We start from the raw sequence: 57,671 nt of genomic DNA on the forward strand, positions 1-57,671 counted from the left end.
CGGGTTACCCTGGCGAGCACGTTGGGTAGTTCTGCGTGCTCATCGTTCGATGTCTGCTGGTTCCACGGGGAATGATGGCGCTGAAGCGGCGGGGTCGGGAACTCGTGCCGCAGCAGTCCCGTATCAGGAAACGAACTCTTTCAGGACCTCGTCGTCACTCTTCTTGCGCTCCAGGACGTATCCGTAGATCAGCGCGAGCAGGAACGTTGCGAAGGGCAGCGCGACGAGGGCCCAGCCGGTGGCGTTCATTTCCCAGGCCGGACTGTCCGCCCCTGCTGTGCCGCTGAGCCCGAAGCGTGAGAGCAGAAGATATTCGGCGACGATGATGGAAGCTTGCCGTGCTATGCATCCCCCTGGTGCGCCAGCAGTTCGTGCCGGTGGTGAAGCAGGAACTCGTGCCGATAGTGAAGGCCAACCCAGGGTGAGGTGTCGAAGGCGTCAATACTAGGAATTTCCCGCGCGGCAGAATCCTCGCATGTCTGTGGCGGGGCGGATGGAAAGGATCGGACCGCATCTTGGCGAATGCGGTTGTGCGGAGCTCGATCTTGGGGCATGGTTTTGTCCTCATCTCCGTTGGGGGTTGGGTGATCGTACGTACGCCGGCAGTTGCGGGGGGATGAACTGCAGGAAGCCAAAGACGTGCTTTCTGTCAGAACGCTTTGAGGATGTCTTCGACGCGGGCTTTGGCGTCGCCGAAGAGCATTTGGGAGTTGTCGCGGAAGAACAGGGGGTTTTGAACGCCTGCGTAGCCGGCGGCCATGGAGCGTTTGAACACGATGACGTTCTCGGCTTCCCAGACGCGGAGGACGGGCATCCCGGCGATGGGGCTGCCGGGGTCTTCGGCGGCGGAGGGGTTGACGGTGTCGTTGGCGCCGATGACGAGGACTACGGAGGTGTCGCCGAGGTCGTCGTTGATTTCGTCCATTTCCAGGACGATGTCGTACGGGACCTTCGCTTCGGCCAGGAGGACGTTCATGTGCCCGGGCAGGCGTCCGGCGACAGGGTGGATGCCGAACCTGACATTCACACCCTTCTCGCGGAGCTGGTGGGCGAGTTCGGCGACGGGGTATTGGGCCTGGGCGACGGCCATGCCGTAGCCGGGGGTGATGACGACGCTGGAGGCGCCGGTGAGCAGGTCCGCGGTGGCCTGGGCGGTGATTTCGCGGTGCTCGCCGTGGTCCACGTCCCCGGCGGCGGGCGCGGCGATGCCGAAGCCGCCGGCGATCACGGAGATGAAGGACCGGTTCATGGCCTTGCACATGATGTAGGACAGGTAGGCGCCCGAGGAGCCGACCAGGGCGCCGGTGATGATGAGCAGGTCGTTGTTCAGCAGGAAACCTGCCGCGGCCGCGGCCCAGCCCGAGTAGCTGTTGAGCATGGACACGACCACGGGCATGTCGCCGCCGCCGATGGAGGCCACCAGGTGCCAGCCCAGCCCGAGGGCGAGGAGGGTGACGACGATGAGGAGCCAGAGCTGGGAGTCGTTGACGTACCAGACGGTCAGGGCGATGAAGGCGGCGAGGGCGCCGAGGTTGATCGCGTTCTTGCCCGGCAGCATCAGCGGCGAGGACTTCATCCGGGCGGAGAGTTTCAGGAACGCCACGATCGAGCCGGTGAAGGTCACTGCGCCGATGAACACGCCGATGAACACCTCCGCGTGGTGGATCGCTGTCAGGTCCGGGGACAGGTCCGGGGCTTCGAGGTGCCCGTTCCAGCCGACAAGGACCGCGGCGAGGCCCACGAAGCTGTGCAGCAGTGCGATCAGTTCGGGCATGCCGGTCATTTCGACCACGCGGGCGCGCCAGAGCCCGATGGCGCCGCCGACGATCACCGCGGCGACGAGCAGGACCAGGCCGGTGAGGCCGGCGCCGGTGCCCCAGGCGTCCTGGAGGGTCAGCCAGATCGTCGCGGCCAGGGCGATGATCATCCCGGTGATGCCGTAGATGACCCCGGCGCGAGCTTTCTCGTGCTTGCTCAGCCCGGCAAGGCTGAGGATGAACAGCAGGGCCGCGACGATGTAGGCCGCCCCCGCGATGGAGTCGGCGGTCAACGGACCGGAGACGGTGTCAGACACGGTAAGGCTCCTCGATAGAATTCCTGCTGCTTCGGTGGCGGCGCTCATGAACGTGCCTTCCCGGCCGAGAACATGGCGAGCATGCGCCGGGTGACGGCGAAGCCGCCGAAAATGTTAATGCTGGCCAGCAGGACCGCGACGGCGGCGAGCACCTGCATCTCGACGTTGTCGGAGGTGACCTGCAGCAGAGCCCCGACGACGATGATCCCCGAGATCGCGTTCGTGACGGACATCAGCGGGGTGTGCAGGGCGTGATGGACCTTCCCGATGACGTAGAAGCCGACCACGATGGAGAGCATCAGCACCGTGAAGTGCTGCGGCAGCGGCGCCGGGGCGACCGCGTTGATCCCGAACAGCACCGCGATGCCCGCGGCGAAGAGCCCGGCCTTACCGGCCGGGCTGAGGCCTTCCTTCTTCTTCGGCGCAGTGCTTTCGGCGGCCGGGACCTGGGTCGTAGCTGCGGGTGCGGCTGAGACCTGGACCGGGGGCGGGGGCCAGGTCTTCTCACCGTCTCGGACCACCGTCACGGAGCGCTGGACCACATCCTCGAAATCGATCCGCAGCTGCCCGTCTTTGTCCTTGGTCAGGAGCTTGAGCAGGTTCACCATGTTTGTCCCGTACAGCTGGGACGCCTGGGCCGGCAAACGGGCCGGAAGATCTGTGTACCCCAGAATCACCACACCGTTATCCGTAACTATCCGTTCTCCGGCGACCGAGCCTTCGACGTTCCCGCCCTGCCCGGCAGCCATGTCCACGATCACGCTGCCAGCCTTCATCCCGGCCACGTCCTCGGCCGTGAGCAGCTTCGGCGCCGGACGCCCCGGGATCAGGGCCGTGGTGATGATGATGTCCACATCGGCTGCCTGCTCCGAGTAAATCTCCGCAGCGCGGGCGTTATACGCCTCAGAGGTGGCCTTCGCGTACCCGTCCGAGGACTGCATCTCCTCCGCGACCTCCACCTTGAGGTAGGTCCCGCCGATCGACTTCACCTGGTCGGCGACCTCGGGCCGCGGATCCGTTGCCCGCACGATGGCCCCGAGGCTGCTGGCGGCACCGATCGCGGCCAAACCAGCCACACCGGCGCCGGCCACCAGGACCTTCGCCGGCGGGACCTTGCCCGCCGCGGTGACCTGGCCCGTGAAAAAGCGGCCGAACTCGTGGGCCGCCTCGATCACGGCCCGGTACCCGGCAATGTTCGCCATCGAACTAAGCACATCCATGGACTGAGCGCGCGAGATCCGCGGCACCGCGTCCAACGCCAGCGCTGTGATTGGACGGGCCGCCAGCGCTTCCACCAGTTCCGGCCGCAATCCGGGGCTCAACATCCCGATCAGCGTCGCACCGTCGGCCAGACGGCCGATCTCATCCTCGGTGGGCGGGTTGATCCGCAGCACCACCTCACTGCCCCACGCCTCGTCGGCGCCGACGATCAGTGCACCGGCTTCGGCGTACATGTCGTCTCTGAAGGACGAGGACTCCCCCGCACCCTTCTCGACCACAACGTCGTAGCCTAACTCCAACAACTGCTTCACGGTGACAGGCGTCGCTGCCACCCGTGACTCATTACCTAGCTCGGCCACGATGCCAATATGTGCCACTATATTCTCTCTCTAAGATGTGATGCCCGGTAAATGCTGTTGCCGGGAGGCAGTAGGAATCTGTCCGGCCTACGAAGAGCAGCGGCCACGGTGGTTCCGTCGCCGGGCTGGCCCCGTATTTCGCAGTGCCTGTTGCGGAGGGCATGTTCCTCGGGGAAACGGCCGCGGAGACGGACGACGTCGGAGGCTGAGTAGTCCCGGGTCCCTTCCCTTCGGGACGGGGCTCGTACTCGGCCCGGTTGTCGTCTCGCGCGTGGGCGCCGGTCGCCTCTAATTGATCGGGGCGGGCGGTCGTTCGTCGCTGAGCACTGCCAGGGCGTTGTCGGCGGCGAGCATCGCCATCGCGGTTCGGGTCTCGACGGTGGCGGAACCGAGGTGCGGCACGAGCACCACGTTTTCGAGTTCGAGCAATCCGGGGTGCACGCTGGGCTCTTTCTCAAAAACGTCGAGCCCGGCACCCGCGATTTGCCCCTCGCGCAGCGCGGCGGCGAGGGCTGCTTCGTCGACGATCGGTCCGCGCGCGGTATTGATGAGGTATGCCGATTCCTTCATGGCCGCGAGTTGCCCGGCACCGATCAGGTGGTGGGTGGCCGGTCCGTAGGGGCAGTGCAGGGAGACGATGTCGGATATGGCCAGCAACTCATCAAGCTCCACCCGCCGGGCGCCCAGCTCGGCGGCGACCCTTGGATCGATCTCGCGGCGTGACTGGTAGACGATTTCCACGCCGAAGGCCTTGGCCCGGCGTGCGGCCGCCTGGCCGATGCCGCCCATGCCGACGATGCCGAGGGTCTTGCCTTGCAGGCTGCTGCCGAGCAGGAAGAACATGCCCCATTTCCAGTCCTTGCCGGAGCGGATGAGCCGTTCCCCCTCGCCGAGCCGGCGGGTCGTCGAGAGGATGAGGCCGAGCGCGATGTCGGCGGTGGCCTCCGTGAGCACGCCCGGTGTGTTGGTGGCGACGACGCCCCGTTCGGTGCAGGCGGGCACGTCGATGTTGTCATAGCCGACGGCGACGTTCGCGACGACCTTGAGCTGCGGTCCGGCGGCGTCGAGCAGCTCGGCGTCGATGCGTTCGGTGAGCAGGCTCACCACTGCATCGGCCCCGGCTACCCGGCGCAGGAGCTCCTCGCGGCCGATCGACTCCGGACCCTCCCAGGCCTCGACTTCGTGCTCGGTGCGCAGCTTTTCGAGTGCGGTTTCGGGTACACGTCCCGTGACGACGACCCGGCTCATGTCGTCTCGATCCACTTGCGCAGGCGGCCGAGGCCGTCGCGGATGTCGGCTACGTCGATGCCCGAGTAGGCGAGGCGGATGTACTGGCGGTCTTCGCCGGGCTGGCGGCGGCCGAAGTGTTCACGTGTGCAGAAGGAGACGCCGGTTTCGTACAGGGCTGCGGAGGCGAAATCGCCGACTGCTGTGTAGCCCATGCGCTCCATGGCCTCGGTGACGTCGGGGAATAGGTAGAACGTCGACTGTGGGACGGCGACGTGCATGCCGGAGATGTCGTTCACGAGTTCGCATGCGGCGTCCCGGCGGCCGCGCAGGATGTCGAGCATCTGGTGTACGGGTTCCTGGGTGCCACGGAGCGCTTCGATGCCGGCCCATTGCACGTAGTGCGTCGTGCACGACTCATCGTTGGTGTTGAGTGTGCTGAGGATTTTGGCGATCTCGACCGGGGCGACGGCGCAGCCCAGGCGGGATCCGGTCATGGCGAACTTCTTGCTGAAGGTGTAGAGGATCACGCTGCGCTCCGCCATGCCGGGAAGCGACACGATGGAGTTCGAGACCCCCTCATAGCGCGTCTCGAAGTATGCCTCGTCGGAGAGTACCCAGAGGTCGTGCTCCTGTGCGAGCTGTGCGATTGCCTCCCGCTCGGCGGCCGTCGACTCGGCCGAGATGGGGTTCTGCAGGTCGTTGTAGATGATTGCGACAGTATTGGGGGTGATCGACGCGCGCACCTGGTCGAGGTCGATCGCGAAGCCCTGGCTCGTGGGCAGGTAGCGGTAAGGCACGGCCGTGCCACCGAGGTACTCGATCTGCGATTCGTAGATGGGGAAGCCGGGGTTCGGGTAGAGCACTTCCTGGCCGGGGTTCATGACCGCCTGCAGGAACTTGGTGATAACGGGTTTGCCGCCCGTCATCACCACGACGTTGTCTGGGGAGAACTCGATGCCCCGGCGGGCCCCGATATCTTCGGCTAGGGCTTCACGCAACTGCGGGATGCCAGGGCCGGGGCAATAGCCCGTGTAGCCGTCGGCGATGGCCCGGTTCATTGCTTCGACGATATGGGGGGCCGTCGGGATGTTGATGTCGCCGAGATGGAAGGGGTACACGGGGTTCCCCTTCGCCTTCCAAGCGGCCGCGGCTTGGGCGACGCTAAAGGCAGTTTCGGTGCCCAGACGTTCGAGCCGGTTCGCGAGTTGCTGCATGCTGTTCCACTCCTCATCGAGATTGTGATTGATCTTCTGCGGTAATAATTGCTGCTTTTACGTCGTGGCGGCGGTTAGGCAGGGTTGACCGGTGCCTTTCCGAGGCCCACGGCCAGGAACTTTTTGCGGACATAGTTCTTAGTCCGTTTCCGGGCCGATGCAGTAGGGGCAGTCCTGACTGCCCGGTTCACCGGAACAAGTTTCCTCCTGAACCTCAGGCTGTTCCCCGACGCTGGTGGTGGTCATCTTTCGCGGGCTTGTTGTCATGGTTCTCCTTGACGCTCGCGGCGAAGAGTCTTACCAGCCGCGCTCGGCGAGGCGGTGCGGCTGCGGGATCTCATCCACGTTGATGCCCACCATGGCCTCGCCCAGGCCGCGGGAGGCCTTGGTGATAACGTCAGGGTCATCGAAATAGGCAGTCGCCCGGACGACGGCTGCGGCGCGCTGGGCCGGGTTGCCGGACTTGAAGATGCCCGAGCCGACGAACACGCCGTCAGCACCGAGCTGCATCATCATGGCGGCGTCGGCTGGGGTGGCGATGCCGCCCGCGGTGAACAGCACCACGGGAAGCTTGCCGGCCGCGGCAACTTCCTTGACCAGTTCGTACGGGGTCTGCAGTTCCTTGGCCGCGACGTACAGCTCGTCCTCGGGCAGGGCGGCAAGCTTGGCGATCTCGGCGCGGATCTGGCGCATGTGCCCGGTGGCGTTGGAGACATCCCCGGTGCCGGCCTCGCCCTTGGACCGGATCATCGCCGCGCCCTCGTTGATGCGGCGCAGCGCCTCACCGAGGTTGGTGGCACCGCACACGAACGGAACCGTGAAGTTCCACTTGTCGATGTGGTTGACGTAGTCGGCCGGGGTCAGGACCTCGGACTCGTCAATGTAGTCCACGCCAAGGGACTGCAGGACCTGGGCCTCGACGAAGTGGCCGATCCGGGCCTTGGCCATGACCGGCACGGACACGGCGTCGATAATTTTGTCGATCGTGTCCGGATCGGACATCCGGGACACGCCGCCCTGGGCGCGGATATCGGCCGGAACGCGTTCCAGCGCCATCACAGCAACGGCACCGGCGTCTTCGGCGATGCGGGCCTGTTCGACGTTGACGACGTCCATGATGACTCCGCCCTTGAGCATCTCAGCCATGCCCCGCTTTACTCGGTTTGCTGCCGGCGACGGTGACGTGTTCGTGTGGGAGTGGTCTAAGGGTCACTTCTTTGCTCCAAAGGGGCGGGATGCATGGCGATGCCAGGCATTTTCTAATGGGACGAACCCCGAGGTGTTTGTTCACGCTTGGGGCTACCGGTACTACACGGGCTTCAGCACTCGATGACGTTCACGGCGAGGCCTCCGCGGGAGGTTTCCTTGTACTTGGTTTTCATGTCCGCTCCTGTTTCGCGCATCGTTTTGATGGCCTTGTCGAGGGATACCTTGTGCGAGCCGTCGCCGTGCAGGGCAAGGCGGGCGGCGTTGATGGCTTTCACGCTGGCGATGGCGTTGCGCTCGATGCAGGGGATCTGCACCAGCCCGCCCACCGGGTCGCAGGTCAGGCCAAGGTTGTGTTCAATGCCCACCTCGGCCGCGTTTTCCACCTGCGCAGGCGTGCCGCCCAGCACTTCGCAGAGCCCGGCAGCGGCCATGGAGCAGGCCGAGCCCACTTCACCCTGGCAGCCCACCTCGGCCCCCGAAATGGAGGCGTTGATCTTGAACAGGATTCCGACGGCGCGCCGCGGCCAGCAGGAAGCGGACCACGCCGTCGTCGTTGGCGCCCGGGACAAACTTCACGTAGTAGTGCAGCACTGCGGGAACGATGCCCGCCGCGCCGTTGGTGGGTGCCGTGACGATGCGCCCGCCGGCGGCGTTTTCCTCGTTCACTGCCAGCGCGAACAGGTTCACCCATTCCATGGCGCGGAGCGGGTCGGTGACGCCGGTGTCCGCCGTCAGGGTTTGGAAGAGCGACGGCGCGCGGCGGCGGACGTTGAGCCCACCCGGAAGGATTCCTTCCGCGGCGCAGCCGTTGTCCACGCATTCGCGCATCACCGCCCAGAGCGCCAGCAGCTTTTCCCTAAGTTCCGCTTCGGTCCGCCAGGTGAGCTCATTGGCGAGCATGACGTCCGAGATGGACATGCCTTCGCGCGCGCAGATCTCCAGGAGCTCATCCGCGCTGCTGAAGGGGAAGGGGAGGACGGTGGCGTCGGCCACCACGCGGTCGCCGGCGTCGGCGTCCCCGTCAACAACGAAGCCGCCCCCAATGGAATAGAAGCTTCGTTCGCTGAGGACGGCCCCGGCGTGGTCCAGGGCCCGGAAGGTCATGCCGTTGGGGTGGGTCGGGAGGGACTTGCGCCGGTGCAGCACCACGTCCTCGTCCCAGTTGAAGTCCACCCGGTGGTCGCCGCCAATCCACAGTTCGGCGTCGAGGGCAGCGGCAGCCACTTGGTCATCGGCAGTGGAGGTGTCCACGGTTTCCGGGTCCAGCCCTTTGAAGCCCAGGACCACTGCCTTGTCCGAGCCGTGGCCCCGTCCGGTGGCGCCCAGCGAGCCAAACAGTTCGGCCTGCACGCGCCGGGTGGCGCTCAGGTGTCCGTCGCCTTTGAGTCCGTCGGCGAACAGCTTTGCCGCCCGCATCGGGCCGACCGTGTGTGACGACGAGGGCCCGATGCCAACGGAGAACAGGTCCAGGACGCTGAGGGCCATTTAGGGGACCTCGGGGGAGGCGTATTCCCGCATGGCGTCGAGGAGCCAGCGGCCCAGGAAGTCCGCGAAGGAGGCGCGGGGGAAGAGCCGGAAGCTCTCCTCGCCGGTCTTCCAGAGGACCACGGGGATGTTACCGATCTCCGTGGACAGTGCCGTGCCGGCTTTCAGCACCCGCGGGTGCAGGTCCAGTGAGCAGCCCTTTTCCAGGACGGCGCGGCACCGGGGTCCGGTGAGTTCGAAGGTGGTGCGGTTGGCGGAGAGGTCCACCACCTGGCCTTCGCCGTCGGCCAGTGCTTCGCGGAGTGCCTGGATCAGGTCGCCGCCGAGGGACTCGTGGGCTTCGGTGGGTGCCACCACCAGGAACTCTTCGGGCCCGAGCCACAGCACCGAGGTGTCGCCGGAGCCGCTGACGGCGCCGCACGCCGCGGGCAGGCCGCCGGTGACGGTGGCTACGCGCTGTCCGGCGTTGCTGTCCCGGTTGACCCGAAGGCCCACCATGGTCAGGAAGGCCACTTCGGACAGTTCCACCACGCCCCCGGACGGAGCCGGTTTCAAATGCTGCGCGGAGCTGGGCGGCGGGGCTGACGCGGAGGGAGAGGTTCTTCTCGTAGGAGGTTGCGGGTGCTGCTGTTTCAGCCATCTTTGCGGGTCCCTTCGGGGTCAAAAAGTACGGTTTCGGCGACGACGACGTCCACGAGCTGGTCGCCGGCGGCGGCCACCAGGGTTTCGCCGATGCGGTTGCGGCCGTTCTTGATCAGGGCCAGGGCGAAGGACCTGCCCAGGGCGGCGCTGTGGTAGCTGGAGGTCACAAAGCCTTCCATGGGAACCGGTCCGTAGGCAGGGGTGGCCGGGATGCCCTTTTCCACGAGCTGGGTGCCTTCGGGCAGCCGCAGCGTTCCGTCCACGGGAAGGACGCTGACCAGGTGCTTGCGGTCCTCGCGCTGGGCATCAGCCCGTGAGTAGGAGCGCTTGCCGATAAACTCCTTGGCCTTGGAGACCACCCATTCCATGCCCGCGTCCTGCGGGGTGACGGTGCCGTCCGTGTCCTGTCCGACAATCGGGTAGCCCTTCTCGGCGCGGAGCACGTGCATGGTTTCCGTGCCGTAGGGGGTGATGTTGAATTCGGCGCCTGCGGCTGCCACGGCTTCCCAGGTGTTCAACCCGTACCAGGACGGCACGTTGATCTCGTAGGCCAGCTCGCCGGAGAAGGAGATCCGGCAGACCCGGGCGCGGACGCCGGAGGTGAGGGTGGTTTCGCGGAAGGTCATGAACGGGAAGGCTTCTGCTTCCAGCCCGCCATCCGCTGCCAGCTCCGGTGCCAGCTTGGCGATGACCGCCCGGGATTTGGGCCCGACGACGGCAATCGTGCTCCATTGTTCGGTCACCGAGGTGCAGTGCACGTCGAGTTCGGGCCATTCGGTCTGGAGCCATTCCTCCAGCCAGTCCAGGACCTTGGCGGCGCCGCCGGTGGTGGTGGTCATGAAGTAGCGCTCGTCATCGAGACGGAGGGTCACGCCGTCGTCGAAGATCATGCCGTCCGCCATGCACATGACGCCGTAGCGGGCAGAACCCGGAGCAAGCTTCTTGAAGGCGTTGGTGTAGATCCGGTTGAGGAATTCACCGGCGTCCTTGCCGCGGATTTCGATCTTGCCGAGGGTGGTGGCGTCCATGAAGCCGACGGAGTCGCGGACGGCGGCGCACTCGCGCAGCACGGCCGCGTCCATGTCCTCGCCGGCCTGCGGGTAGTACCAGGGGCGCTTCCACTGTCCCACGTCCTCGAACAGGGCACCCTTGGCCTCGTGCCACGGGTGGATGGAGGTCTTGCGGGCGGGGTCGAACAGTTCGCCGCGCTGGCGGCCGGCGAGGGCCGCGAAGGCCACGGGCGTGAACGGTGCACGGTACGTGGTGGTGCCGATGTCGCCGATGCCGCGGGACGCTTCGCCGGCTGTGCGGAGAGCGGCGGCGATGACGCCGATCGCGTTGACGCCGGAGGTTTTGCCCTGGTCGTTGGCGGTGCTGATGGAGGTGTAGCGCTTGATGTGTTCCACCGAGCGCAGGCCGGCGCCGGTGGAGCGCAGGACGTCGGCCACGGACTGGTCGCGCTGGAAGTCCACGAAGTGGTGGTGCCAGTCATCCGCGGTGCCGGACTGGCCGGGGACCAGCCACAGCTGGCGGGTGGGGGCGCTTGCCTTCGGCTCGCCGATGACGGACGGCTGCGTAGCGGACTCGAACCCGGCGGCGATGGCTGCCGATGCTCCGGCCGAGATGCCCTCGGCAAGGACGTCCGCGAGTTCGAAGCTGCCGCGGCCGGAGCCGATCGTCTGCTGGTTGGGTACCACGGTGCTGGGCACGAAAGCGGCCAGCTCCTCATCCCAGCGCAGCTTGCCCTGCCGCTGGGAGTGGAGGTGGACCAGCGGGCTCCAGCCGCCGGAGACAGCGAGCAGATCGCAGGCGATGTTTTCAACGCCGGAGGTGAGTTCGCCGTCGTCGTTAATGCTGCGGACGGTGACGGCGTTCAGGCGGCCGGTGCCGTTCGCAGCGGTGTTGGCCACCGCGCTGCCGATCAGCACCCGGGTGCCGGCTTCGACGGCGGCGGCCGCCACCTTCGTGAGGCTCGGGCGGGCGTCGACGACGGCCGCCACCTTGACGCCGGCGGCGCGCAGGTCCGCGGCGAGGGCGTAGGCGCTGTCGTTGGTGGTGCTGATGACCACGCGGCGCCCGGCGGCGACGGCGTAGCGGTTGAGGTAGCTGCGGACGGCGGAGGCCAGCATGATCCCGGGGCGGTCGTTGTTCTCGAAGACCAGGGGGCGTTCGTGGGCGCCGGGGGCCAGCACCACCTGATTGGCACGCACGTGCCAAATACGCTGGCGGGAGACGCCGGGTGCTGCGGGGCTGGACAAGTGGTCGGTGCGGTTCTGGACGGCGATGACGTAGTTGGCGTCGTAGGCACCGAAGGCGGTGGTGCGGTTCAGGACGGTGGACTCGGCACCGGAAACCAGTTCGGCTTCAACGTCCGCCACCCATTCCAGGGCCGGCTTGCCTTCAATGGTCTCGGCCAGGCCGGGAGCCGTGGACCCTGACAGGAGCGAGCCGCCCAACTCGGGCTGGTCGTCCATCAGGATCACCCGGGCGCCGGTGCGTAGGGCCTCGCGGGCGGCGGCCAGGCCGGCGGGACCGCCGCCGATGACCAGGACGTCGGTGTGGACGTACTTCTTGTCGTACTCGGCTCGGTCATCTTCCGGGTCCAGCTTGCCCAGTCCGTTGAGCAGCTCTGCCTTCAGGCCGTCCACCAGGGTGACGGTAGTGGCCGGGAGCATGGACTCGGCCACGTGGCCCGGGAACCGGGGTTCAATACGAACCAGCGCGTTGGATTCCTCCACGCCGGCGGACATGATGCCGCGGGCGCGGTCCTCGTAAAGTGAGTTGCCGGCGGCGATGCGGCCGTTGGCGAGCAGGGCCGAGGCGAGGGTGTCGCCGGGGTGGCCGGTGAATTCCTCGCCGTCCACGGTGAAACGCCAGGAGATGGTGCGGTCGATGCGTCCGCCGGCGTCGAGGCGGGCGTTCTGGGAAGTCACTTGGTTGCTCCTTCCGGGGCGGTGGTGCTGGCGGGGGCTGTGCTTGTGGCAATGCTGGTTGCAGCGATGCTGGGAGCCGCGGTCCCGGTGGTGGTGCTGTCCGGGGCGGTGCTGGCGGTGCCGGACTCAGGTGCCGGGGCGGCTTTGTCCGGACGGGCCGCGCCCATGCGGTAGATAGCCTGGATCTCGTAGGTGACCGTGTCGCGGAGCATGTTGAACCACTGGCGGCAGCCGGTGCTGTGGAGCCAGCGTTCGGCGAAGGCGCCCTTGGTGTTGTCGCGGTAGAACAGGAACTCGGCCCATTCGCGGTCGTTCAGTTCGTTAGGGTTCTCCGGATAGGCCACGTGGGCCTGGCCGCCGTAGTGGAACTCGGTCTCGTCGCGGGAGCCGCAGTTGGGGCATGAAATGAGGAGCATGTCCGGACTCTCTTCTAGTGGGCCACGGCGGCTGCGCCGTGTTCGTCGATCAGGGCGCCGGTTTCGAACCGCTCCAGCGCAAACGGCTTGTTCAGTTCGTGCGGGGTTCCCGTGGCGATGGTGTGCGCGAAGGTCAGGCCCGCGGCCGGGGTGCCCTTGAAGCCGCCGGTGCCCCAGCCACAGTTCACGAACATGTTCTCCACCGGGGAGGTGCCCACGATCGGGGAGGCGTCCAGGGTGGTGTCCACGATCCCGCCCCAGGTCCGGAGCACGTGCGCCCGGGCAAAGATCGGGAAAAGCTCGACGGCGGCCGCCATCTGGTGCTCGATCACATGGAACGAGCCGCGCTGGCCGTAGCCGTTGTAGGAGTCCACGCCGGCGCCCATCACCAGTTCACCCTTGTGGGCCTGGGAGACGTACACGTGCACGTGGTTGGACATGACCACGGTGGGGTGGACCGGTTCGTGCAGTTCGGAGACCAGTGCCTGGAGCGGGTGGGACTGGATGGGGAGCCGGAAGCCGGCCATTTCCGCCAGGACCGAGCTGTGGCCGGCAGCGCACAGGCCCACTTTTTCGGTGTTGATGGTGCCGCGGTTGGTCTTGACGCCGGTGACCCTGTTGCCGTCCTTGACGAAGCCGGTCACTTCGCAGTTCTGGATGATGTCCACGCCGAGTTCGTCGCACTTGCGGGCGAAGGCCCAGGCCACGTGGTCGTGCTTGGCGATGCCGGCGCGCGGCTGGTAGGTCGCGCCCATCACCGGGTAGCGGATGTTGTCATTGATGTTCAGGATGGGGCAGAGTTCCTTGACCTGCTGCGGGTCCAGCCACTCTGCGTCCACGCCGTTGAGCTTGTTCGCTCCAACGCGCCGGATGCTCTCGCGGACATCGCCCAGTGTGTGCGCCAGGTTCATGACGCCGCGCTGGCTGAACAGGAAGTCGTATTCGAGCTCCTCGGGCAGGATCTCCCAGAGCTTGAGCGCGTGCTCGTAGATGGCCGCGCTCTCGTCCCAGAGGTAGTTGGAGCGGATGATGGTGGTGTTCCGGGCCATGTTGCCGCCGGCGAGCCAGCCCTTTTCCAGGACCGCGATGTTGGTCATCCCGTGGTTCTTGGCCAGGAAGTAGGCGGTGGCCAGGCCGTGCCCGCCGCCGCCGACAATCACGGCGTCGTAGCTCTTCTTGGGGTCCGGGTTGTGCCAGAGGAATTCCGGGTGCTCCGGAAGCAGATCGGCCATCATGCCACCTCGGTCGCGTCAGAGGAGAGGTTGGGGTAGAGGGGGAACTTTCCGGCCAGGATTTCAACCCGCTGCCGGAGTTCCGCCACGGTCTCGTCGCTGAACTCGCGCTTGAGTGCTGCAGCGATAATGTCCGCGACCTCGGTGAATTCTGCCTTCCCGAAGCCACGCGTGGCCAGTGCCGGCGTGCCGATACGAAGACCGGAAGAGACCATCGGCGGACGCGGGTCGAAGGGCACGGCGTTGCGGTTGACCGTGATGCCGATCCGGTGCAGGCGGTCTTCGCCCTGCTGGCCGTCCAGTTCCGAATTGCGCAGATCCACCAGGACCAGGTGCACGTCAGTGCCACCGCTGACTACGGTCACGCCGGACTCTGCAACGTCGGCGGACAGCATGCGTTCTGCGATGATGCGGGCGCCTTCCAGGGTGCGTTCCTGGCGGTCGCGGAACGCCGGCTCAGCAGCGAGCTTGAACGCAACAGCCTTCGCGGCAATGACGTGCTCCAGCGGGCCACCCTGCTGTCCGGGGAACACCGCGGAGTTGACCTTCTTGGCGATGTCGGCGTCGTTGGTCAGGATCACACCACCGCGCGGGCCGCCAAGAGTCTTGTGGGTGGTGCTCGTGACGATGTGGGCGTGAGGCACGGGGTTGGGGTGAAGCCCTGCGGCCACCAGGCCTGCGAAATGCGCCATGTCCACCATCAGGTAGGCACCTACCAGGTCCGCGATACGGCGGAACTCGGCGAAGTCCAGCTGCCGGGAGTAAGCGGACCAGCCGGCGACGATCAGCTTCGGCTTGTTCTCAACCGCCAGGCGCTCGACTTCAGCCATGTCAATCAGCAGGGTGTCTTCGCCGACTCCGTACGGGACCACTTTGTAGAGCTTGCCGGAGAAGTTGATTCGCATCCCGTGTGTCAAGTGGCCACCGTGTGCGAGGTTCAGCCCCAGGATGGTGTCGCCGGGCTGGATTAGGGCGAACATCGCCGCTGCGTTGGCCTGGGCGCCTGAGTGGGGCTGCACATTGGCGAATTCGGAGCCGAACAATGACTTAAGACGGTCGATGGCCAGCTGCTCGACCACGTCAACGTGTTCGCAGCCGCCGTAGTAACGCTTGCCCGGGTAGCCTTCGGCGTACTTGTTGGTCAGGACGGATCCCTGCGCCTCCATGACCGCAGTCGGCGCAAAGTTTTCGGAGGCGATCATCTCCAGGGTGCCCTGCTGGCGCAGCAGTTCCTGCTGCACAGCGGCATGGATCAGAGGATCGGTCTCTGCGAGCGAGCGGGTCAGAACGTCGACCATCATTTCTCCTAAGTCTGCTATCTAATATCCTGTTGATATATTAGTTATGTGACTCAAGTATGCTATCGACTCCGGAGGGTGTCAACAGATTTCTGAGGGTTTAGCCAGGAGAGCCAAGAGCGGCCGCGAAGCAGACGAAGGCCTTGAACGCCTAGAGCGCAGCCCTTCCGGGCTGCGCTCCATTCCTGGCGTGGAGATCCGGGCTAGGCGGCGAAAAGAGCTTCGCGCACAGCGTGCTCGAAGCCAGTGACGTGGATCCGCGCGAGCTCCGCGGCCCGGGCTTCATCTCCGTCGATAACCGCACGGAGCAGGTCCACATGCTCATGCACGTGACGGGACAGGTCGGGAAGGCGATCCAGGACCAGGCACCAGATTCGTGTCGCGAGATTGTCGTAGCGAATCAGGACATCTTCGAGGTGGGGATTGGCGGCGGCCGCGTAAATGCCTTGGTGCACACGGGCATCGAGGCGCAGGGTTTCAACGACGGAGGCCGCACTTGTGTCGAAAGACTCGACAGCGCGCATAACAGCCCGCAATTGCTCTCTCATCGACTCCGTCGCCACCCGCGCAGCCCGGGAGGCGGCAAGAGGCTCAAGCTGGGTGCGGATTTCGGAAATGAACGCAAGATCAGTGACCTCCACCCGCGTCGCGAAAGTACCCCTCCGCGGATAGGAAACTACCAGGCGATCCAGCTCCAGCCGCTTCAGGGCTTCACGCACCGGAGTCCGACCGACGCCAAGGTCCTTGGCGAGGTCGTCGTCATTGATGAGGTCGCCAGGCTTGATGTCAAGCATCAGCAGCCGGTCCCGGATGCGCTCGTAGGCCACGTCAGCCAACGACCTCTTTGCCGAATCAGCAATTGCTAGAACTTCAAAAGCCATAGCGTGGACCCCTTTTCATTCAAGCCAAGAAGGCTATTGACCTCCACCACTGACCAGTATACGCTGAATGCCAGTCCTAATATATCAGTTCTAAAACTTGAAATATATCTAAAAGGAGGAGACATGACCCTAGTGGCGACAGACTCATCTACCAGCACGCTGCCTCAGTCGGAGGCCCGCGTGAAAGACCAGACGCAGAAGTTCGTGCTCACACTGTCGTGCGGCGAACGCGCGGGCATCGTCCAGGCGGTCACCACCTTTCTCTTCGAGCGTGGCTTTAACATCGACGAACACCAGCAGTTCGACGACGGCCTCCGCCAGACACTGCATCTGCGCACCGCCTTCTCCGGCTCGTCGGCCTACACCCCGGAGAGGCTCCAGGAAGAATTTCGTTCGATCGCTGACCGCTTCGACATGAAGTTCAGCTTCCATGACCAGACCAAGCAACGCGTCCTCGTGATGGTGTCCAAGTTCGGCCACTGCCTGAACGACCTGCTCTTCCGATGGCGTGGCGGAAGCCTCGGGGGCGACATCGCCCTTATAGTTTCCAACCATGAAACCCACCGGGCCATGGCCGAGGCCGCCGGCCTCCCCTTCATTTACCTCCCGGTAACCCCTGAGACAAAGTTGGATGCCGAACGGCGCCTGCTGGAACTGGTGGACGAGCATAACATTGACCTCGTCGTGCTCGCCCGGTACATGCAGGTATTGTCCGACGACCTCTGCCGCTCGCTGGAAGGCCGGGCTATCAACATCCACCACTCCTTCCTCCCGGGCTTCAAGGGTGCACGCCCTTACCACCAGGCCTACGACCGTGGAGTCAAGCTGGTGGGCGCAACGGCCCACTATGTAACCGCGGAACTGGATGAGGGGCCAATCATCGAACAGGAAGTCATCAGGGTCGACCACAGCTATGGACCGACCGCCCTCTCAACAGTCGGACAGGACGCCGAAGCACTGGCACTGTCACGCGCCGTGCGGTGGCACTGCGAACACCGTGTGCTGCTGGACCAAACCAGCACTGTCGTGTTCCGCTAAGCACGACCACCAAACCAGCAAAGACAAAACACGAAAATCAGCAGGAGAAACCACATGGCATCGACGCCAAGCATTGTCATTATCGGAGCTGGAATCGTCGGCACAAACCTGGCCGATGAACTGGTCGCCCGGGGTTGGAACAACATCACTGTCCTGGACCAGGGACCGCTGAACATGCCCGGGGGCTCCACGTCCCACGCCCCGGGTCTCGTCTTCCAAACGAACCCTTCAAAGACCATGGCTACCTTCGCCAGGTACACCGTTGAGAAGTTCTTGTCCCTGACCGAGGACGGCGTCAGTTGCTTCGACCAGGTCGGTGGCCTCGAAGTCGCCACCACCGAGACCCGCCTGGCGGATCTGAAGCGGAAGCTCGGATACGCCGCCGCGTGGGGAATCGAAGGCAAGATCCTTTCCCGCGCTGAGTGCAAGGAGCTCTACCCGCTCCTGAACGAGGAAGACATCCTGGGCGGGCTCCACGTCCCCAGTGACGGCCTGGCACGTGCCGCCCGGGCCGTCCAGCTGCTGATCCAGCGCACGGAATCCGCAGGCGTCAAGTACCTGGGCAACACCACGGTCACGGGCATTGAGCAGTCCGGCCGTCGCGTGACCGGTGTCGAGACCTCCGAAGGTGTCATCCCCGCCGACATCGTGGTCTCCTGCGCAGGCTTCTGGGGCGCCAAGATCGGCGAAATGATTGGCATGGTCGTCCCCCTTCTCCCCCTGGCCCACCAGTACGTCAAAACCACTCCGGTGCCAGCACAGAAGGGACGCAACGAACTTCCCAACGGGGCTTCGCTGCCGATTCTGCGGCACCAGGACCAGGACCTCTATTACCGCGAACACGGCGACCGCTACGGCATCGGCTCCTACGCGCACCGTCCCATGCCCGTGGACCTTGCGGACCTGGGCTCCTACGACGCCAACAGCATCAGCGAGCACAACATGCCCTCCCGCCTCGACTTCACCCTGGAGGACTTCCTCCCGGCATGGGAGGCCACCAAGCAGCTGCTTCCAGCGCTGCGGGAAAGCGACATCGAGGACGGCTTCAACGGCATCTTCTCCTTTACTCCCGACGGCGGGCCCCTGGTGGGCGAGTCCAAGGAGCTCGATGGCTTCTTCGTGGCCGAAGCCGTTTGGGTGACCCACTCGGCTGGCATCGCCCGGGCTGTTGCCGAACTCCTGACCACCGGAAAATCCCAGATCGACCTTGGTGAATGCGATATCCACCGTTTCGAAGAAGTCCAGCTGACCCCTGAGTATGTCAGCGAAACTTCCCAGCAGAACTTCGTAGAAATCTATGATGTCCTGCACCCCCTGCAGCCCAAGCTCTCCCCCCGCAACCTCCGCGTCAGCCCTTTTCACGCCCGTCACAAGGCACTGGGAGGGTTCTTCCTGGAGGGCGGCGGATGGGAGCGCCCCTACTGGTTTGAAGCCAACGCGGAACTGCTGAAGGAGATGCCGGCTGAGTGGCAGCCCCCGGCCCGTGATGCCTGGTCCGCGATGTTCAGCTCGCCCATTGCAGCCGCTGAAGCCTGGAAGACCCGTACCGCGGTGGCCATGTACGACATGACTCCGCTCAAGCGCCTCGAGATCTCCGGCCCGGGAGCACTGAAGCTGCTGCAGGAGCTCACCACAGCGGACCTGGCGAAGAAGCCCGGGGCAGTCACCTACACCCTCCTGCTGGACCACGCCGGCGGCATTCGAAGCGACATCACCGTGGCCCGGCTGAGCGAAGACACCTTCCAGCTCGGAGCCAACGGAAACATCGACACCGCATACTTTGAGCGGGCCGCCCGTCACCAGACCGAAAGCGGAACCGCCAGCGACTGGGTACAGGTGCGCGACACGACAGGCGGCACCTGCTGCATCGGTTTGTGGGGCCCCCTCGCCCGGGACCTGATCAGCACTGTCAGCAGCGACGACTTCTCCAACGACGGTCTTCGTTACTTCCGGGCCAAGCAGGTTGTCATCGGCGGCGTCACCGTGACCGCGATGCGCTTGTCCTACGTCGGCGAGCTGGGCTGGGAACTGTACACGAGCGCAGACAATGGCCAGCGCCTCTGGGATGCCCTGTGGAAGGCCGGGCAGCCCCACGGCGTCATCGCCGCGGGCCGGGCCGCCTTCAGCTCGCTGCGTCTGGAAAAGGGTTACCGCTCGTGGGGCACTGACATGACCACTGAGCACGACCCTCTGGAAGCCGGCCTCGGATTCGCCGTGAAGATGACCAAGGAAAACTTTGTCGGAAAGGCCGCCTTGGAAGGCCGCACCGAGGAGAACTCCGCCCGCCGCTTGCGCTGCCTGACGGTCGACGACGGCCGGAGCATCGTGCTGGGCAAGGAACCGGTCTTCTACAAGGACCAGGCAGTCGGCTATGTCACCAGTGCCGCCTACGGCTACACCGTCGCCAAGCCGATCGCCTACGCGTATCTTCCTGCCGCTGTCAGCGTTGGGGACTCGGTTGAGATCGAGTATTTCGGGCGGCGCATCCAGGCCACAGTCACCGCGGATCCGCTTTACGACCCGACGATGACCAGGCTCCGCGGCTAACCCACCCGCCAGACCATTCAAGGGCACGCGCCCCGGACTCGTCACCTCGCAACCAGAGTCCGGGCCGCTGCTCTTCCATGGCATCTCAACCCTGCCCAGTCGACTCAAGCTTCAGCCCAGGAAGACACATGATCAGTTCAGAAACAATCAACGCATACCTCGCAAGGCTTGCCTCGCGCGAACCAACCCCAGGCGGCGGCGCAGCCGCGGCGCTCCACGCCGCCCAGGGGGCAGCGCTCGTCGCCATGGTTGCCAGATACACCACCGGCTTGAAATACGAGCAGCACGACGAACTTGTACAAAGAATCATCAGCGCCGCCGACGGACTGGTAGTCGAGGCCCTGCGCCTGGCGGATGCTGACCAACATGCGTTCCAAGGCGTCATTGATTCGTACAAACTTCCGTCCGGGACGGAAGAGCTTAAAGCCGCACGGACGGCATCCATCCAGGAGGCGCTCATCCTGGCGGCGCAAACGCCCGCGCAGCTCATTAGGCTCGCCGGCGCCATCGTGGATCTTGCCACGGAACTTTTCGAGGTCGCGAATGCCAATGTGATCAGCGATGTCGCTGCTGCCGCCGACGCAGCCCGCGCAGCCGCAAGCACCGCCCGGGTGAACATCGACATTAACGTGGTGGCCATCAAAGACGCCGCGGCCCGTTCGCGGTTGGCTGACCAAACCGACGGCCTCGAGGAAAAGGTCATCCTGGCAGCAGACTCCCTCGTGGGGCGCGTGCGTGAAAGGATTCTCGGTTGAGTGCCGTACTCCTCTCCGGAAAACAACTGGCAGGGACCATTAAGCAGAAGGCCCAACATGAGGCCCGGGACCTCGAAGCCGACGGGCTACGCCCCACGCTCGCAGTGGTTGTGGCCACCGACGACGGCTCCACGCACTGGTACGTCCGGTCCATCGAACGTGCCGCCGAAAGTGCCGGCATCAGTTGCCGGATCGTGGACCTCGGCCCCGATGCCACCGGACAGGTCTTGGCCTCAGTCCTGAAGGACCTCAGCGAGGATCCATCCGTTCACGGCATCATCCTCCAGACGCCTCTGCCTCCCGGCGTCGGAACAGATGAGCTGGTCGGGCACATTGCCCCGGAGAAGGACGTCGATGGCGCGAACCCGTTGAGTCTTGGCCGCCTTGCTGTGGGCCAGCCCTCGTTCGCACCTGCCACCGCCCGCGCCGTAATCGAGATTCTTGACCACTTCGACATTCCGCTGGCAGGCCGGAATGTGGTCGTCATTGGCCGTTCCGCCGTGGTGGGAAAACCGCTGTCCCTGCTGCTGCTGGAGCGCGACGCCGCGGTTACCGTCTGCCACTCCAGGTCAGGGCCGTTGGAGAAATACACCAAGACCGCCGACGTCGTGGTCGTCGCAGCCGGGCGTACCGGTCTGTTGAACGGCGGCCATGTTTCGTCCGGGGCCATAGTCATAGACGTCGGCACCAACGTCCTTCCTGACGGATCCCTCGTCGGGGACGTCGACGAGGGTAGCGTGCGGGGCATCGCCGCGGCCCTGACTCCTGTCCCGGGCGGCGTCGGCTCCGTCACCACATCCCTGCTTCTTCTGCACACAACCGAGGCCGCGCGGGAACAGTTGCGTGCCTTGGTCCCGGGATCGGCCGGATGATCCACCCCGGGCACAACTGTTACCCCGTGGAACCCGTTCTCGTATCCACCGAAGGCGTGGAATCGCTTGAAGGGCGAGCCTTTGTGTCCGCGCTCGTGCAGGTGTTGAATTCCTTCTGCACGGCGCGGACTCAAACCGACCGGGATGTGCTGCACGCGCCCGGCGAATGCCCCGATGTTGTTTTCGTGACCTGCCGAGGCAACGCCGGGCACTGCATGCTCCGGATTATCCCCGGGCCGCAGGACTCCCCGTTCGGGGCGCCGGCGGAGATCACAGTCTTGGACCCTTCGCACCCCGGAGGCGCCGCTGCACGCTGCCGAGGCCCTGGCGCAGCTTCCCGCCCTCGCCGCAGTTCGCGGTTTCGGGCAACTGTCCGCTTCCCCGTCCCTCCACTGTGTTTCGCTTGCGGCCTATCCGGATCCGGAAGCGGCCTTCCACGAATTCTACGGACTCTCCAGCCACCGCGTCTGGCTGGACAGCTCGAACGCGATCACGGACGCCGTGGCGGGACGCAACCGCTACAGCATCATGGCTGACGATTCGGGCAGCCGCGGAATGAGGGCACAGCATGCGAACGGCGTGACTACCGTGGAGTCAAAGCTGGTGGTTGCCCGAATTCCAGGTCCCTTCTTCAGTTGGCTGGAAAGGAATTGGTCCAGCAACCAGGCACCGGATCCGGCTCTTCCCCCCGGGCTGGGGTTCGCCCTCGGCTGGCTGGGCTACCTGGGCTACGAGCTCAAGCGCGAGTGTGGCGGCAACGCGGTGGAATCACCACTGCCGGATGCCTCGTTGATCCGCTGCAGCCGGGCTGTGGTGTTTGACCATGAGGCGCGGTGCGTATACCTTCTGGCGGAAGCCAGCGCGGAAGGCCGACAATGGTGCCGGAACGCCGCGCGACGCATCCGGCGCCTGACTTCCGCGCCCCGGAGCCTCAGCAGCCGGTTGCCGGCCGTACAGTTCAGCGCAGCGGACACCGCCGAGTCCTACCTTCAAAAAATCGCTGCATCCCAAAACGAAATCGTGCAGGGAAACTCCTACGAGGTGTGCCTCACGACCCAAATTTTCAGTAATTTCCACGAGAGCCTGGATCCGTGGGACTTTTACGGCAGACTCCGCCGGGCCAGCCCCGCGCCGTTCGCAAGCTTCGTCCAGCTAGGAGCGGTGGCAATCGCGAGCTCCTCGCCGGAGCGGTTCCTCAGTATCACCGCCGGCGGTCACGTCCGCGCCGAACCTATCAAGGGAACCCGACGACGGGACACGTCACCACTGGCGGACAGGCAGCTGAAGCATGACCTCACGACCTCGACAAAGGACAGGGCGGAGAACATCATGATCGTGGATTTGATGCGAAACGACCTCTCCCGCCATGCCGAACCGGGAACAGTTTCCGTGACACGGCTCTGCGACGTTGAGACTTACACAACGGTGCACCAGCTGGTAAGCACCATCGAAGCCACAATTGCCGGGGACCGGTCAAGGACGGCAGTGGTCGCGGCTGCCTATCCTCCCGGGTCGATGACCGGGGCTCCCAAGATCAGCAGCATGGACATCCTCGACGAATTGGAATCTCAACCGCGCGGGCCCTATTCGGGTGTGGTTGGCTATTTTTCCCCCAACGGCGCCGCGGACCTGTCGGTCACCATTCGCAGCGCCGTCTTCCAGAATTCACCCGCGGACGGGCAGCGGCTGTCCGTGGGTATCGGCGGGGCCATCACAGCCGACTCCGACCCCGACGATGAGCTGGCAGAGATTCGCACCAAGGCCACTGCCATCCTTGGAGTCCTAGGCGCCGCTTTTCCCGTATGAGCTCATGCTGAGCGGGTCCTGGCCTGGTCTACAGCACAGCCCTGATGAGCTTCTCGAAATCGGTGACGTGCTGGGTGGTCAACCGCGCAGCAGCTTCGGAGTCCCCGGCCGCGATGCATTCGAGAAGCTCAATATGCTGGGCAATATGCTCGGACACCGGCGGAAGCTTTTCCAGCACCAGGCTCCAAATCCGTGTTGCCAGATTGTCGTAACGAATCAGGACATCTTGAAGGTGCCGGCTTCCTGTGGCGCGATAGATCGTCCGGTGTACCCGCATGTCCAGGCGCATGAGGTCCTGCTGCGACTGCATCCCTGGCAGCAGCTGCCCTACTTCCCGTGCAAAGTCCCTAAGCTCCTGCCGAAGCTGCGGCGACGCAATCCGCGCAGCCCGCGCGGCTGCCGCAGGCTCCAGAAGGTGGCGAATCTCGGAGATTTCAGCCAGATCTTTAATGTCCACGCCCGCGGCGAACGTTCCGCGGCGCGGATAGGCCACCACCAAATGGTCGCTCTCAAGCCGCTTCATAGCTTCGCGGATCGGCGTCCGGCCGACACCGAGACGCCTGGAGATTACTTCATCATTGAGGGGCTCACCCGGCTTGATGTCCAGAACGATCAATTCATCGCACAAGACCCTATAGGCGAAGTCGGCAAAGGACTCGTCGTCCTGCCTCAGCGGCACCAAGGGACCCCCCGCCTCCACCGGTAATCCGCCAGCGTTTGCCATTTTCAACTCTCCTCCCGATATGCGTCCGAGCCCCTGTTGCCTCATTGCAATACCTCCGGGAAAGGTGATTCGTTGCCTCATTTGAAATCCTCCGGTTGACCCCTTCGTTGCCTCATTGAAAAACCTCCGGATTTTCAGTTGTTCCAGGCCCTGTTGACGGGTTTGACCGCGCCCGGCTGTTTGGCTCGGGCCAGTGTTTCGAGCCGCGCTGTGAGTGCCAGGATCTGGCGTGAGAGTGCGCCGGGTTTGATCTGCCTGAAGGCGGCGTTCATCCGAATGACCGGGCGCTTGCGCATCTTTTCGTGCCGGATGGCGCGCTGGTGGGGCGTGGCAGGTGCGTCGTGTTTCTTGGTCACTTTCGCGCCGTGCCGGTGTTTCTCGAGGAGCTTTTGCTGGGGCAGCAGGTAGTTGGTGAAGATCCGGTCCAGTTCCCAGATCTCGTTGAGTTTCTCGAGTTCCGCGGCGGTGTCGTAGCGGAGGTAGCCGACGAGTTCCCGGACCCTGGCCCAGTTCTTCTGCTCCACGTGCGCGCCGTCGTTCTTGTTCCCGGGACGGGAGCGGGTGAACGTGATCTGGTGGGCGTGGCAGTAGGCGAGCAGGTGCTCGTTGATGAACTCCGAGCCGTTGTCCGAATCGATCCCGATGATGGGAAACGGGAACACAGCGGTGACGTGTTCGAGGGCCTCAAAGACCCATTTGGCCGCCTTGTTCCGCACGGACCGATTCACCGTCCAGCCGGTGGAAATGTCGGTCACTGTCAGGGTAAAGCAGAATTCCCCGAAGCTGTTGCCGCCCTCGTGGCCGACCAGATCGATCTCCACGAATCCCGGGACGGCGTCGTCCCACTCGGCCCAGGTCCGGATCGGGATCTGGGATTTCAGGAGGGTGCCGGGCTTGGTGTGTGACCGGCCCCGCGGGAAAAGTTTCGCCCGTTCACCGACGAGTTTCCGGTCGATGGTCGCCGCGCTCATGCGCATCAGCAAAAGCAGCCTGATCATCCGTGATCGCAAGCTCCTTGTCCCGCCGCAATAGCGGCACCAGAACCGGCAGCATCGGGGCCAGCAGCCTGCCGGCAGGAGCCCGCAGCACCGCCCAGCACCTGATCAGCGGCGGGAGCAGATCAGGGCCGTAGACCGGCGTCCTGCCCGGTCTGGGCTTGACGATTTTCAGGACCAGGGCCTCCCGCAAGGCGACCCTGGCATAGTCGCGGTGCCAACCGGTCAGTTCGACCAGCTCGTTCAGGATCCGGGATTTCCCTGCACGATCGGCGCTCTTATAGGCGAGGGCTTTCTTCTTTGTCACAGCTTGCCGCTGGTCCATCGTTAGCTCCATGAAAACGGGCATAACCCCCATCCGCCGCCCCGGCCGGAAACCACGCCGCTACGCGGAGGTTTTCAATTGAGGCAACGTATCCGGCTACGCGGAGGTTTTCTACGAGTCAACGCGGAGCCTTGACGCCCCAGCTCCCAGTACATAGTATTCCTATAACTGATATATCAATATGTAAGCATAAAAATGTCAAGGGCTCCAGTTTCTTCCGAAAGGGGTGAGGGCTCCGGACGGTACCGGATCTGCAACGCGTACGCCACGAATGGAGAGCAATGAGCAATAAAGCTGTTGCAAGGGTGCGGCTGGAAGTTGTTCCCTCAGCCGATCTGCTCACCCAGCTCCCCCTGGTGTTTGACACTCCGGGCTCCGTGAGCGTGACGTGCCTTCCGCACCACGGTCCTGAACGCACCGTAGAAACATCCACGCGCCTGGCGCGCCTGGGGTACCACGCGGTTCCCCATTTGGCCGCCCGCAGCATCACCAGCAAGGCCCACCTGCATGCCCTGCTGCTGGAGTTGCAGGGGGCGGGAGTCTCCGAGCTGTTTGTCGTTGCCGGTGACCGCCGCACCCCCGCGGGTCCCTACTCCTGGAGCGGACAGCTCTTGGAGGCTGTCAAAGCGTATTCACCTGCCTTTTCCGCAGGCATTGCCGGCTACCCTGAAGGCCACCCCCACCTGGGCCAGGACAAACTCGTGAGCAGCCTCGAGATCAAGGCGCCGATGGCGTCATCACTGATCACCCAGATGTGCTTTTCTGCCGAGGCGATCAGCAACTACCTCCGGACGATCCGCAGAAACGGCGTTGAGCTCCCGGTGTGGGTTGGGGTGCCCGGTCCGGTGTCAGTTAATAAGCTTGTGTCCATGGGAGCACGCCTCGGCGTCGGCCGTTCGCTCAAGCTGGCCCGCAGTTCAGGCATGGCAGGCGCCCTCTGGCGGCGAGGCGACTTCATGAACTACGACAGTGGCCGACTGATCCGCGAAGTTCACCAAGAGCTGGCAGGTGATCCGCTCTTTGCCGGTTTCCACGTCTACACCTTCAACGACCTAGGCCGCTTGCCCGGCCTCCTGGACAGCCTCCCGAGGCTGCGGGAGGCCACCGCATTGCCACCAAGCAACCCCGCCAGCTCCCTGTTTCCTGCCCAGATCTGAAGGAACGATCACATGGCTTCAAAAGCCCCCAAACAGAATATCGACGAGTCAAAGCTGACTGTCACCAAACCCAAGTCCAAGGCCGTCGGCATCCCCGCCGTCGTGAACTCGTTGAAGATCTCCCTACAGCAGATGGGTCCGCTGCGCAGTGTCCAAACGCTGCTGGCAGTCAACCAGGTCGACGGGTTCGACTGCATGGGCTGTGCGTGGCCCGAACACGAAAAGCGCAACGCAGCCGAGTTCTGCGAAAATGGCGCGAAGGCAGTGGCCGAGGAGGGCACCCGCCGCCGCGTCACCCCCGAGTTCTTCGCCAAACACTCCATCGAGGACCTGAAAACGCGGGACGACTACTGGCTGGGTCAGCAGGGCCGGCTGACCCACCCGATGCTTTTGGCCGAGGGAGCCACGCACTACACACCCATCGAATGGGACGCAGCCTATGAGCTGATTGCCCAGGAGATGAAAGAAATGGACCATCCCGGCCAGGCAGTTTTTTACACTTCCGGGCGGACCTCGAATGAAGCCGCTTTCCTCTACCAGCTCCTCGTGCGGGGACTGGGCACGAATAATCTCCCCGATTGCTCCAACATGTGCCACGAGTCCACGGGTTCAGCCCTCGTCGAAACCATCGGCATCGGCAAGGGCTCGGTCAGCCTCGTCGACCTGGAGACAGCCTCGCTGATCTTCGTTGCCGGGCAGAATCCAGGTACTAACCACCCGCGCATGCTCAGCGCCCTGGAAAAAGCGAAGAAGAACGGCGCCGTCATCATCTCCGTCAACCCACTTCCCGAGGCCGGGCTCCTCCGGTTCGAGAATCCACAGACGATCTCCGGAACGCTCGTGGGCACGCAACTGACCGATGACTTCCTGCAGATCCGGGCCGGCGGGGATCAGGCCCTCTTTCAGGGGCTTGGCAAATACCTCCTCGAGGCGGAGGCGCAGGGGAGGCAGACCCCGGGACTGACTACGGTCCTGGACCACGAATTCATCAATAACCACACCGTGGGCATCAACGAATACCTGCTGCACCTCGAAAAGGTCCAGTGGAGTGAAATAGTCGAAGCCACGGGCCTGAGCTTGGAGCAGATCAAGGCCACGGGCGAACGCCTGCTGGCCTCCAATGCCACCATCGTCTGCTGGGCCATGGGCCTAACCCAGCACAAACACTCAGTTCCCACGCTCCGGGACGTCGTCAACGTGCTGCTTCTCCAAGGCAACATCGGTAAGCCCGGAGCAGGAGTATGCCCCGTCCGCGGCCACTCGAACGTCCAGGGCGACCGCACCATGGGCATCTTCGAAAAGATGCCAGAGGCGTTCCACGACAGGCTGGACCAGGAGTTCAAGTTCCTTTCCCCTCGCAAGCACGGCTACGACACCGTTGCGGCGATTCGTGCCATGCGGGACGGCAAAGTCCGCGTCTTCATCGGAATGGGTGGAAACTTCGTCCGGGCGGCCCCGGATTCCGTGGTCACGGAGCGGGCATTGGCCAACACAGACCTGACGGTACAGATCTCCACGAAGCTGAACCATTCCCACGTGTCCACGGGCCGACGCGCGCTGATCCTCCCGACGCTGGGTCGGACCGAAAAGGACGCGCAGCGCACCGGGGACCAGAGGGTGACGGTGGAAGACTCGATGAGCGCCGTCCATGCGTCCCGCGGACGGATTAAGCCGGCCAGCGAGCACCTCCACTCAGAAGTGGCCATAGTGTGCAACCTCGCCCATAAGCTCTTCACCGACAGTGACAACCTCCCACTGCCCAACACGCCTAAAGCTGCCTGGCTCTCGATGAAAGACGACTACTCCCTGGTCCGGAAACACATCGAGGCGGTCATCGACGGCTTCGAAAATTTCGAGGAGCGGATCCGGCACCCTGGCGGCTTTGTCCTCCCCCACCCTCCGCGGGACGCCAGACAGTTCGAGACCGCGTCGGGCAAGGCCCACTTTACCGGCAATGAGCTGGAATTCATCAAAGTACCCGAGGGGCGGCTGGTCCTTCAGACCCTGCGCTCACATGACCAGTACAACACCACCATCTATGGCAAGGATGACCGATACCGCGGTATCCACGGTGGGCGTCGCGTGGTTCTTGTCAACGAGGCTGACATCGCTGAGCTGGGCTTTAGGGACGGTGACATGGTTCATTTGATTTCCGAGTTCCGCGGGACAGAGCGGCGGGCCGACAACTTCCGGATCGTTTCGTACTCGACGCCGAAGGGCTGTGCGGCAGCATACTACCCGGAGACCAACGTGCTCGTGCCGCTCGATTCGGTAGCTGACACCAGCGGTACACCGACATCCAAGTCCGTCATCGTGCGGCTGGAACGGGCCGAAGCGTGAGCGCCGACATGACGACGGCAACAGCGTCCAAGGGTGTGGACGGGCCGCGGGTTGAGCAGGCCGTCCGCGAATATCTACTTGCGATCGGAGAGGACCCGGACAGGCCAGGGCTCGTGGATACGCCCGCGCGGGTAGCCCGGGCGGCTGCGGAGATATTTGGCGGGCTTCATGAGGACCCCCTGGCCGTGCTGGATAAGACCTTTGACCTTGGGCACGGAGAAATGGTCATCGTCAAGGACATCCCCTTCTACTCCACCTGCGAGCACCACCTGGTGCCGTTCCACGGCGTAGCCCACGTTGGCTACATCCCATCGGCTGAGGGTATCGTCACGGGACTGAGCAAGCTGGCCCGGCTCGTCGATGTCTTTGCACGCAGGCCCCAGGTCCAGGAACGGTTGACAACCCAGGTCGTTGATGCGCTGGTCAGTTCGCTGCGGCCCCTGGGGGCCATTGTGGTAGTTGAGTGCGAGCACCTCTGCATGTCGATGCGCGGTGTCCGCAAGCCCGGGGCCAAGACCATCACTTCAGCCGTCCGCGGGGAGCTCCGTCTGCCGGCGGCCCGGGCTGAGGCGCTCAGCCTGATACAGGGACGCTAAGAAATCTCTGGACACACACCCGGTCCTGCAATAAGATGTAACTGATATATCTTTACTGGTGATTAAATATTTCACCTGCCTTGGACGCACCCCCGGCCAAACTGCCGGTACGCACCCACGAAGTGCAAATCGTCGACGGCAACATCATGATCATCGAATCGGACGCGGCCCCCGACCTTCCGCCCATCTGACTCCCGAGGGCCACATTTAACCGCAGGCCCATGCCTCACCGAGCAAAGGACCCGCTCATGGCTTTTAATAGTGACCTAAAATCCCACACACCCGAGGAGTTGCCTGCTGACAATGGGGTGGCAGAGGCTCCGCGTAACGAAGAACCTGGAAGTGGGGAGAAGAGTAATGCAGTCATTAGTGTCTCCGGCGAAGTAGACAGAACCCCCGCTGTCCTCGATCCGGAGGAAGGAGACGCACCGCCCTTGCCGGACGTCGAGTACGAGCAAATCCTCGAAGAGCTGCATCATGCCAAGACTGAGCAAGCAGTTGCGGATCGCCGGAACCATAAGCTCATTCTCGATAAGATCACGTTCGGGATCACAGGCGTCATCGCCATTGCCTTTGTTATCTGGGGCTTCGTGGGACGCGACAGTCTGTCCGACACTTCCACGGGTGCCCTGAACTGGGTCATGGAATACACCGGCTGGCTCTTCATGCTCCTGGCCTCGCTCTTCGTGGTCTTTGTCCTGTGGCTGGCCCTAGGCAAGTTCGGCAACATCCCGCTAGGCAAAGACGGGGAAAAACCCGAATTCCGTACCGTCTCCTGGGTCGCGATGATGTTCGCCGCCGGCATGGGCATCGGGCTGATGTTCTACGGCGTGGCCGAACCGCTCTACCACTACATCTCTCCCCCGCCCGGCACCGTGGATGGACGGACCCCCGAAGCCATCCAGACCGCCATGGCCACCTCGATCTTCCACTGGACCCTGCACCCCTGGGCCATGTACGCGGTGGTCGGCATCGCCATGGCCTACGGCACGTACCGCTTGGGTCGCAGGCAACTCATCTCCGTCGCCTTCACGTCGCTCTTCGGCATCAGGACGGTAGAAGGGCCGGTCGGGAAGTTCATCAACATCCTGGCTATTTTCGCCACCCTGTTTGGTACCGCCGCATCGTTGGGCCTGGGAGCCCTGCAGATTGGCAGCGGCATGACCTCCAACGGTTGGTTCGGCGAAATCGGCACCCCCGTGCTCGTGGTGATCGTCGCCGTCCTGACCTTATCCTTCGTCGCTTCGGCCGTCTCTGGCATCAGCCGCGGCATCCAGTGGCTCTCCAACATCAACATGGTCCTGGCCGTCGTCCTGGCACTAATCGTCTTCATCGCGGGCCCCACCCTGTTCATCCTCAACTTGATCCCTTCCGCGGTCGGCGCCTATGCCCGCGACCTGGCCGAGATGTCGTCCCGGACCGAAGCGGTCGGCGACGAGTCACTGCGAAGCTGGATGACCAGCTGGACAATCTTCTACTGGGCCTGGTGGATCTCCTGGACGCCGTTCGTGGGCCTCTTCATCGCCCGCATCAGCCGCGGTCGCACCATCCGCCAGTTCGTCACCGGCGTGCTACTGGTGCCCAGCGTCGTCAGCGTGATCTGGTTTGCCGTCTTCGGCGGAGCCGCCTTCCACGTCCAGCAGGAAGCCGACAAGGCCAACACCTCCGGCCTGGCCACCATGGTCAACGGGACACCGTCCGTCAACTTCGACGGAGCACTCTTTGACCTAGTCAAGAACATGAACATGCCTGGCTGGCTCACCGCAGCCGTTATCGTGCTGGCCATGATTCTAGTTGCGATCTTTTTTATCACTGGCGCCGACGCGGCCTCCATCGTGATGGGATCGCTCAGCTCCAACGGCGCCGAGGACCCTCGCCGCGGAGTTGTCATTTTCTGGGGCTGCCTCACTGGCGCCGTGGCGGCGGTCATGTTGCTGGCCGGCGGCGATGAACCATCGGAAGCCTTGGCCGGCCTGCAACGAATCACCATCGTGGCAGCGCTACCGTTCGTCATCGTCATGCTGTTGCTCTGCTTTGCCCTCACCAAGGACCTGCGTCGAGATCCCCTCTCCTTGCGACGGCGCCTGGCCACATCCGTAGTGGAGCGGGCCATACGCACTGGCGTGGAACAACACGGCGGCGTTCAATTCGACCTCGTAACAAAGCACGACCGCGCCGAAAAGTGCCCCGACTCGGACTGTCTGGGAGGGACTCCCACGGGGAGCATCCCAACCGTCGAGCCCAAGCATCCGGACCCGGACAGTAAATAGCTGCGCACCTTAAGTAGCAACCCCCCTCGGCGGCACGCGGCTTGTTCCGGCCCGTGCCGCCTGGGCACACCCACCTCCAACGCATAGCAAAGGTTATCTACATGTCCCAGCACCACGACCAAGAACAGACTCTCCGGGTTAGCAGCGAAGGGAAGGAGTTCGTGAATATCCAGTGAATATCCAGTTGGAGTCCTCAAGTCCAGTGACTGTTCGGCTGCAGCTGGATGGGGGCTGCAATTTGCCAACACGACAACGGAAACCGCCCCAGCTCGTATGTTGACAGTGACCTCGGTCCTCGCTGACTGCGGCGGCGTCCCGCGCCCTGAATAGGAATCCTTGGTGCCATGGCCATAGTTGCAACAGCCTCTGCCTCTTTTCCGTATTCCGGATGGTGTCCCTGATCGCCCGACTAACCGTTTGGCCACGGTGATGATCCCGAGGCCATGTCCATCGCTGTCACCACATCTACGGAGGGCGGGGCGTTTCGCCGTTGAGATACAGGTCCCCACTGCTACTGGGCCTTTGTCGGCAGGCTATTGAGCCATGCGACCAATTCTTCGTGGGCGATGAGTGGTTTCGAATTGACGTAGCGCCCACTAGTGTCCTGCGCCTGAAATTCGCTTCAGAAGTCGCCCGAGGGATTCGAGGATCTGTTCCGCGGTCTTTGTCCAGGTGAAGGGTATGGGGTTGGTGTTCCATTCGCTGACCCATTTGCGGATGTCCGCTTCGAGGGCCTGGACGCTGCGGTGGTCACTGCGGCGCAGCAGGTCCTCGGTGACGAATCCGAAGAACCGCTCGACCTGGTTGAGCCAGGAGGAGTAGGTCGGGGTGAAATGCATGTGGAAACGCGGGTGATTCTCAAGCCATGTCTTCACGGTCGGGGTCTTGTGGGTCTGGTAGTTGTCGCAGATGAGATGGACGTCCAGGCCCTCGGGGACCTGGGTGTCGATCTTGGCCAGGAACTTCCTGAACTCGGCGGCCCGGTGCCTGCGGTGCAGGCTGGAGATCACTGACCCGTCCGCGGTGTTCAGGGCGGCGAACAGGGTGGTGGTCCCGTGCCGGACATAGTCGTGGGTCCGCTTCTCCGGCATGCCGGGCATCATGGGGAACGCAGGCTGGGACCGGGCCAGCGCCTGGACCTGGGACTTCTCGTCCACACTGAGCACGACCGCCGATTCCGGGGGATTCAGATAGAGACCGACCACGTCGTAGACCTTCTCGACGAACAAGGGATCGTTGGAGAGCTTGAAGCCGTCGGCGCGGTGGGGCTTGAGTTCGAAGGTCCGCCAGATCCGTCCGATCGTGGACTTCGAGAGCCCGGAGCGTTCGGCCATCTTCGCCCTCGACCAGTGCGTGGCGTTCGCCGGCGTGGATTCGAGCGTCGCAACGACCACGTCCTCGACCTGGTCGGCGGTGATCGAGGCCGGCCGTCCGGGCCTGGGATCGTCGACCAGTCCGTCCAGCCGGTGCTCCAGGAACCGGCGCCGCCACTTCGCCACAGTATGCGGCTCGACACCGCACCGGGCTGCGACAGCCACGTTCGTCAGACCCTCGGCGCTGGCCAGCACGATCCTCGACCGTGTCGCCAACGCCTGGGATGAGTTCCGTCTCCGGGCCCACCGCTCCAGCGTCCCGCGTTCTTCAGCCGACAGATCCAGCAAGGCCTTCGGCCGCCCGACATTCGCCATATCCTGATTTTATAATTACGAAGCGAATTTCAGGCGCAGGACACTAGATAGCTGTTTGTGATTTGGCTACATAGCTGTTTGCGATTTGGCGCCGCAGGAGCGTAGTACTGCATCCGACTCGGGCAGCGGCCTCATCCAGACTGTAGGCAATCTTCCGCGTCGTATGACACGGGCAGCAGCTCACAGGCTGGTAGTCCTTCCATTCATTCATGGCGTTCATTCTGGCAAGACCCGCCGGCTCGTCAGGCGGGCACTAGCATCGGCAGAATGACTAATGAACCGATCGTGCCCGTCGTATGGGTCCGGCTACGCCAGGACAAGGCCGACGAGTGGTGGAACGAACCCGAGCGGGACCCCTTCGCCTAGCTTCCCGCACCTCGCCGCACCTCCACGGACCTGTCCGCACGTCGTTCTGATCACTAGCGGACCATCCTCGTGACATGCGGCCAGCCTGCGCACTGAGTTGCGGAAAGAAAGTCACAACTGGCGGGTGAGGGAGCGCTGCGCCGGCTGAAAGTAATCAGTCAGGAATCCAGCCAGCAGGCCCGCCAGGATCAACCCTGTGCCCGGCAACAGCGTGACCGGACCGACGAGCTCACGAATGTCGACCCCAAGAATCGCCAGGACGACATCGAGCGCTTGGTGGCATAGGCGACAGCCAAGGCTGGGCTGATTGCAGTAATGGTACTTCCCCCGCGTCCGGCTCTTCTGCTTGGGGAACTGCATCGCATACTCCTCGGCTGCGCCGAATTCGGCTTCCGCGGCTGTTCCTGTGGCAGCCTCGTGGGCCCGGACTTCGTCCAGGACTTCAGCTATTTCTGGCTCAGGCAGCCCACGCACTCGGAGATTGAAAGTCAGGCGTTCCTCGTAGCTCATGGTTGTTCCCGTCGCGTCGTCTGGATCTCGGTAAGAGTTTCGCTCATTCGCCGCCAGGCTCGAATTCCTGGCGGCCTAGCTCAGTGAGTGTGAACTGCTTTCGGCCCGACCGGTCTGGCCGTGTTGCCATGTGTGCTCGACGAGCCCCTGGTCTTCGAATCGCTTCAGGAGCGGGCAGCGTCCCGCCTTTGATGCGGGTGGAGCCGTGCAGCCGAAGGACCTCCGATCGCGTAGCCGTGACTTTCTCCGTGGCTGAGCACAGCGAGCGATGGATGCATGCGGAAGCGCGCGCCGGTCATTTCCTGGTCGAATTCGATGTCATTCACAGACAGATACTGTCTACCTAGATAGCCAGGCAACCAAGGTCCAACAAGGGGCCAACGGTGGCCACAAAAGCGGCCAGCATTGGCCCTCATCAAGACACCGGGAGTGGTTTGGGAGTGGTTCCAGCCCGCAAACGGCCCTTTCGTGGGCCGGTTGTGGGCGCATTCTGGCTCATCCTGGGGCCGCGGCCCGTCTGGTGCGGCGCAGAAGGCCGGCTGCGCGGACGTGTCGCCACCTTCTGGACCTGCTGGCCCGTCGGCAACGACTCGCGGCCATGGGCTTTCAGAGGTCGTCTTCGGGTCGGGCGGTGAGGATCCGATGGGCGTTAACCTGCAGGATGCGGAGCGACTCCTGGATCAGGGGTGAGGCGATGCTGCCCCTGCGCACCGCGGCGACGATGCGGCGCGTGGGTTTTGCCTTACCGGTGATACGTAGCCGAACCACGTTCTCGGCACTATGCAGGGGCGCCAGCCGTGGCAGCAGGCCGACGCCCAGACCCGCACCCACGAACGCGATATGGGTTTCCCATTCAACGGCCTCATGGGCAATGCGCGGTGTCACCCCGACTGCCGTGAACGCCGCGGTAAAGAGGGAATGGTAGGTGGAACCAGCGGCCTCCGTGATCCACGGTTCCGATGCCAGCTCTTCAAGCGTCGCTGTTTCCCGTGCTGCCAGCGGATGGTCACCGGGAATGATCACGTCCAGTGGATCGTCGAGCAGAACTGTCTGCTCGAAGCGCGGATCGTCCTCAACATAAGTGTCGGACTGCATGGCGACAATAACCGCAAGGTCGATTCGTTCCGCGATCAACAAGTCGAAGCAACGGGCCGGGTTGGCCTCGAGTACCTGTACCTCCAGCAGGGGGCGTGTTGTGCGCAGGGTGGCGGCCAGCGGCGCGAGCAGCTGGGCGGCTGCAGTGGAGAATCCGCCGAGGCCAAAACGGGCCTGCACCTGGTCGCCGGCCTCCATGGCTGCGGCGCGCAGGCTCTCCCATTGTGCAATGAGGGGATCCGAGCCCGCCACGATAAAGCGGCCCGTGGCGGTAAGCCGCACGCCCCGGCCGTCTTTCGTCAGCAGCTGCATTCCAAGCACGCGCTGGAGCTCCCGCAATTGCGCGGAGACGGCAGAGGGAGAATAACCCGTGAGCTCCGCGGTCGCCCCTATGGTGCCGCACCGGGCGAACACGCGAAGTGTGATGAGCCTCGCATCGATCATGCACCTATTGTGCATGGTAATCTTCGCAATCTTGCGCTTTTATTGCAGAAGGTTTGTGACTAATCTCATGGCTACATCGTTTGCGACAACGCCGGTTGCACCTACCAACTCCGTGGTCTCCCCGAATCGCACACTTCCCCAGCCCTCCCGGGAGGAAACCCATGACTGCTTCAGTGAACGTGCCCCTCAACTCACGCGGAAAACTCGCTGCCTCATTGCCTGCCGAGCAGCTGGCAGAAATCACCGAGTTGTTTGAGTTCCGGCGCGCCGGCTTCTCCCTCGATGCCCCCTTCTACACCGACCCGACGATTTTCAACATCGACATGGAGGCCATTTTCGGCCAGCACTGGATCTTTGCCGCCAGCACCGCCGAACTGCCGGAACCGGGCGACTACGTCACCGTCGACTACGGGCCCTACTCCCTGATTGTGCTGCGCAACGACGACGGCGACGTGAACGTCCTGCACAACGTATGCCGCCACCGCGGCGCCCGCGTTCTGACCGAAGCTGCCGGGTCAACCGGAAACCTGGTCTGCGGCTACCACTCCTGGACCTACTCCCCAGAGGGCAATTTGATCCATGCCTCCGCGCCGGGGGAAACGAAGTTCGACAAGAGCTGCTTCGGCCTCAAGCGCGCCCACGGCCGCGAGGTCGCCGGACTCATCTTCGTCTGCATTGCGGATGAACCGCCAACGGACTTCGACGAAACCGCGAAGATCTTTGAGCCCTACCTCGCGCCCCATGATCTCTCGAAGACAAAAATCGCCTACCAGCAGAACATCATCGAAGAGGGCAACTGGAAGCTCGTCATGGAGAACAACCGTGAGTGCTACCACTGCGACGGCCACCCCGAGCTCGCCTGCTCCCTATTCCCCACTTGGGGCCTGACGGAGGGCCTGATCCCGACCCATCTTGAGGAAGTGTGGGACCGGAACAAGGAGGCCCAGTCCTCCCTCGAGGAGCGTTGCCGCCGCTATGGCCTTCCCTACGAGGTGGTCGAGCAGCTTGACACGCGCATCGCGGGAATCCGCATCTCACGGGAATCACTCGATGGAGAGGGTGAATCGTTCTCCGCCGACGGGCGCAGGCTTTCCAAGAAGCTGCTCGGCGACTTGCGCGACTTCCGCCTTGGCCGCTGCTCAATGCACCTGCAGCCCAACAGCTGGTTCCACTTCCTCGGCGACCACGTCATCACGTTCGGTGTTTTCCCCATAAACGAACACCAGAGCCTCGTACGCACCACTTGGCTGGTGGCTGACGACGCCGTGGAAGGCGTCGACTACGACCTGGAGAAGCTCACCTACACCTGGAAGCAGACGAACCTGCAGGACAAGGCGTTCGTGGAGCTGTGCCAGCAGGGTGCCGGCAGTCCCGCCTACGAGCCCGGCCCCTACATGAAGAGCGAATACCAGGTCGAGGCATTCATCAACTGGTACGTGCAGCGCGTGCAGGAGCACTTGGCATGATTGAACTCCTCACTGAAACGGCAATCCACGAACCACAGCGTATTCGCGGTCTTGAGATGCCGTGGAACAGGGTGATGGGAAGCACAGAGACACCTGCCCGGGCAGCCCGTGCATTGGGCCCGTGGCATCCGCAGGAGTTCATGGCCGAATGCGTCGAGACCGTTCCCGAGGCCGGCGCCATGATGACCTTTGTGTTCCGCCGTTGCGACGGTGCGCCCCTGGCGTTCCGTGCGGGCCAGTACGTGAACGTCGCATTCCCCGTGAATGGTGAGGACCAGGAACCGGTGGACCGCAGCTACTCGCTGTCCAGTTCGCCCACCGAGCCGTGGACCTTCAGCATCACCGTCAAGTGTGACCCCACGGGACTGGTCTCGCCATGGGTGCACGAGAAGGTCAAACCCGGCACCGTCCTAGAGATGCTGGGACCGGTGGGAGCATTCCACCTGCCCGACGCCGACCGGCGGGCACGGTACCTCTTGCTGGCCGCCGGCGCAGGCATCACCCCCATCATGTCCATGGTGCGGACCATCCACTCCCTGCCCGGACACGCCGATGTTGTGGTGCTCTACCACGGCTCAGATACTGGAGGCTTTGCCTTCCACCGGGAATTGGCCTATATCGCCTCCGTGGACTCACGCGTCAAGGTTTACTACTCCCTGGGCGACCGCAGTGTACCGGAAGGGTGGGAAGGACTCAGCGGAAGGCTGACGGCGGCGATGCTTGAGGAGGTGGCCCCGGACGCCAACGGCCGCCAGGTGTACGCATGTGGTCCTGAGGGGTACCTGAACACCGCCACCGAGCTCCTAAAGAAGGTTGGTGTCGATGACACTTCCATCTACATGGAGTTCTTCTCGGGAGACCGCCAGACGCTCCTTGAATACCAGGCGGAGCTGGCACTTGCAGCCGACTTCGCGGAGGAGATCGCCGAGGAGATCGCCGAATCCGCCGAGGACTACTTCGAAAGCCAACCCGCCGCGTTCGGCCTCTACGAGCCCGACTACGACGCCGACGGAACCCTGAAGGCCACGGGGCTGCCGCTGGAAACCGTCGACCCGGACGCGCCCTGTCCCGAAGCCCCCGACGGCAGTCCGGACGGGGAGCCGGAAGCCGGGTCCCCCGATGCCTCGAGCTTCGACACGGTCGGAACAGGCAGCCTCACCCTGTCCTTCATGCGCACCGGCATCAATGTGCGCATCGACCCCGCCGAACACATCCTCGAGGCGGCCCAGCGTGCGGGCGTCCGGATCGGCGCGAACTGCAAGGAAGGCATGTGCGGCTCCTGCAAGGTCGTCAAGCTTTCCGGGGAGGTCGAGATGAACCACCAGGGCGGGATCCGGGCACGGGAAATCTCTGCCGGCAAGTTCCTGCCCTGCTGCTCCACCGCGCGGACGGACCTGGTGATCGATGCCTAGCCGCTTCCAGCTGCTCTAGGCCGGACAGCATCAGGGATTGTTTTCACGGCAAGAATACAAGAGCGAGAATGCCACGCGTGGCGTTTCGCCTGCCCCTGTGGATCCGCGGTCTCCCCCGACCCCGTCGTGCCTTCCCGGGATATAAACGCACCACCGGCTCGAGGGCATGTGCGACAAGATGCCGGCCACCAAACCACCCACCCATCACCAAACGCCTTCGTTGCCCCGTAGCGATATGCGCTGCACGTATTAATTGACCCAACTCGCTTCACGAAAACTCACAACAACTACCTCACAGACAGTCTGACCAGCATCACCGTGAAGCTCATGATTCGCCGAGCAAAGGATTCGCTCATGGCTACAAGCAATGACTTAAAACCCTCAACGCCCGAGGAGTTGCCTGCCGAGAAAAGCTTGGCAGCAGCTTTCCCCGCTGCAGAACCCGGAAGTACGCAGAACACTAAAGCAGTCTTCAGTGTCTCCGCGGAAAAAACCATGAACCCCGCAGTCCTCGATCCAGAAGACGGAGGCGCAGAGAGCCTGCCGGATTCAGAAGAATACGAACAGATCCTTGAAGAGCTGCGCCATGCCAAGACCGAGCAGGCCGTTTCGGCACGCCGGAACATCAGACTGAACCTCGACAAAGTCACGTTCGGGATCACAGGCGCCATCGCCGTCGCCTTCGTGATCTGGGGATTCGTTGGCCGGGACAGTCTGTCCACGTCCTCCCAGGGTGCCCTGAGCTGGGTCATGGAGTACACCGGATGGCTCTTCATGCTCCTGGCATCGCTCTTCGTGATCTTCGTCCTGTGGCTGGCCCTGGGCAAGTTCGGCAACATCCCGCTAGGCAAAGACGGCGAAAAGCCCGAATTCCGCACCGTTTCCTGGGTTGCGATGATGTTCGCCGCCGGCATGGGCATCGGGCTGATGTTCTACGGCGTGGCCGAACCGCTCTACCACTACATCTCACCTCCGCCCGGCACAGTGGACGGCCGCACACCTGCAGCCATCCAGACCGCCATGGCCACCTCGATCTTCCACTGGACCCTGCACCCCTGGGCCATGTATGCAGTTGTCGGCATTGCAATGGCCTACGGGACCTACCGCTTGGGTCGCAGGCAACTGATCTCTGTCGCCTTCACGTCGCTTTTCGGCGTCAGGATGGTTGAAGGGCCGGTCGGGAAGTTCATTAACATCCTGGCCATCTTCGCCACTCTTTTCGGAACCGCCGCCTCCCTGGGCTTGGGCGCCCTGCAGATTGGCAGCGGCATGACCTCCAACGGCTGGTTCGGTGAAATCGGCACCCCCGTGCTCGTGGTGATCGTCGCGGTCCTGACCGCCTGTTTCGTGGCTTCGGCCGTCTCTGGCATCAGCCGCGGAATTCAGTGGCTGTCCAACATCAACATGGTCCTGGCCGTCGTCCTTGCACTGATCATCTTCATCGCCGGCCCCACCCTTTTCATCCTGAATCTGATCCCTTCCGCGGTCGGCGACTACGCCCGCGACCTGGCCGAGATGTCATCCCGGACTGAAGCGGTCGGCGACGAGTCACTGCGTAGCTGGATGACCAGCTGGACCATCTTTTACTGGGCCTGGTGGATCTCCTGGACGCCGTTCGTTGGCATGTTCATCGCCCGCATCAGCCGCGGCCGCACCATCCGCCAGTTCGTCACCGGCGTGCTGCTGGTGCCCAGCATCGTTAGCGTGATCTGGTTCGGCATCTTCGGTGGAGCTGCTTTCCATGTCCAGCAGGAGGCCGACAAGGCAAATACACCCGGCCTGGTAACCATGGTCAATGGGTCCCCGTCCGTCAACTTCGATGGTGCACTCTTCGACCTGGTTAAGAACCTTGGCATGCCCGGCTGGCTCACCGCTGCCGTCATCGTGCTGGCCATGGTCCTGGTCGCTATCTTCTTTATCACTGGTGCCGACGCTGCTTCCATCGTGATGGGGTCGCTCAGCTCCAATGGCGCCGAGCACCCCCGCCGCGGTGTGGTCATCTTCTGGGGCTGCCTCACCGGTGCCGTGGCGGCGGTCATGTTGCTGGCTGGTGGCGACGAACCATCGGAAGCCTTGGCGGGCCTGCAACGAATCACCATTGTGGCCGCGCTGCCGTTCGTAGTTGTCATGCTGCTGCTCTGCTTTGCCCTCACCAAGGACCTCCGCCGGGATCCCCTTTCCTTGCGGCGCCGACTGGCCACCTCCGTTGTAGAGCGGGCCATACGCACTGGCGTGGAACAACACGGCGGCGTGCAGTTCGACCTCGTAACAAGGCACGACTGCGCCGACAAATGCTCCGACTCGGACTGTATAGGAGGGACTCCCACGGGGATCATTCCAACCGTTGAGGCCCGCCGTCCGATCGCTGACAAGCAATAGCTGCTCACCTGATGCACCAACCCGCATTGGTGGCACGCGGCTTCGCGGCCCGTGCCACCAAGGTACACCCCCAACTCCTTAAAAAGGTTTCTACATGGCCCCGCTCAACGACCAAAAACATACTCTTCGAGTTAGCAGCAACGGGAAGGAATCGGTGGATATCCAACTGGAGTCATCCAGTCCAGTGACCGTTCGGCTGCAGCTGGATGGTGGCTGCAATTGCCAGCACGACAACGGAAACCGCCCCGGTTCGTACATTGACAGTGATCTTGGCATCCGCTGACGGCGGCTGCAACCAGCGCCCTGAATCAGCCTGAACCATGACCGTTCAGCTAGGTATCCCAGCATTGCGCCCCGTCCTCACCAACTATCAGGGGACCGCTCCGGATCCGCGCCCGCCCGACCTTCCCTCGACACTACTGGACCGCTTTGGCCGCCAAGCAACGGACATGCGGCTGTCGGTCACGGACAAATGTAACCTTCGCTGCACATACTGCATGCCGGCAGAGGGCTTGCAATGGCTGCCGAAACAAGCCGTCATGACGGCAACCGAGATTGAGAGAATCGTCAGCCTCGGCGTCGAGCGTCTGGGTGTCAGGGAACTCCGAATCACCGGCGGAGAACCCCTGGTCCGGCCGGACCTCGTGGATATTATCGCCGCACTGCGGCAGCGCCACCCCCGCCTCCCCATCTCTATGACTACCAACGGCGTCGGGCTGGAGAAGAAGGCGAAGTCGCTCAAAGCGGCGGGGCTAACCAGGGTCAATGTCTCCCTCGACTCCCTGCATGAGGAAATCTTTACGCAGTTGACCCGGCGCCCGTTCCTCGGCCAAGTTCTCGCCGGCGTCGAAGCCGCCCGCGCCGTGGGCCTCGGCCCAGTCAAGATCAATGCAGTGCTGATGCGGGGTATCAATGACCACGGAGCCCCGGGGCTCTTGGCATGGGCATTGGAGCGAAACTTTGAACTGCGCTTCATCGAACAAATGCCGTTGGATGCCCAACGCGGATGGACCGAACGGGAGATGATTACCGCCCTCGAAATCCGCACCCTGCTGTCAGCAGACTTTGTCCTGGATCGGGATCGCCGTCAGCGGGACGGCGCACCAGCCGAACGGTTTGAAGTGCGACAGCGGAACGGTGCTACCGGTGAAGCATCCGGACCTGTTTTGGGAACCGTGGGGATTATCGCGTCCGTCAGCGAACCTTTCTGTGCCGATTGCCGACGAACCCGCATCACCGCTGAGGGAAAGGTCATGAGCTGCCTCTTCTCCCGGGACGAATTCGACCTCTTGGGGCCTTTGCGAACCGGTGCGCATGACGATGAACTGGTGCGGCGCTGGCAGGATGCCATGTGGATGAAACCCCGCGCCCACGGCATGAACCAGACTGGCCTCGGAACAAAAGAGTTTGTGCAGCCAGACCGCAGTATGAGCGCCATCGGAGGCTAAAGAACCATGCTCGTACGATACTTCGCCGCCGCCTGCGCAGCGACCGGCGTTAACGAAGAACACTTCGATCTTCCCGAAGGCACCACCTTGGACGGTCTCCTCGCCGCCATGTTGGCCGTGGAACGCAGCGTCGAGCGGTCAACAGGCACCCATTCCCTGGCCGGGGTCATCCCCCGGTGCAGCTTCCTGCGAAACCAGACCGCGCTACGAGACCGCTCTGCAGCCCTCAAACCGGGAGACGTCATCGACGTACTGCCGCCTTTCGCCGGGGGCTAACTCCTGGGCGACGTGCTCACCTTTGGGGGAAGGCAACTCGGATCACCGCTTGGGTGTGATCCGATACTGGTACACGTGCATATTCGATTTCGAACTATTCGTGCCTGCTGATGACGCTGCAGGACCAGGGCTGCTAAATGTTTCGCGTACACGGCCTCCGGCCTCCTGGGTAGCCGGACTCGTTACCTCCGGAGAACCGGGCTCACGGGCGGGGGTTCGTCCAGCTAGGTGTATTACCCACGGAGGTTGGTGACACGGCTGGCGGGTGGTTGACCCTTGAGTGAGGTGTGGCCTCGGTTGTGATTGTAGTGGTGCAACCAGGCGGGGAAAGCGGCAACACGCTCGGCCTCTGATGCGTAGGGCTTCGCGTAGGCCCATTCGTCGAGCATGGTGCGGTTGAACCGCTCAACCTTTCCGTTGGTCTGGGGGCGATAGGGGCGCGTGCGTTTGTGCTTGATGTCCGCACCGAGAGCCTGGGCGAAGACGCGGGAGCGGTAGCAGGAGCCGTTATCTGTCAAGACCCGGCTCACCGTGATCCCGGCGGCGTTGAAGGCAGCGTTTGCCCGTTCCCAGAAGCCGGCGGCGGTTTCTTTCTTCTCGTCAGAGAGGATCTCGGTGTAGGCAAAGCGGGAGTGGTCATCGACTGCGTTATGCAGGTAAGCGTAGCCGGGCCTGCGGTTGGCGTTTGTGCCGGTCTTGTTCCGGTTCCCCGCGGCCCGGCCGGTCACGCGGTGTCCGCCGCCGTCAGGAATCCGGCCGAGTTTCTTGATGTCCACGTGGACCATGTCCCCGGGGTTCTGGTGCTCGTAGCGGCGGATCACCCTGCCGGTGGCCCGGTCCAGCCACGACAGCCTGGCAAGCCGGTACCGGAGAGGACATTGTGCACGGTGGACGGGTGGATACCGAGCAGGTAACCGATCCTCGCCGGCCCCCAGCGGCGGTTGACCCGCAGCGCGATGATTCGTCGTTCCCGCCGGGCAGGAGTGCGGCGCGGGGACCGGGACGGCCGGCTGGAGAGGTCCTCCATGCCGTCTTCGCCCAGCTCCCGGTAGCGGCTGGCCCAGCGCGCCGCGGTCGGGACGGAGACCTGAAAACGTTCTGCAGCCCGACGTAACGGCCAGCCGTCCTCGACAATGCACTTTGCCAGCTCGATCCGTCCCCTGCGGGCGAGAAAAGCATTAGGGTGGGACATTGAAGACCTCCGTTTGTGGAATTGGACTCTAGACAAGCCCCACTCCACTCGGAGGTCTTCTTCATGTCACCACACCACGCCGATCGTCACTAACGTCTGTGATTAATACAGCTAGGGCACACCCAACCTGACAGCGGAATGTTCGGGGTCTTGACTTCCTTGTAGGACGGCCCTAACTCAACCTCACAGGCGAAGGTTTGGAGGCAGCAGTGGCCGGACAAGTGAATTGGATTGTGTCCGCGAGAAGGATTGGTATCGCCCTTGCCAAGCAGCGATTCTCATGCAGAGGACGGAAAAGGACCCTCGCACCGGAACGGTGTTACCAAGGCCGTCCTCGCCCAATGACTACGGGATCAGCCGCGAGACCGTTTACCAGTACCTGCGCCACGCTTCACCGGTGAGGAAGCCTGCCCTTGTCACGGGGGAGATAAGCTGTGAGGTTTCCTACGTCCCTGGGAGTTGCAATGGAACTATCTTTCCGCCAGATCAAGAAAACCTCTCGGACCATCCAGAGTGACGCCTTTCCTCTTACCGAACATGGGCGTAGCGTCTATCCAGAAAGTTCGTGATGCCCGGGGATGTCCCGCATCGCGGCCGTTGCCTTGAACCGTAAGAGGAGCGGGGATGGCTGGATGGAACATGGACACCGCTGCCGGCCCTTTGGGGACAGACACGGTTACGTTGGTCGAGGGCTCTTCATTTTGTATCTCCTCGGCGAACGGAGACATCTTTCCTGAACATCCGCACGGCGTCTTCCACGAAGACACCCGGATCCTCTCCCGCTGGAACCTGGCAGTGAACAATCTGCCCTTGGAGCCGTTGACCGCTTCCACCAAGGAGCCATACCGAGCCCTGTTTATAGGGCGCGTTCCCCGCTCGGATGGCTACGCGGACAGCCCCTTGATAGTGGAACGGCTGCGGGAAGTCGGAGCCGGGATCCTCAAGGAAGAAATAACCCTCCGGAACTACTCCTCCAGCGACGCTGAATGCCAGATCACAATCGACGTCGAAGCAGACTTTGCTGACCTCTTCGAAGTAAAAGAGGCCCGGGTTCAGCGGAGCTGGGAACAAAGGCACCACATAGACGGCAACTCCCTCACCATTAATGCTGACTGGCATGACGTCCAGAAGGCCGTGACCGTAACAGCCCCCGGCTTCGACGTTTCATCGAAGGCTTTGGGCTGCAAGGCCACGATCCCGCCGCACGGAACCTGGACAGGCCAACTGACCTTGGAGTCCACCAGCTTCAGTGCAGGGCGGAGTGTTCCGCCCACTGGACCCGCCCGCAAGGAACCGTCCCCCAGCGACCGCCGCCGGCAGCAATGGGTTGAGAAGATTCCCAAACTTCACATGGGCAACCGATCGATGGAGCGCACCCTGCGGCGCAGCTACGACGATTTGGGCGCGCTGAGGATCGAAGACCCAGCACACCCCGAACGGATTGTCGTCGCTGCGGGGGCGCCATGGTTCATGACACTCTTCGGCCGCGACTCGCTCTGGGCTTCGGAGATGGCGTTGCCCGTGGACCCCTCCCTGGCGCTGGGTACCCTGCAGACCCTGGCTGACCGCCAGGGCAGCGTCGTCGATCCTATGAGCGAAGAAGAGCCGGGGAAAATTCTGCATGAGGTCAGACTCGGCGTGTCCAGCGGCCTCTCCCTGGGCGGTAAATCCGTGTATTACGGCAGCATCGATGCCACCCCGCAGTTCGTTATGACCCTTGCCTCGGTGAGCCGGTGGGGCTTTGCCAAGGACACCATCTCGGCATTGCTTCCCCATGCTGACCGGGCTCTGGAATGGATCCGGAAATATGGGGACAAAGATGGAGACGGTTTCATCGAGTACCAGCGACTCAACCCGGAAGGCCTGATCAACCAAGGCTGGAAAGACTCCTGGGACGGCATAAACTTCGCAGACGGACGTTTGGCAGAGCCGCCCATCGCCTTGTGCGAAGTTCAGGCGCTTGCCTACTCGGCTTTTCTATCCCGCGCCTGGATGGCCTATGACGCCGGTGATCGGGGCATGGCCTCCGCGCTTACGACTGAAGCGGCAAAGTTGAAGAGACAATTCAATGAACAGTTTTGGATGCCGGAGAGGGGCTATTTCGCCGTCGCTTTGGACGCGAACAAACGGCAGGTCGACGCCTGCGCCTCTAACATGGGGCAATGCCTGTGGCACGGCATCATCGATGATGACAAGGTTCCGCGGGTAGTGGACCGGCTAATGTCGCCGGATATGTTCAGCGGCTGGGGAGTCCGAACCCTCTCGACCGAGATGGGCGCGTACAACCCCGCCAGTTACCACAACGGATCGGTCTGGCCGCACGACAACGCCATCATCGCCGCCGGTCTAATCCGCTACGGCTATACGGAGGAGGCGCAGAGGATTTCAACCGCACTTTTCGAGGCCGCTGAATACAGTGAAGGCCGATTGCCGGAACTGTTCTGTGGCTTCAGCCGGGACCAGGTCCCGGAACCGGTACCCTATCCAACCGCGTGTTCCCCGCAGGCCTGGGCAGCGACTACTCCGATCATGCTGGTTACCAGCCTGATGCGGTATGACGCGCACATTTCCCGTGGAGGATTTTGGCTGGACCCCGCGCTTCCTGACTCATATGGAGACCTTCACATCACTAACGCCCCCATGGCCGGAAGCCGGATAACGATCGATGTCATCGGCTCCGAACCTTCCGTCCACGGGCTGCCTGACGGCATAACATTCCACCGTGAACACCGGCCGTGGCTGACCGAACTCGTCGAGCAGGCACAAATGGAAAGCAGCGACTAGTGTCCTGCGCCTGAAATTCGCTTCAGAAGTCGCCCGAGGGATTCGAGGATCTGTTCCGCGGTCTTTGTCCAGGTGAAGGGTATGGGGTTGGTGTTCCATTCGCTGACCCATTTGCGGATGTCCGCTTCGAGGGCCTGGACGCTGCGGTGGTCACTGCGGCGCAGCAGGTCCTCGGTGACGAATCCGAAGAACCGCTCGACCTGGTTGAGCCAGGAGGAGTAGGTCGGGGTGAAATGCATGTGGAAACGCGGGTGATTCTCAAGCCATGTCTTCACGGTCGGGGTCTTGTGGGTCTGGTAGTTGTCGCAGATGAGATGGACGTCCAGGCCCTCGGGGACCTGGGTGTCGATCTTGGCCAGGAACTTCCTGAACTCGGCGGCCCGGTGCCTGCGGTGCAGGCTGGAGATCACTGACCCGTCCGCGGTGTTCAGGGCGGCGAACAGGGTGGTGGTCCCGTGCCGGACATAGTCGTGGGTCCGCTTCTCCGGCATGCCGGGCATCATGGGGAACGCAGGCTGGGACCGGGCCAGCGCCTGGACCTGGGACTTCTCGTCCACACTGAGCACGACCGCCGATTCCGGGGGATTCAGATAGAGACCGACCACGTCGTAGACCTTCTCGACGAACAAGGGATCGTTGGAGAGCTTGAAGCCGTCGGCGCGGTGGGGCTTGAGTTCGAAGGTCCGCCAGATCCGTCCGATCGTGGACTTCGAGAGCCCGGAGCGTTCGGCCATCTTCGCCCTCGACCAGTGCGTGGCGTTCGCCGGCGTGGATTCGAGCGTCGCAACGACCACGTCCTCGACCTGGTCGGCGGTGATCGAGGCCGGCCGTCCGGGCCTGGGATCGTCGACCAGTCCGTCCAGCCGGTGCTCCAGGAACCGGCGCCGCCACTTCGCCACAGTATGCGGCTCGACACCGCACCGGGCTGCGACAGCCACGTTCGTCAGACCCTCGGCGCTGGCCAGCACGATCCTCGACCGTGTCGCCAACGCCTGGGATGAGTTCCGTCTCCGGGCCCACCGCTCCAGCGTCCCGCGTTCTTCAGCCGACAGATCCAGCAAGGCCTTCGGCCGCCCGACATTCGCCATATCCTGATTTTATAATTACGAAGCGAATTTCAGGCGCAGGACACTAGGAAGGCACTTCGTCGGCGCCGTCCGGGCCCGCGCCGGGTTTCGTGGACTAACCGCGAAGGCCATCATCGGGAGCATTGAGGCAGGCACTCTCCGACAATAAAGACGCAGTAATACAAAAGCGACTGCCTGCCCCACATGGGCTACACCCCAACCTGACGTCAGGCAAGTTGCAAGGGGTGGTCAGAATAGAGTTCCATTCTTCTTTTCTAACAACGGCTTGCGAATCCTCTTAGATCGAAAACTGACAGTTCTGACTCGGCCCAACCGCTGAGGCAAGAGAAAGGCTCTATCGGGCACGATCGCTCGTTGGTACACATCGATCCATAAGTAGTTCTGGCTCCTGCCACTAATCGTGCCGCTCCCCTACCCTGATCGCGAAAAGGCATCTGGGCTATCTTTCGTGCTGCCTAAGCGGCTCAAGTCGCCCTGCGCAAACCTGGTCCTACATGCAGCTCTTAACCCAGGATTCCCTTCGGCGCTTGCCACCACAGGCACTCCTATAAAAGCAGACGTAAGTGTGGACAGTGTCCACACCCCCTTTGGCAGGACAAACACAGACCCGGCTCCATCTGACCACCAGAGGAAACTTTCCAAACAAGTTCCGCACCAAAGACGCCGCCGTCATGTTGTACCCCTAACTCCGAACCATGATCGGGTGTTGGTCACTCCCGACCAACCAGGCAGAACCGGAACGAGGAACCGCATAACCCCAGCCACAGCAGGCGGAGGGCCCACCAGCCAGGACCATGAACCCGCCACCCACACACCTCCATAGGCAACCGCGGCGGCCAGGCCACAGCCCGCACCTGCGTCAGAGGGACGCGACCACAAGCTTTGTACACACGTTAAAGCAAAAACCCCCTCTGACGAGGGGATATGCCGTGCCCGAGGTGGGACTCGAACTGTATTGCAGGCCTTGAAAACACAGGGAACTCCAGAAAACATAAGCAATAGGGACCAGTCCGCCCGATGTACGGCCCAGTCCGAAGCTCAAAGTGTGGACATTGTCCACACCCCCTTTTCTGGTACACCGCGTGCCACTCCGAACGACTGCCGCGCTCCCCAAACAGGGGACGCGGCCAGTCCGGTGCCTGCAGCGGGCATCCCGGGACATGCGGGGCGGCGTGGCCCCGGATGTGTATACACCGTCATTCTGCGCCGGCGACGCCCGGCTTGTCCGAAATTCGGATCACGGCCGCCCTCCGAAGAAGAGACTGGAAGGAGCCTCGGGCTCCCCGGATATCCCGGCGGTACTGTAGTTTGTTTCTCCACCCCACAACGGAAGAACAGTGATGATACGGGGAATTGGCAGGCGCAGAATGGGCGGGCGTACGGTTAGGCTGGTCGGAGTGGCGTATCTGGTCATCGGGGTAGTGGTCGCCGCAACTCACGGGTATCTTGTGGCGTGGAACGTTCCCGGCAACGTTATGGAAGGTCTGGCGGCGATCGTGCTTTGGCCGCTTGTGGCCTTCTTCGGAGTGAACCTGCATACGTTGATCGCATAGACGTTTGAGTCCCGCTTTGGCGGGATAGGCGATCAGTGAGCGTCGCGGGTTGATCCGCCTGTCGGGTTGATCCGCCTGTCGGGTTGATCCGCTTGTTGGATCAGATGCCCGCGGCGGGCCAGCTAGAGGCGGGCACCCGGGCCCGGCACGCTAACTGTGTGCAAGCACGGCAGGGTGTGCGCCGGACCGCTCCAGTTCGTGTCCTCCGAGACGTGCGAAGCTGCCCACGTCACACCGCCGTCGTCAGCAGCACACGACCAGATCATTACTACAACGGAAAGATGAAGGACACTTCATGACACAGAATCCCGTCCCCGCCTCAGAAACCACCGATACAGCTGCCGGTGAAGAAGAAACCATTGGCAAGTCTGTAAATCCCGGCGCTGACACACCTGGAGCGTCCGAATCACGAACAATGAATAAGGGAGCGGCACCGGAAAGTGGGGCTGCGGACAAGGACGCTGAGGGGAACGAACCTGGCGCCGTAGTGGAGGACATGGATCTTTCACCGCTGGGACTCAAGGATGCCCCGGCGCAGGACGAGAACGAACAGAGCCTCGTCGATCCCGGAAACAGCTGATCTGACCGCTCACATCAGTGCCGGCACCCGGGACTGATGTGTCGTAAGGCACCGCTCCGGCATGCAAGCGTCCGCTGAATTCGGTCGTTTCCCGACCGCTGGTCGGTGCCGGCACTGCGGCGTCGCCGTGATTTCATATGCTGCGAGGGCCGGCGCGCGGTTTCCTGGCCGAACAGGCTCCCGTGGATGCTGTCTTCGCTGGCTCCGACTAGCCCTGTCCGTGGGTGTACTCCCGTGACAAAATAGGCGTTACGCATCACAGTCTCTGCGTTTGTGCTGGCGCTAAGGATCGGAAATGAAGCGAGAGCTGAAGGACGCCGCGAACGCGGTCGAGGATGCATCGAACTCGAGGGCTCTCGTGATTGCCGCCAGGGCAGGTTTTGCCGTCAGCGGCCTGTTGCACCTTCTGGTCGGGTTCGTCGCCATCCAGTTGGCACTAGGCAAGGCGGGACAGGCGGGACCGGCGGATCAGGCCGGTGCAGTCGCCCAACTCGCCGCTCAGCCGCAGGGTCTGCTGCTGCTGTGGGCCGGATTCGCCGCCTGCGTTGCTCTGGCTCTCTGGCAAACAAGCAACGCCGTGTTCGATTACGGTCAGCTGGAGCCCAGGAAGAAAGTGGGAAAGAAGCTTTCCGCAGCCGGCAAAGCGGTGGTATTCGCTGTCATCGCCCTGACGTTTGCTGCCTCCGCCAGCGGAAACAGCCAGACCAGTGGACAGTCCACCAGCGATTTCACGGTCTCCATCATCAAGGCGCCCGGGGGCGCGTTCCTGTTGATCGCCATCGGGGCCGCGATCGCCATCGCCGGCCTTGTCTTCGTTGTCCTCGGAGTCAAAGGATCGTTCAAGAAGGAACTGCGGTTGCCACCCCCGGGCACCGCACGGTCCGTCGTGACGGGGCTGGGAGTGGTCGGCTATGTAGCCGAGGGCGTCGCACTGTTTCTGGTGGGATTGCTGTTCATCATTTCCACCGTTAACGCCAACCCCCGGGAGTCCACGGGTCTGGATGGCGGGCTGAAGGCGCTGCGCGAGCAGCCGTACGGGGTTTACATGTTGACCGCCGTCGGCGCCGGTCTGATCTGTTACGGGCTCTACCTGATGGTGAAGGCCAAATTCGCGCGGATGTAAGCTCCCCTCCGACGACGCGGCCAGCTGGCCAGCTCCTGCTCCAATGGCTAATGGAGCGCCCGCCTCTACCGCGACGACAGCCTCCAAGAGCGCGCTGTACTGGCCTGAGCCGTGCCGATTCTTTCGGAAAGCCTCTATTCACACCCGGATCCAGATCAATGCGCCAGCAGACGATTCCAGGACAAATCGGCCTTCCTGGACCCATTCCTGCAAACCCTCACAAATAGTCAGGGCGTCCTCCTGACGTTCGCGGGCCTCCCTGCGGAGCCGGTCGGCATCCACTTCGGCCTGCTGTGCGTCCGCTTCCGCCCGCGCCGCCTTCGCTTCACCCTCCCGTGCGTCGAGTTCATCTGTCTCCGCCTCCTGGCCCATCTCGATCGGCGGTGCCGCTCCGCCTTCAGCCTGCGCTTGCGCTTGCGCTTGCGGCCGAGGAAAACCGCCAAGCCGCTCAGAGTCGTCTCCTCCTGGCGCTCAGCTGCCGATTTGGTGCACCCCTTTGCTCAAGGTGGTCTGAATCAGACCCTCATGGTGATCCCGAATGAGATTGACATGGACACCACCGCCGGCCTCTTCGCCGTCTACACCTCCACCCTGGGACGCTGGCCAGCCGAACCGCGGGGGGCGATCATCGCCGCACTGACCGGCGTGCTGGCCGAACGCGGCATCACCATCAGCGACGGGCTGCTCGTCGGGAACGAGACACTCGCACAATACGACGGCTCCCAGAACAGCGCGGCGATCCCCCTGACCGCTACCCAGACCAGCGCAATCAACGCCGAATTCATCTACCGCGGCAGCAGTATCGAAGAAACCTACCGGGCACGCGGCCCGCCCCGACAAAAGAAGCAACCAAAGGTGCCGCCGTCGAGAACCAAATGGAGACGATCCGAACTATGTCCGCCGACAAGGCGATCGACCAGGCCCGAAAGCTCTGGGCAGGCATGCTGGACGCCATAACCTACAGATCATCAGCCTCATCGCCAACTTCCAATTCGCAGGCATCCACGACCAAACTCGTGGCAGAAATACCTGGTAGGCGAGAAGTCATACCGGCGTGCAACGCGAAATAGGTTGGGGTGTCACGCCACGCAGTCCGGGCCGCTGCGGGAAAAGGCGGCTCACGAACGGACATCCAAGAAGGTGACAAATGGGCCGAGCATCAGCCTGGAGCGGCCTCACGGCTGTGTTGACGATGTCAACACTCTATGAAGCTCCTCCGCCCCGGGCCAAATAAGTCGGCGCGTTGACTCAAAGATGCCCGCGCAGCGGTATTCGAAGAATCATTTGATAATGCCCGCGTAGCGGCGTGTCCGCCGGGGCGGTGTCTGCCGTTTCGGCATTGTGAGCCATGGAGCTTTCGATGAGTGAACGCAGGGCTGTCACGAAGGTCATCGCCACGCGGTACGCCCGGTCGGACCGGGCGGTGAAGAAGCAGATTCTGGATGAGCTGTGTGCAACGACCGGATGGCACCGCGACCATGCCCGCAAGGCGCTGCGGACTGCGCTGGTGCTGCGGCCTGCCCAGGCCAGGGCCCCCCGGCTGCCGCTCTACGGGGAGCCGGGGCCGAGGCGTTGCGGTTCTGCTGGGCGGTCCAGGGGACCCCGTGCGGCCGGCTCCTCGCGGCCGCGCTGCCGGACCTGGTGCCACGTCTGCGACGGTTCAAAGAGCTGCGCCTTGATGCCGGGACGGCCGCGCAGCTGCTGAAGATCGCGCCGGCGACCATTGACCGCTGGCTCAAGGCCGACCGGGCGAAGCTGGAGCCCCGGGGCCGGTCCCACACCAAGCCCGGAACTCTGCTGAAGGACTCGATTCCGATCCGGACCTGGGCCGAGTGGGACGATGCGGTGCCCGGGTTCGTCGAGATCGACTTGGTCGGCCACGAGGGCGGCAACAACCAGGGTGAGTTCTGCTGCACCCTTGATATCACTGACATCGCAACCGGTTGGACGGAAACCCGCTCGGTGATCAACAAGGCGCAGAAATGGGTCTTCGCGGCCATCAAGGACGCCACCGCCGCGTTCCCGTTCCCCGTCCTGGGCATCGACTCGGACAACGGCTCGGAGTTCATCAACTGGGAGCTCTTCCGCTGGTGCGAACAGGAAAAACTCACCTTCAACCGCTCCCGGTCCGGGAACAAGAACGACGGCGCCCACGTCGAACAGAAGAACTGGCACATCGTCCGCCAGGGCGTTGGCTATCACCGCTACGACACCGCCGGCGAGCTGGAACTGCTGAACCGGATCTGGGCACTCCAGCGGCTGCTAACCAACCACTTCGGACCCCAGCAAAAACTCCTCGCGAAAGTCCGGACTGGCGCGAAGGTCAGCCTGACATACGATGCACCCGCCACCCCGTTCCTGCGCGTCCTGACCGACACCGGCACCGTCAGCAAGGAGACCAAAGCCCGCCTAAAACGCGAAAACAGGCCCCTGAACCCGGCCGCCATCCAGCGTCAGATCCAGGCTATCTGCACAGAGCTCCTGACCCTCACCACCGCTAAACAAAGTCCTAAAAAGCAGCATGCAAACAGCCCGGAAACTCTCCTGATCACCCGCGAGGAGCCGCGCGCGAAGATCCGAAGCCAAAGTCTTAGAGGTCATGTAGTACCCATAACTCCAGACCATGAACTGGTGTTGGACACGCACGCCCAACCCGACAGCACCGGAAAGAGGAACCCGTATACCCCAGTACAGAGCAGGCGGAGGGCCCACGAGCCAGGGCACGGAGCCCGCCACCCACACACCTGAATAGGCCACCGCGGCGGCCAGGCCAAAGCCCGCGAACCAGCCGTCAGAGCGACGCGACCACGTGCTTTGTCAAAACGTCAAAGCAAAATCGTCTCTGACGAGGGAAAACACTGTGCCCGAGGTGGGACTCGAACTGGGTTCCAGCCCTTGCTAACACCGGTAGCCCGCGAAAACATACGGAATCCGGCCCGAACCGACCCCAGTACGACCCAGTCCGAAGCCAAAGATGTGGACATTGTCCACACCACACCCCCTAAGCCTCGATCCACCGGTCGGGTTGAGGTTGGAGCGGCGGTTTAAACGGAGAATGCCTGTCGGATCGGCAAAAATGGGGTTTGTCTAGAACTCCGTTTGGCCAATCCGAGAGGCATCTCGTAGGTGCAACTTTTCCATAGATCCACGCGCGTGTCAGCCGCGTTCGATGATTCCAATCTCGTGTCGGCCGCAGGGCTGGTCCCGGCGATGGCGCTGGCGATGAAAACCTGCCTGGGCGAACTCGCTGATCAGTGGCTGACGCTGCCCGGATACTTCGGCGCAAATGCGGGGTTGAAGGTCACTGCGATGGTCGCGGGCATGGTCGCCGGGGCCGATTCCATCGATGACATGGCCTTGCTGCGGCACGGCGGGATGAAGAAACTCTTCGCCGGCGCATATGCCCCGTCGACTCTGGGATCGTTCCTGAGGGCGTTCACTTTCGGCCATGTCCGCCAGCTCGACGCCCTCGCGGCCCGGTGGCTGGTGAACGTCGCCGCCGTGGCCCCGATCGCCTCCGGTATCGATGATTACGCTTTGGTCGATATCGACGACACCATCAAGGAAGTCCACGGCTACCGGAAACAGGGTTCCGGATACGGTTACTCAGGGGTCCGGGGATTGAACGCGCTGATCGGGATCCTCTCGACCGCGACCGCGGCGCCGGTCATCATCGGCGCGAGGCTGCGCAAGGGAAGCTCCGGGTCCCCGCGCGGGGCGGGGAAGTTCATCGGTGACATCCTTGCCACCGTGAAACGGCTGCGTGGCAAGGACGCCACCGGGCTGGTGCTGCTGCGTGCCGACAGCGCGTTCTACGGCCACTCAGTTGTCGCCGCTGCCCACCGCGCAGGCGCAAAAGTGTCCATTACCGCCAGGATGGACCCGGCCGTCAAACGCTCCATCGCCACCATCAACGAGCAGGCCTGGACCACAATCCAATACACCGACGCAGTCCGCGATGAAACCACCGGAGCCTGGATTTCCTCGGCGGAAGTCGCCGAAACCGCCTTCACTGCCTTCGTGGGCCGAAAGAAAGCCGAACGCATCCACGGGCGCCTGGTCGTGCGCCGGATCCCGGAACTGAACGCCAAAGCCAGCGCGGGGCAACAGACCCTGTTCGACACCCACCGCTTCCACGCCTTCTTCACCACCAGCGCCCTAGACACCGTCACCGCAGACAAAACCCACCGCCAACACGCCATAATCGAGCAGGTCAACGCAGACCTCAAAGACAGTGCCCTGGCGCACCTGCCCTCGGGAAAATTCACCGCCAACGCAGCCTGGCTGGTCCTGGCGGCCATCGCCTTCAACCTCTCACGCGCCATCGGCACCCTCGCCAGCACCGACCTGGGCAAGGCACGCAGCGGAACCATCCGCCGAAAAATCATCACCGTCCCCGCCAGGATCGCGACCTCGGCACGGAGAATCATCCTGCACCTGCCCGCCAACTGGCCCTGGGAAACCAGCTGGTCAAATCTCTTCGAAGCGGCCTGCGGGCCACCACGGACCGCCACCATCTGACCACCCAGCCGACTCGGCGCAACCAGGACCAAGGAACACCACCGGCAGCAAGGCCGGCAACCCCGTCATGCCCATCGACCGAACCCGGACCCAGATCAGAACGACCCTGCCCCATCAAACACAACCGGTGGATCGAGGCTAAGCGGTCCTCCTGCGCACGCCAAGAAAAAGAATCACTTTCCCCAGTGCGGGAATGCGGTTCTTCATTGCGCTGGCGAAAGTGGAACTGCGGACGGGTTCCCCGCACACGATTTCATTGGTGGCGCCGCCCGAACGGTACAGAATTTGCAATGGCGGGAGGCCCGCCCAGCAAAGGAGCACGTTATGGCGGCGACATCAATTTCTCGAACGCCTGGGAAGGAGGAGGTCAGTGCCCTTGGAAGGCTTCGGCGAGCCACCAGGATCCGCCGTCAGAGGCGATCTTGGCGTCGATCACCAAGGGCCGATTCTGGGATCCCGCCTTGAACGATGCCACCCACTCTTGCACAGGCTGGAGATCCTCCGCGACACGCACCGTAACGCCTTCGGCACCAAAGCCCCGGGCAATCGCGGCAATGTCAGTGTCCGGGAATGTCACAGTGCGCAGGTCAACTTTCTTGCCGCCCTCGGCGAAGTGGTGCACTTCGGCCCCGTAGGCGGCATCGTTGTATACGATGCACACGAGTGGGATCTCCAAGCGGACCGCTGTTTCCAGCTCGCTGATGCCCATGAGGAACCCGCCGTCGCCGGCGCCCAAAACAGGCAGTCGATCCGGCCGGGCCAGCGCCGCCCCGATGGCTGTGTAAAGTCCCAGACCGATGGCTTGGAACGCCTGCGTAAAACAGAAACCAAATTCGTCCGGCACGGACAAGTACTGGCTTGGATAGCCCATGAAGTTGCCGGAGTCTACAGAGACAATTCGGTTGGCAGGGAGGATGGAGTCGAGTTCGCGGCTCAAGATACGGGGATCGATTGTCGTAGCCGTCGACAGGTCGGGTGTTTCCACATCCCGCCACCGCGAAGCTTGCTTGATAAGAAGAGCATTCGACTCCGTGCGGTACTTTTCCTCTGCCTTCGGCTGGACGGTCTTCAAGACTGCCAGAGCGTCGTTGGCCGTGAGGGCGGAGTCGCCCAGAACGCCCAGCGCGATTGGCCTGTTGGCTCCGAGCGAGGAATCTTCGACGTCGACCTGGACGACTTTGGCATCCGGCGATATCAGCCGGCCGTGCCTCATGGTCCACATATTCAGCGTGCAGCCCCACCCGATGATCAGGTCCGCCCCGGCTATGAGTTCAGCAGTCAGCGGGGACGAGAAGCCTCCGGAGATGCCCAGGTTGAAGGTCTCACCATTGAATAGACCGTTGGCTACCGCTGAGGTGGCAACGAGTGCACCGCTGTAGTCGGCAAGCGCAAGGATCGAGTCCCGGGCTCCCCGGCCGCCGCGTCCGGCGACGAAAACGGGGCGTTTTGCTTCCCTGAGGAGCTGGACTAGTTGGTCGACGGTTGCGGCGTCGGGACGCAGACGTGCGGGGGGCTGCAGGGCTACCTCGTCAAGAGAGCCTGTCGCCGGCGCATGCTGGACATCCAGCGGGAGGCTAAGGACAACCGTCCGCCGCTCATTGACCGCTGTACGGAAAGCGCGCACAGTGTCTGCCACGGCGGTTTCAGCGGAGTGGATCCTTTCGGCGACCGCTCCGATGCTGCGAGCAAGCCCATCCTGGTCGATCTTGAAATTCGATCGCACCGCCGCGGCCTGCGTGTCGGCTGTCAGCACGATCAGGGGCGTGCGGCTCTTTGCCGCCTCGCCGATCCCCGTGATGGCGTTGCTCAGGCCGCAGCCCTGATGCGTGCTCACGACGCCGACTTTGGCGGACATCCGGGCGTAAGCGTCCGCCATTGTTGCAGCACCGCCTTCATGCCGTGCCGCTGTGAAGGGGACCCCTTCACGGATCAGAGCGTTGGTGACGTCGAAGTTTCCGCTCCCAACAACGCCGAACACGTGGCCGACGCCCAGTTTCGCCAGCGTCTGCCCAACAAGATCAGATACCTGCACCGACTGGCTCATGACTTGTCCATCAGGGCATAAACGCGGGCGGGACTGCCGGTCCCCCCGACAATCGGCAGAGGGGAAACAATCAGGGTGGCACC

General features: G+C 63.2%; 41 protein-coding genes and 3 pseudogenes (1 of these 44 running past the window's edge). 21 read left to right on the plus strand and 23 right to left on the minus strand.

All coding sequences use genetic code 11. From position 1 onward, the window contains the following. Window positions 1–123 precede the first annotated feature (123 nt). From QFZ69_RS11625 to QFZ69_RS11685, 13 genes and pseudogenes are all read right to left on the minus strand, one after another. Window positions 124–249 carry a hypothetical protein gene (locus QFZ69_RS11625; RefSeq protein ID WP_306918313.1) on the minus strand — a complete coding sequence of 42 codons (126 nt, stop codon included), beginning with the start codon at window positions 247–249 and terminating at the stop codon, window positions 124–126. Between the two features lie 400 nt (window positions 250–649). Then, window positions 650–2,122, minus strand: coding sequence for a Re/Si-specific NAD(P)(+) transhydrogenase subunit beta (gene pntB, locus QFZ69_RS11630; protein ID WP_306918315.1), 1,473 nt, complete (start codon window positions 2,120–2,122; stop codon window positions 650–652). Further along, on the minus strand, window positions 2,119–3,672 hold the full coding sequence (locus tag QFZ69_RS11635; RefSeq protein ID WP_306918317.1) for a Re/Si-specific NAD(P)(+) transhydrogenase subunit alpha: 1,554 nt from the start codon (window positions 3,670–3,672) through the stop codon (window positions 2,119–2,121). Before QFZ69_RS11635 ends, pntB begins: the two co-directional genes overlap by 4 nt. Before the next feature lie 270 nt (window positions 3,673–3,942). Then, window positions 3,943–4,902: a D-glycerate dehydrogenase gene (locus tag QFZ69_RS11640; protein WP_306918319.1), complete on the minus strand. Its 960-nt coding sequence runs from the start codon at window positions 4,900–4,902 to the stop codon at window positions 3,943–3,945. After that, window positions 4,899–6,098, minus strand: coding sequence for a pyridoxal phosphate-dependent aminotransferase (locus QFZ69_RS11645; RefSeq protein ID WP_306918320.1), 1,200 nt, complete (start codon window positions 6,096–6,098; stop codon window positions 4,899–4,901). Before QFZ69_RS11645 ends, QFZ69_RS11640 begins: the two co-directional genes overlap by 4 nt. A gap of 297 nt (window positions 6,099–6,395) precedes the next feature. After that, complete coding sequence (pdxS, locus tag QFZ69_RS11650) at window positions 6,396–7,244, minus strand: pyridoxal 5'-phosphate synthase lyase subunit PdxS (protein ID WP_306918322.1); 849 nt, start codon at window positions 7,242–7,244, stop codon at window positions 6,396–6,398. Window positions 7,245–7,417: 173 nt separating this feature from the next. Next, window positions 7,418–8,792: pseudogene (locus QFZ69_RS11655) on the minus strand (L-serine ammonia-lyase). Beyond that, window positions 8,793–9,432, minus strand: a pseudogene (locus QFZ69_RS11660) (sarcosine oxidase subunit gamma). Beyond that, window positions 9,425–12,367, minus strand: coding sequence for a sarcosine oxidase subunit alpha family protein (locus QFZ69_RS11665; protein ID WP_306918329.1), 2,943 nt, complete (start codon window positions 12,365–12,367; stop codon window positions 9,425–9,427). Before QFZ69_RS11665 ends, QFZ69_RS11660 begins: the two are co-directional and overlap by 8 nt. Next, on the minus strand, window positions 12,364–12,783 hold the full coding sequence (locus QFZ69_RS11670; RefSeq protein ID WP_306914873.1) for a sarcosine oxidase subunit delta: 420 nt from the start codon (window positions 12,781–12,783) through the stop codon (window positions 12,364–12,366). Before QFZ69_RS11670 ends, QFZ69_RS11665 begins: the two co-directional genes overlap by 4 nt. A gap of 14 nt (window positions 12,784–12,797) precedes the next feature. Then, window positions 12,798–14,018, minus strand: a complete 1,221-nt coding sequence (locus QFZ69_RS11675) for a sarcosine oxidase subunit beta family protein (RefSeq protein ID WP_373461763.1) — start codon at window positions 14,016–14,018, stop codon at window positions 12,798–12,800. Further along, entirely contained in the window at window positions 14,015–15,313 is a 1,299-nt protein-coding gene (glyA, locus tag QFZ69_RS11680) for a serine hydroxymethyltransferase (protein ID WP_306919665.1), read from the minus strand. The genes QFZ69_RS11675 and glyA overlap by 4 nt, the downstream gene beginning before the upstream one ends. 203 nt (window positions 15,314–15,516) lie before the next feature. Then, window positions 15,517–16,194 (minus strand): GntR family transcriptional regulator, encoded by a 678-nt coding sequence (locus tag QFZ69_RS11685; protein WP_306914872.1) that lies wholly within the window; start codon window positions 16,192–16,194, stop codon window positions 15,517–15,519. 123 nt (window positions 16,195–16,317) lie between these two features. Between QFZ69_RS11685 and purU the strand changes: the two genes are divergently transcribed. The 5 genes from purU to pabB all read left to right on the plus strand — a co-directional run bounded on the left by purU (window position 16,318) and on the right by pabB (window position 23,212). Beyond that, window positions 16,318–17,232, plus strand: coding sequence for a formyltetrahydrofolate deformylase (gene purU / locus QFZ69_RS11690; RefSeq protein ID WP_306914870.1), 915 nt, complete (start codon window positions 16,318–16,320; stop codon window positions 17,230–17,232). A gap of 54 nt (window positions 17,233–17,286) precedes the next feature. Next, the gene (locus QFZ69_RS11695; protein ID WP_306914869.1) at window positions 17,287–19,779 is read left to right on the plus strand and encodes an FAD-dependent oxidoreductase; all 2,493 of its coding nucleotides are present in this window, start codon (window positions 17,287–17,289) and stop codon (window positions 19,777–19,779) included. Window positions 19,780–19,907: 128 nt separating this feature from the next. Beyond that, window positions 19,908–20,534 carry a cyclodeaminase/cyclohydrolase family protein gene (locus tag QFZ69_RS11700; protein ID WP_306914866.1) on the plus strand — a complete coding sequence of 209 codons (627 nt, stop codon included), beginning with the start codon at window positions 19,908–19,910 and terminating at the stop codon, window positions 20,532–20,534. Then, window positions 20,531–21,406: a bifunctional 5,10-methylenetetrahydrofolate dehydrogenase/5,10-methenyltetrahydrofolate cyclohydrolase gene (locus tag QFZ69_RS11705; protein ID WP_306914864.1), complete on the plus strand. Its 876-nt coding sequence runs from the start codon at window positions 20,531–20,533 to the stop codon at window positions 21,404–21,406. The genes QFZ69_RS11700 and QFZ69_RS11705 overlap by 4 nt, the downstream gene beginning before the upstream one ends. A 369-nt stretch (window positions 21,407–21,775) precedes the next feature. Further along, on the plus strand, window positions 21,776–23,212 hold the full coding sequence (gene pabB / locus QFZ69_RS11710; protein WP_306919666.1) for an aminodeoxychorismate synthase component I: 1,437 nt from the start codon (window positions 21,776–21,778) through the stop codon (window positions 23,210–23,212). A gap of 28 nt (window positions 23,213–23,240) precedes the next feature. Here pabB and QFZ69_RS11715 read toward each other — a convergent pair whose 3' ends face one another. From QFZ69_RS11715 to QFZ69_RS11725, 3 genes are all read right to left on the minus strand, one after another. Next, window positions 23,241–23,936 (minus strand): GntR family transcriptional regulator, encoded by a 696-nt coding sequence (locus tag QFZ69_RS11715; RefSeq protein WP_306918331.1) that lies wholly within the window; start codon window positions 23,934–23,936, stop codon window positions 23,241–23,243. 134 nt (window positions 23,937–24,070) lie between these two features. Continuing rightward, the gene (locus QFZ69_RS11720; RefSeq protein ID WP_307000134.1) at window positions 24,071–24,907 is read right to left on the minus strand and encodes a transposase family protein; all 837 of its coding nucleotides are present in this window, start codon (window positions 24,905–24,907) and stop codon (window positions 24,071–24,073) included. Next, window positions 24,870–25,256 (minus strand): hypothetical protein, encoded by a 387-nt coding sequence (locus tag QFZ69_RS11725; protein ID WP_307000136.1) that lies wholly within the window; start codon window positions 25,254–25,256, stop codon window positions 24,870–24,872. The genes QFZ69_RS11720 and QFZ69_RS11725 overlap by 38 nt, the downstream gene beginning before the upstream one ends. Window positions 25,257–25,537: 281 nt before the next feature. Here QFZ69_RS11725 and QFZ69_RS11730 point away from each other — a divergent pair, with 281 nt between their 5' ends. From QFZ69_RS11730 to QFZ69_RS11745, 4 genes are all read left to right on the plus strand, one after another. Next, entirely contained in the window at window positions 25,538–26,413 is an 876-nt protein-coding gene (locus tag QFZ69_RS11730) for a methylenetetrahydrofolate reductase (protein ID WP_306918333.1), read from the plus strand. 12 nt (window positions 26,414–26,425) lie between these two features. Further along, on the plus strand, window positions 26,426–28,753 hold the full coding sequence (locus QFZ69_RS11735) for an FdhF/YdeP family oxidoreductase (protein ID WP_306918335.1): 2,328 nt from the start codon (window positions 26,426–26,428) through the stop codon (window positions 28,751–28,753). Between the two features lie 8 nt (window positions 28,754–28,761). Next, window positions 28,762–29,349: a GTP cyclohydrolase I FolE gene (gene folE / locus QFZ69_RS11740; protein ID WP_306918337.1), complete on the plus strand. Its 588-nt coding sequence runs from the start codon at window positions 28,762–28,764 to the stop codon at window positions 29,347–29,349. Between the two features lie 248 nt (window positions 29,350–29,597). Continuing rightward, a complete protein-coding gene (locus QFZ69_RS11745; protein ID WP_306918339.1) occupies window positions 29,598–31,619 on the plus strand; it encodes a BCCT family transporter in 2,022 nt (673 codons plus the stop codon). A gap of 596 nt (window positions 31,620–32,215) precedes the next feature. Here the strand turns inward: QFZ69_RS11745 and QFZ69_RS11750 are convergent. The 3 genes from QFZ69_RS11750 to QFZ69_RS11760 all read right to left on the minus strand — a co-directional run bounded on the left by QFZ69_RS11750 (window position 32,216) and on the right by QFZ69_RS11760 (window position 35,722). Beyond that, on the minus strand, window positions 32,216–33,307 hold the full coding sequence (locus tag QFZ69_RS11750; protein ID WP_306912900.1) for an IS630 family transposase: 1,092 nt from the start codon (window positions 33,305–33,307) through the stop codon (window positions 32,216–32,218). A 477-nt stretch (window positions 33,308–33,784) separates the two neighbouring features. Beyond that, a complete protein-coding gene (locus QFZ69_RS11755) occupies window positions 33,785–34,183 on the minus strand; it encodes a hypothetical protein (protein WP_306918341.1) in 399 nt (132 codons plus the stop codon). Window positions 34,184–34,789: 606 nt separating this feature from the next. After that, entirely contained in the window at window positions 34,790–35,722 is a 933-nt protein-coding gene (locus tag QFZ69_RS11760; RefSeq protein WP_306918343.1) for a LysR family transcriptional regulator, read from the minus strand. A 161-nt stretch (window positions 35,723–35,883) separates the two neighbouring features. On the opposite strand from QFZ69_RS11760, the gene QFZ69_RS11765 reads away from it, so the two are divergent. The 5 genes from QFZ69_RS11765 (at window position 35,884) to QFZ69_RS11785 (ending at window position 42,703) form a co-directional block, all read left to right on the plus strand. After that, complete coding sequence (locus QFZ69_RS11765) at window positions 35,884–37,188, plus strand: aromatic ring-hydroxylating dioxygenase subunit alpha (RefSeq protein ID WP_306914839.1); 1,305 nt, start codon at window positions 35,884–35,886, stop codon at window positions 37,186–37,188. After that, window positions 37,185–38,600: a ferredoxin reductase gene (locus tag QFZ69_RS11770; RefSeq protein WP_306918345.1), complete on the plus strand. Its 1,416-nt coding sequence runs from the start codon at window positions 37,185–37,187 to the stop codon at window positions 38,598–38,600. The genes QFZ69_RS11765 and QFZ69_RS11770 overlap by 4 nt, the downstream gene beginning before the upstream one ends. Before the next feature lie 495 nt (window positions 38,601–39,095). Further along, entirely contained in the window at window positions 39,096–40,979 is a 1,884-nt protein-coding gene (locus QFZ69_RS11775) for a BCCT family transporter (protein ID WP_306918347.1), read from the plus strand. 320 nt (window positions 40,980–41,299) lie between these two features. Then, complete coding sequence (gene moaA, locus QFZ69_RS11780; protein ID WP_306918348.1) at window positions 41,300–42,427, plus strand: GTP 3',8-cyclase MoaA; 1,128 nt, start codon at window positions 41,300–41,302, stop codon at window positions 42,425–42,427. A 6-nt stretch (window positions 42,428–42,433) separates the two neighbouring features. Next, window positions 42,434–42,703: a MoaD/ThiS family protein gene (locus QFZ69_RS11785; RefSeq protein ID WP_306918350.1), complete on the plus strand. Its 270-nt coding sequence runs from the start codon at window positions 42,434–42,436 to the stop codon at window positions 42,701–42,703. Between the two features lie 233 nt (window positions 42,704–42,936). On the opposite strand, the pseudogene QFZ69_RS11790 reads toward QFZ69_RS11785, so the two are convergent. Further along, window positions 42,937–43,895, minus strand: a pseudogene (locus tag QFZ69_RS11790) (IS481 family transposase). A 624-nt stretch (window positions 43,896–44,519) separates the two neighbouring features. Between QFZ69_RS11790 and QFZ69_RS11795 the strand changes: the two are divergent. Further along, window positions 44,520–46,679: a glycogen debranching N-terminal domain-containing protein gene (locus QFZ69_RS11795; protein WP_306918351.1), complete on the plus strand. Its 2,160-nt coding sequence runs from the start codon at window positions 44,520–44,522 to the stop codon at window positions 46,677–46,679. On the opposite strand, the gene QFZ69_RS11800 is transcribed toward QFZ69_RS11795, so the two are convergent. Further along, the gene (locus QFZ69_RS11800; protein ID WP_306912900.1) at window positions 46,676–47,767 is read right to left on the minus strand and encodes an IS630 family transposase; all 1,092 of its coding nucleotides are present in this window, start codon (window positions 47,765–47,767) and stop codon (window positions 46,676–46,678) included. The genes QFZ69_RS11795 and QFZ69_RS11800 overlap by 4 nt on opposite strands. Window positions 47,768–49,164: 1,397 nt before the next feature. On the opposite strand from QFZ69_RS11800, the gene QFZ69_RS11805 reads away from it, so the two are divergent. From QFZ69_RS11805 to QFZ69_RS11830, 6 genes are all read left to right on the plus strand, one after another. Next, the gene (locus QFZ69_RS11805; protein WP_306918353.1) at window positions 49,165–49,320 is read left to right on the plus strand and encodes a hypothetical protein; all 156 of its coding nucleotides are present in this window, start codon (window positions 49,165–49,167) and stop codon (window positions 49,318–49,320) included. A gap of 295 nt (window positions 49,321–49,615) precedes the next feature. Beyond that, window positions 49,616–49,900 carry a hypothetical protein gene (locus QFZ69_RS11810; RefSeq protein ID WP_306918355.1) on the plus strand — a complete coding sequence of 95 codons (285 nt, stop codon included), beginning with the start codon at window positions 49,616–49,618 and terminating at the stop codon, window positions 49,898–49,900. Between the two features lie 295 nt (window positions 49,901–50,195). Then, window positions 50,196–51,023: a DUF1206 domain-containing protein gene (locus QFZ69_RS11815; RefSeq protein ID WP_306918356.1), complete on the plus strand. Its 828-nt coding sequence runs from the start codon at window positions 50,196–50,198 to the stop codon at window positions 51,021–51,023. A 111-nt stretch (window positions 51,024–51,134) separates the two neighbouring features. Then, window positions 51,135–51,980: a hypothetical protein gene (locus QFZ69_RS11820; RefSeq protein ID WP_306918358.1), complete on the plus strand. Its 846-nt coding sequence runs from the start codon at window positions 51,135–51,137 to the stop codon at window positions 51,978–51,980. Between the two features lie 684 nt (window positions 51,981–52,664). After that, window positions 52,665–53,771, plus strand: coding sequence for a transposase family protein (locus QFZ69_RS11825; RefSeq protein ID WP_306918360.1), 1,107 nt, complete (start codon window positions 52,665–52,667; stop codon window positions 53,769–53,771). A 378-nt stretch (window positions 53,772–54,149) separates the two neighbouring features. After that, window positions 54,150–55,544, plus strand: coding sequence for an IS1380 family transposase (locus QFZ69_RS11830; protein ID WP_306917360.1), 1,395 nt, complete (start codon window positions 54,150–54,152; stop codon window positions 55,542–55,544). 367 nt (window positions 55,545–55,911) lie between these two features. Here the strand turns inward: QFZ69_RS11830 and QFZ69_RS11835 are convergent, their stop codons facing one another. Further along, window positions 55,912–57,588 (minus strand): thiamine pyrophosphate-binding protein, encoded by a 1,677-nt coding sequence (locus QFZ69_RS11835; RefSeq protein WP_306918362.1) that lies wholly within the window; start codon window positions 57,586–57,588, stop codon window positions 55,912–55,914. Continuing rightward, on the minus strand, window positions 57,585–57,671 hold the final stretch of the coding sequence (locus tag QFZ69_RS11840; RefSeq protein ID WP_306918364.1) for a cyclase family protein. Its footprint extends 690 nt past the window's final position; only the last 87 of its 777 coding nucleotides appear in the window; its start codon lies off the right edge, out of view; it ends in the stop codon at window positions 57,585–57,587. The genes QFZ69_RS11835 and QFZ69_RS11840 overlap by 4 nt, the downstream gene beginning before the upstream one ends.

Source organism: Arthrobacter sp. V1I7 (assembly GCF_030817015.1).
Taxonomy (GTDB): domain Bacteria; phylum Actinomycetota; class Actinomycetes; order Actinomycetales; family Micrococcaceae; genus Arthrobacter.

What these genes read in the sequence shown, in the direction of transcription:
- QFZ69_RS11735 (WP_306918335.1), top strand. Translation starts at nt 26,426, where the DNA reads ATGGCTTCAAAAGCCCCCAAACAGAATATCGACGAGTCAAAGCTGACT.
- QFZ69_RS11815 (WP_306918356.1), top strand. Translation starts at nt 50,196, where the DNA reads ATGAAGCGAGAGCTGAAGGACGCCGCGAACGCGGTCGAGGATGCATCG.
- QFZ69_RS11625 (WP_306918313.1), bottom strand. Translation starts at nt 249, where the DNA reads ATGAACGCCACCGGCTGGGCCCTCGTCGCGCTGCCCTTCGCAACGTTC.
- QFZ69_RS11755 (WP_306918341.1), bottom strand. Translation starts at nt 34,183, where the DNA reads ATGAGCTACGAGGAACGCCTGACTTTCAATCTCCGAGTGCGTGGGCTG.
- QFZ69_RS11715 (WP_306918331.1), bottom strand. Translation starts at nt 23,936, where the DNA reads ATGGCAAACGCTGGCGGATTACCGGTGGAGGCGGGGGGTCCCTTGGTG.
- QFZ69_RS11760 (WP_306918343.1), bottom strand. Translation starts at nt 35,722, where the DNA reads ATGATCGATGCGAGGCTCATCACACTTCGCGTGTTCGCCCGGTGCGGC.
- QFZ69_RS11770 (WP_306918345.1), top strand. Translation starts at nt 37,185, where the DNA reads ATGATTGAACTCCTCACTGAAACGGCAATCCACGAACCACAGCGTATT.
- glyA (WP_306919665.1), bottom strand. Translation starts at nt 15,313, where the DNA reads ATGGTCGACGTTCTGACCCGCTCGCTCGCAGAGACCGATCCTCTGATC.
- pntB (WP_306918315.1), bottom strand. Translation starts at nt 2,122, where the DNA reads ATGAGCGCCGCCACCGAAGCAGCAGGAATTCTATCGAGGAGCCTTACC.
- QFZ69_RS11775 (WP_306918347.1), top strand. Translation starts at nt 39,096, where the DNA reads ATGAACCCCGCAGTCCTCGATCCAGAAGACGGAGGCGCAGAGAGCCTG.
- QFZ69_RS11695 (WP_306914869.1), top strand. Translation starts at nt 17,287, where the DNA reads ATGGCATCGACGCCAAGCATTGTCATTATCGGAGCTGGAATCGTCGGC.
- QFZ69_RS11720 (WP_307000134.1), bottom strand. Translation starts at nt 24,907, where the DNA reads ATGAGCGCGGCGACCATCGACCGGAAACTCGTCGGTGAACGGGCGAAA.
- QFZ69_RS11745 (WP_306918339.1), top strand. Translation starts at nt 29,598, where the DNA reads ATGGCTTTTAATAGTGACCTAAAATCCCACACACCCGAGGAGTTGCCT.
- QFZ69_RS11835 (WP_306918362.1), bottom strand. Translation starts at nt 57,588, where the DNA reads ATGAGCCAGTCGGTGCAGGTATCTGATCTTGTTGGGCAGACGCTGGCG.
- QFZ69_RS11700 (WP_306914866.1), top strand. Translation starts at nt 19,908, where the DNA reads ATGATCAGTTCAGAAACAATCAACGCATACCTCGCAAGGCTTGCCTCG.
- QFZ69_RS11795 (WP_306918351.1), top strand. Translation starts at nt 44,520, where the DNA reads ATGGCTGGATGGAACATGGACACCGCTGCCGGCCCTTTGGGGACAGAC.
- QFZ69_RS11725 (WP_307000136.1), bottom strand. Translation starts at nt 25,256, where the DNA reads ATGGACCAGCGGCAAGCTGTGACAAAGAAGAAAGCCCTCGCCTATAAG.
- QFZ69_RS11685 (WP_306914872.1), bottom strand. Translation starts at nt 16,194, where the DNA reads ATGGCTTTTGAAGTTCTAGCAATTGCTGATTCGGCAAAGAGGTCGTTG.
- QFZ69_RS11810 (WP_306918355.1), top strand. Translation starts at nt 49,616, where the DNA reads ATGACACAGAATCCCGTCCCCGCCTCAGAAACCACCGATACAGCTGCC.
- QFZ69_RS11800 (WP_306912900.1), bottom strand. Translation starts at nt 47,767, where the DNA reads ATGGCGAATGTCGGGCGGCCGAAGGCCTTGCTGGATCTGTCGGCTGAA.
- QFZ69_RS11785 (WP_306918350.1), top strand. Translation starts at nt 42,434, where the DNA reads ATGCTCGTACGATACTTCGCCGCCGCCTGCGCAGCGACCGGCGTTAAC.
- QFZ69_RS11675 (WP_373461763.1), bottom strand. Translation starts at nt 14,018, where the DNA reads ATGATGGCCGATCTGCTTCCGGAGCACCCGGAATTCCTCTGGCACAAC.
- purU (WP_306914870.1), top strand. Translation starts at nt 16,318, where the DNA reads ATGACCCTAGTGGCGACAGACTCATCTACCAGCACGCTGCCTCAGTCG.
- moaA (WP_306918348.1), top strand. Translation starts at nt 41,300, where the DNA reads ATGACCGTTCAGCTAGGTATCCCAGCATTGCGCCCCGTCCTCACCAAC.
- QFZ69_RS11645 (WP_306918320.1), bottom strand. Translation starts at nt 6,098, where the DNA reads ATGCAGCAACTCGCGAACCGGCTCGAACGTCTGGGCACCGAAACTGCC.
- QFZ69_RS11730 (WP_306918333.1), top strand. Translation starts at nt 25,538, where the DNA reads ATGAGCAATAAAGCTGTTGCAAGGGTGCGGCTGGAAGTTGTTCCCTCA.
- QFZ69_RS11640 (WP_306918319.1), bottom strand. Translation starts at nt 4,902, where the DNA reads ATGAGCCGGGTCGTCGTCACGGGACGTGTACCCGAAACCGCACTCGAA.
- QFZ69_RS11765 (WP_306914839.1), top strand. Translation starts at nt 35,884, where the DNA reads ATGACTGCTTCAGTGAACGTGCCCCTCAACTCACGCGGAAAACTCGCT.
- pdxS (WP_306918322.1), bottom strand. Translation starts at nt 7,244, where the DNA reads ATGGCTGAGATGCTCAAGGGCGGAGTCATCATGGACGTCGTCAACGTC.
- folE (WP_306918337.1), top strand. Translation starts at nt 28,762, where the DNA reads ATGACGACGGCAACAGCGTCCAAGGGTGTGGACGGGCCGCGGGTTGAG.
- QFZ69_RS11670 (WP_306914873.1), bottom strand. Translation starts at nt 12,783, where the DNA reads ATGCTCCTCATTTCATGCCCCAACTGCGGCTCCCGCGACGAGACCGAG.
- QFZ69_RS11750 (WP_306912900.1), bottom strand. Translation starts at nt 33,307, where the DNA reads ATGGCGAATGTCGGGCGGCCGAAGGCCTTGCTGGATCTGTCGGCTGAA.